This window comes from Kitasatospora sp. NPDC002543 (assembly GCF_053594915.1).
This window is the reverse complement of sequence record NZ_JBSFWR010000077.1, coordinates 1-42498: the sequence shown is the minus strand read 5'-3', so window position 1 is coordinate 42498 and position 42498 is coordinate 1. Positions and strand designations below refer to the sequence as shown.

The 42498-nt window shown below is 73.5% G+C and carries 40 protein-coding genes; 6 read left to right on the top strand and 34 right to left on the bottom strand.

All coding sequences use genetic code 11. The annotated features are described in order from the left end of the window. On the top strand, nt 1-1236 hold a 1236-nt coding region (locus tag ACWD4P_RS27400; protein WP_449781428.1), incomplete at its 5' end, for an SdrD B-like domain-containing protein. Nucleotides 1237-1348: 112 nt separating this feature from the next. Here the strand turns inward: ACWD4P_RS27400 and ACWD4P_RS27395 are convergent. The 5 genes from ACWD4P_RS27395 to ACWD4P_RS27375 all read right to left on the bottom strand — a co-directional run bounded on the left by ACWD4P_RS27395 (nt 1349) and on the right by ACWD4P_RS27375 (nt 5493). Further along, nucleotides 1349-1825: a hypothetical protein gene (locus ACWD4P_RS27395; RefSeq protein ID WP_359818737.1), complete on the bottom strand. Its 477-nt coding sequence runs from the start codon at nt 1823-1825 to the stop codon at nt 1349-1351. Between the two features lie 360 nt (nt 1826-2185). Further along, the gene (locus ACWD4P_RS27390) at nt 2186-2938 is read right to left on the bottom strand and encodes a choice-of-anchor P family protein (RefSeq protein ID WP_449781427.1); all 753 of its coding nucleotides are present in this window, start codon (nt 2936-2938) and stop codon (nt 2186-2188) included. Between the two features lie 200 nt (nt 2939-3138). Continuing rightward, complete coding sequence (locus ACWD4P_RS27385) at nt 3139-4506, bottom strand: glycosyltransferase family 2 protein (protein WP_449781426.1); 1368 nt, start codon at nt 4504-4506, stop codon at nt 3139-3141. Continuing rightward, complete coding sequence (locus ACWD4P_RS27380) at nt 4503-5120, bottom strand: archaeosortase/exosortase family protein (RefSeq protein ID WP_449781425.1); 618 nt, start codon at nt 5118-5120, stop codon at nt 4503-4505. The genes ACWD4P_RS27385 and ACWD4P_RS27380 overlap by 4 nt, the downstream gene beginning before the upstream one ends. Before the next feature lie 145 nt (nt 5121-5265). Continuing rightward, entirely contained in the window at nt 5266-5493 is a 228-nt protein-coding gene (locus ACWD4P_RS27375; RefSeq protein ID WP_359818653.1) for a hypothetical protein, read from the bottom strand. 363 nt (nt 5494-5856) lie between these two features. On the opposite strand from ACWD4P_RS27375, the gene wecB reads away from it, so the two are divergent. After that, nucleotides 5857-7005, top strand: a complete 1149-nt coding sequence (wecB, locus tag ACWD4P_RS27370; RefSeq protein ID WP_449781424.1) for a non-hydrolyzing UDP-N-acetylglucosamine 2-epimerase — start codon at nt 5857-5859, stop codon at nt 7003-7005. A gap of 266 nt (nt 7006-7271) precedes the next feature. On the opposite strand, the gene ACWD4P_RS27365 is transcribed toward wecB, so the two are convergent. Then, nucleotides 7272-7676: a cupin gene (locus ACWD4P_RS27365; protein ID WP_449781423.1), complete on the bottom strand. Its 405-nt coding sequence runs from the start codon at nt 7674-7676 to the stop codon at nt 7272-7274. Between the two features lie 150 nt (nt 7677-7826). On the opposite strand from ACWD4P_RS27365, the gene ACWD4P_RS27360 reads away from it, so the two are divergent. Further along, nucleotides 7827-8570 (top strand): TetR/AcrR family transcriptional regulator, encoded by a 744-nt coding sequence (locus ACWD4P_RS27360; protein WP_359818660.1) that lies wholly within the window; start codon nt 7827-7829, stop codon nt 8568-8570. Between the two features lie 50 nt (nt 8571-8620). On the opposite strand, the gene ACWD4P_RS27355 is transcribed toward ACWD4P_RS27360, so the two are convergent. The 20 genes from ACWD4P_RS27355 to ACWD4P_RS27260 all read right to left on the bottom strand — a co-directional run bounded on the left by ACWD4P_RS27355 (nt 8621) and on the right by ACWD4P_RS27260 (nt 33231). Beyond that, nucleotides 8621-9409, bottom strand: a complete 789-nt coding sequence (locus tag ACWD4P_RS27355; RefSeq protein WP_449781422.1) for an SDR family NAD(P)-dependent oxidoreductase — start codon at nt 9407-9409, stop codon at nt 8621-8623. 173 nt (nt 9410-9582) lie between these two features. Beyond that, on the bottom strand, nt 9583-10383 hold the full coding sequence (locus ACWD4P_RS27350) for a metal-dependent hydrolase (RefSeq protein WP_359818666.1): 801 nt from the start codon (nt 10381-10383) through the stop codon (nt 9583-9585). A gap of 135 nt (nt 10384-10518) precedes the next feature. Beyond that, the gene (locus tag ACWD4P_RS27345; protein WP_449781421.1) at nt 10519-11340 is read right to left on the bottom strand and encodes a lipase family protein; all 822 of its coding nucleotides are present in this window, start codon (nt 11338-11340) and stop codon (nt 10519-10521) included. A gap of 528 nt (nt 11341-11868) precedes the next feature. Beyond that, a complete protein-coding gene (gene cas2e / locus ACWD4P_RS27340) occupies nt 11869-12189 on the bottom strand; it encodes a type I-E CRISPR-associated endoribonuclease Cas2e (RefSeq protein ID WP_449781420.1) in 321 nt (106 codons plus the stop codon). 43 nt (nt 12190-12232) lie between these two features. Beyond that, nucleotides 12233-13156, bottom strand: coding sequence for a type I-E CRISPR-associated endonuclease Cas1e (cas1e, locus tag ACWD4P_RS27335; protein WP_449781432.1), 924 nt, complete (start codon nt 13154-13156; stop codon nt 12233-12235). A 59-nt stretch (nt 13157-13215) separates the two neighbouring features. Further along, the gene (cas6e, locus tag ACWD4P_RS27330; protein WP_449781419.1) at nt 13216-13872 is read right to left on the bottom strand and encodes a type I-E CRISPR-associated protein Cas6/Cse3/CasE; all 657 of its coding nucleotides are present in this window, start codon (nt 13870-13872) and stop codon (nt 13216-13218) included. Continuing rightward, nucleotides 13869-14696 (bottom strand): type I-E CRISPR-associated protein Cas5/CasD, encoded by an 828-nt coding sequence (gene cas5e, locus ACWD4P_RS27325; RefSeq protein WP_449781418.1) that lies wholly within the window; start codon nt 14694-14696, stop codon nt 13869-13871. The genes cas6e and cas5e overlap by 4 nt, the downstream gene beginning before the upstream one ends. Beyond that, nucleotides 14693-15865: a type I-E CRISPR-associated protein Cas7/Cse4/CasC gene (gene cas7e / locus ACWD4P_RS27320; RefSeq protein ID WP_449781417.1), complete on the bottom strand. Its 1173-nt coding sequence runs from the start codon at nt 15863-15865 to the stop codon at nt 14693-14695. Before cas7e ends, cas5e begins: the two co-directional genes overlap by 4 nt. 68 nt (nt 15866-15933) lie before the next feature. Beyond that, entirely contained in the window at nt 15934-16857 is a 924-nt protein-coding gene (gene casB / locus ACWD4P_RS27315; RefSeq protein ID WP_449781416.1) for a type I-E CRISPR-associated protein Cse2/CasB, read from the bottom strand. Then, nucleotides 16854-18482 (bottom strand): type I-E CRISPR-associated protein Cse1/CasA, encoded by a 1629-nt coding sequence (gene casA, locus ACWD4P_RS27310; RefSeq protein ID WP_449781415.1) that lies wholly within the window; start codon nt 18480-18482, stop codon nt 16854-16856. The genes casB and casA overlap by 4 nt, the downstream gene beginning before the upstream one ends. A 216-nt stretch (nt 18483-18698) precedes the next feature. Further along, on the bottom strand, nt 18699-21536 hold the full coding sequence (cas3, locus tag ACWD4P_RS27305; RefSeq protein ID WP_449781414.1) for a CRISPR-associated helicase Cas3': 2838 nt from the start codon (nt 21534-21536) through the stop codon (nt 18699-18701). A gap of 757 nt (nt 21537-22293) precedes the next feature. Then, nucleotides 22294-24528, bottom strand: a complete 2235-nt coding sequence (locus ACWD4P_RS27300; RefSeq protein WP_449781413.1) for an ATP-binding protein — start codon at nt 24526-24528, stop codon at nt 22294-22296. 326 nt (nt 24529-24854) lie between these two features. Continuing rightward, a complete protein-coding gene (locus ACWD4P_RS27295) occupies nt 24855-25508 on the bottom strand; it encodes a DUF6879 family protein (protein ID WP_449781412.1) in 654 nt (217 codons plus the stop codon). Further along, nucleotides 25501-25770: a hypothetical protein gene (locus tag ACWD4P_RS27290; protein ID WP_359818689.1), complete on the bottom strand. Its 270-nt coding sequence runs from the start codon at nt 25768-25770 to the stop codon at nt 25501-25503. Before ACWD4P_RS27290 ends, ACWD4P_RS27295 begins: the two co-directional genes overlap by 8 nt. A gap of 689 nt (nt 25771-26459) precedes the next feature. Then, nucleotides 26460-27116 (bottom strand): response regulator transcription factor, encoded by a 657-nt coding sequence (locus ACWD4P_RS27285; RefSeq protein WP_359818691.1) that lies wholly within the window; start codon nt 27114-27116, stop codon nt 26460-26462. Further along, entirely contained in the window at nt 27080-28510 is a 1431-nt protein-coding gene (locus ACWD4P_RS27280) for a sensor histidine kinase (protein ID WP_449781411.1), read from the bottom strand. Before ACWD4P_RS27280 ends, ACWD4P_RS27285 begins: the two co-directional genes overlap by 37 nt. Continuing rightward, nucleotides 28507-30465: a hypothetical protein gene (locus tag ACWD4P_RS27275; RefSeq protein ID WP_449781410.1), complete on the bottom strand. Its 1959-nt coding sequence runs from the start codon at nt 30463-30465 to the stop codon at nt 28507-28509. Before ACWD4P_RS27275 ends, ACWD4P_RS27280 begins: the two co-directional genes overlap by 4 nt. A gap of 5 nt (nt 30466-30470) precedes the next feature. Beyond that, entirely contained in the window at nt 30471-31190 is a 720-nt protein-coding gene (locus ACWD4P_RS27270; protein WP_449781431.1) for an ABC transporter ATP-binding protein, read from the bottom strand. A gap of 752 nt (nt 31191-31942) precedes the next feature. Further along, nucleotides 31943-32620: a hypothetical protein gene (locus ACWD4P_RS27265; protein ID WP_449781409.1), complete on the bottom strand. Its 678-nt coding sequence runs from the start codon at nt 32618-32620 to the stop codon at nt 31943-31945. 170 nt (nt 32621-32790) lie between these two features. After that, on the bottom strand, nt 32791-33231 hold the full coding sequence (locus ACWD4P_RS27260; protein WP_449781430.1) for an Lrp/AsnC family transcriptional regulator: 441 nt from the start codon (nt 33229-33231) through the stop codon (nt 32791-32793). Nucleotides 33232-33322: 91 nt separating this feature from the next. Here ACWD4P_RS27260 and ACWD4P_RS27255 point away from each other — a divergent pair, with 91 nt between their 5' ends. After that, on the top strand, nt 33323-34249 hold the full coding sequence (locus tag ACWD4P_RS27255; RefSeq protein WP_449781408.1) for an SMP-30/gluconolactonase/LRE family protein: 927 nt from the start codon (nt 33323-33325) through the stop codon (nt 34247-34249). A 114-nt stretch (nt 34250-34363) separates the two neighbouring features. Next, nucleotides 34364-35023, top strand: a complete 660-nt coding sequence (locus ACWD4P_RS27250) for a S1 RNA-binding domain-containing protein (protein ID WP_449781407.1) — start codon at nt 34364-34366, stop codon at nt 35021-35023. Here the strand turns inward: ACWD4P_RS27250 and ACWD4P_RS27245 are convergent. The 3 genes from ACWD4P_RS27245 to ACWD4P_RS27235 all read right to left on the bottom strand — a co-directional run bounded on the left by ACWD4P_RS27245 (nt 34943) and on the right by ACWD4P_RS27235 (nt 37334). After that, complete coding sequence (locus tag ACWD4P_RS27245) at nt 34943-35608, bottom strand: restriction endonuclease (protein ID WP_449781406.1); 666 nt, start codon at nt 35606-35608, stop codon at nt 34943-34945. The genes ACWD4P_RS27250 and ACWD4P_RS27245 overlap by 81 nt on opposite strands. A gap of 194 nt (nt 35609-35802) precedes the next feature. Then, nucleotides 35803-36252: an SRPBCC family protein gene (locus ACWD4P_RS27240; RefSeq protein WP_449781405.1), complete on the bottom strand. Its 450-nt coding sequence runs from the start codon at nt 36250-36252 to the stop codon at nt 35803-35805. Nucleotides 36253-36380: 128 nt separating this feature from the next. Next, nucleotides 36381-37334: a DUF5133 domain-containing protein gene (locus ACWD4P_RS27235; protein ID WP_449781404.1), complete on the bottom strand. Its 954-nt coding sequence runs from the start codon at nt 37332-37334 to the stop codon at nt 36381-36383. 355 nt (nt 37335-37689) lie between these two features. On the opposite strand from ACWD4P_RS27235, the gene ACWD4P_RS27230 reads away from it, so the two are divergent. Further along, the gene (locus ACWD4P_RS27230; protein ID WP_449781403.1) at nt 37690-38265 is read left to right on the top strand and encodes a hypothetical protein; all 576 of its coding nucleotides are present in this window, start codon (nt 37690-37692) and stop codon (nt 38263-38265) included. Between the two features lie 172 nt (nt 38266-38437). Here the strand turns inward: ACWD4P_RS27230 and ACWD4P_RS27225 are convergent, their stop codons facing one another. The 5 genes from ACWD4P_RS27225 to ACWD4P_RS27205 form a co-directional block, all read right to left on the bottom strand. Beyond that, nucleotides 38438-38800, bottom strand: a complete 363-nt coding sequence (locus tag ACWD4P_RS27225; protein WP_449781402.1) for a hypothetical protein — start codon at nt 38798-38800, stop codon at nt 38438-38440. A gap of 148 nt (nt 38801-38948) precedes the next feature. Further along, on the bottom strand, nt 38949-41267 hold the full coding sequence (locus ACWD4P_RS27220; protein WP_449781429.1) for a SpoIIE family protein phosphatase: 2319 nt from the start codon (nt 41265-41267) through the stop codon (nt 38949-38951). A gap of 3 nt (nt 41268-41270) precedes the next feature. Beyond that, nucleotides 41271-41393 carry a hypothetical protein gene (locus ACWD4P_RS27215; RefSeq protein ID WP_449781401.1) on the bottom strand — a complete coding sequence of 41 codons (123 nt, stop codon included), beginning with the start codon at nt 41391-41393 and terminating at the stop codon, nt 41271-41273. A 25-nt stretch (nt 41394-41418) separates the two neighbouring features. After that, complete coding sequence (locus ACWD4P_RS27210; protein ID WP_449781400.1) at nt 41419-41727, bottom strand: STAS domain-containing protein; 309 nt, start codon at nt 41725-41727, stop codon at nt 41419-41421. 202 nt (nt 41728-41929) lie between these two features. Continuing rightward, nucleotides 41930-42498: sigma-70 family RNA polymerase sigma factor (locus ACWD4P_RS27205; RefSeq protein WP_449781399.1), on the bottom strand; the 569-nt coding region annotated here is incomplete at its 5' end.

The following is a 42498-nucleotide window of genomic DNA, read 5'->3' as shown; positions in this document are numbered from 1 at the left end:
GGCACCGCCACCCCCGGCGGCCAGACGTCCTGGCGGATGACCGTCCGCAACGACTCGCCGGACCCGGTCACCGAGTTCATCGCCTACGACAAGCTGCCCACCCCGGGCGACAACTACGTCCTCACCCAGGACGCCACCCGCGGCAGCACCTGGACCCCCTCCCTCACCCAGGCGATCACCGCCAGCGACCCGACCGTGCTGATCGAGTACAGCACCGACCCCAACCCCTGCGTCGAGGCCGTGATCGTCGACCGCACCGGGTGCAACAGCGCCGCGCTCTGGAGCCCGACCTTCCCCGGCCCGGGCACGGCCACCTGGTTCCGCATCCACCGCCCCGGCGCCATGGCCCCCGGCGAGTCCTTCACCCTCACCTGGCCGATGACCGCCTCCTACGACGCCCCCGAGGGCGACTACGCCTGGAACAGCTTCGCCTACACCGCCACCGACAACGCCGGCCGCCAGCTACTGCCCGCCGAACCCGCCAAGGTCGGCGTCGCCGTCAAACGCGTCACGCCCTCCAACAACGCGCTGGGCGACTTCGTCTGGCACGACCGGGACGGCTCCGGCGTCCAGAAGCCCGGTGACGAGGGCATCGCCGGCGTCAAGGTCACGCTGCTGGACGGCAGCGGCCAGCCCGTCCGCGACAAGGACGGCAAGCCCGTCACCACCGTCACGGACGCCAACGGCAAGTACCTGTTCGACAACCTGCCCGACGGCACCTACCAGGTCCGGTTCGACCTGACCACGCTGCCCCCGGGCGCCAAGGTCACCACCCGGCACGCCGGCACCGACCCGACCAAGGACTCGGACGCCGATCCGACCACCGGCATCACCCAGAGCGTCACCCTCAGCGGCGGCCAGCGCTACCTCGACCTCGACATGGGCGTGGTCCTCCAGACCTCCTCCCCGTCGCCGTCGCCCTCGCCGTCCCCGTCGCCGACCTCCTCGCCGAGCCCGAGCCCGTCGCCGACCCCGTCCCCCTCCCCCACCTCCTCCCCGAGCCCGAGCTCCTCGCCGTCCCCGACGCCGAGCCACTCGCCGAGCCACTCCCCGAACCCGACGGCCACCGGGACCCCCACCCACCCCCACACCCCGCACCCGTCGGAGAGCGGCGAACTGCCGCACACCGGCGGCTCCTCCTCCGACCCCCTGATCGGAGCGCTCGGCGCCATCGCCCTCCTCGGCGGCGGCACCCTCTGCTTCGTCGCCTACCGCCGACCGGGCCGCCACAGCTGACGCCCGCTCGTACCCCGCACCACGCCGGTGGCGCCGCCCCTCGATCGGGGCGGCGCCACCGGCGCGTCCGGCGCCGGTCCGTTGGTCCGTGGTCCGACGGTCCGGCAGTCCGCTAGTCCAGCTGGGAGAGCGCGTCGGTGATCAGCTTGGTGGCGAAGTCCTGGCCCTTGCCGGAGATCCGGTTGATGTACTCCGCGAGCAGGACCGCGGTGGCCTCCAGGGGGTTCATCTCCTCCTTCGTCCACGGTCCGTACTGGGCGCGCCACAGGTTGGGGCTCAGGCCGGTGCCGGCCGCGGTGAGCAGCCCGGCCATGGTGGGGACGACCTCGGGGCTGAAGGTCCTCGGCATCATCCGCATGGTGGTCACCAGGCTCGGGATCGCGTGCTCGATCACGTCCTCCTCGTGCTGCTCGAAGGCCTTGCACAGCCAGTTCATGTACATGTAGACAAGCGTGCAGGCACCTTCCACCACCGCCTCGGCCTCCGCAGGGCCGAAGGACGCGGTGAGCTGGTCGACCATCCGCTGGTGCTCGGGATCCGTCCCGGCCCTGCCGTCGTAGACGGCCTTGAGCCGGGAGTCGATCACCATGAGCGCTGCGCTCACATCGCCGACGGGAGCGTGTCGGGGGTCGCAGGACGGCACAGGACTCCTCCTAGAGCGGCCACGGCCGGTACGGCCGGTCCGTTCGTAGGGTAGGCGTCCGACCGGGAGGGGACCGACGGGTCCGGCCGGAAGCGCCCCGCGGTGCCGGTGCGCGAAGGCCGCCCCGGGTGGGGCCGGGGCGGCGCGGGGGCGGTCAGTGGGGGCCTGCCGCCCGACCCGCGTCAACCGGAATCGGCTCTCCACACGTCAGGGTGAGCCGCTGGAAGCCGGGTTGACTGCTGGGGCCGGGGGGCGGCCGGCTCGCGCTCCGGGCCGGCCGCCCCCTCCTACCTCCTTCCCGCCCTGTCAGCCGGCCGAGGCCGCGGACCCGGCGTTGCGACGGCGGACGTAGACGGTGGCGAGGACACCGGCGAGCACCGCGCCGCCGCCCATCCCCGCCACGGACGGGTCGATCATCGGGACCGCGGCGGCGGGCTCGGCCCCACCGCACTCGGCGTGGCCGATGACCAGGTCGGCGCCGTTCAACGACGGCAGCAGGGTGATGTGGACGGCGTTGACGGTCAGCACGCCGTTGGCGCCGGTGGTCTGCTCGTTGAGGACGATCGAGCCGACCAGGGGGATGTCGACCTTGGTGTTGGCGGGGGCGTTGGCCTGGAGGTTGACCGGCAGGATGCCGACCGTGACCGACCCGCCCGCGATCAGACCGCTGCCGGTGGCCCCGGTGGGCGTGGCCTTGCAGGTCGAGTTGACGCCGGTCAGGGCGACCGAGGCGACGCCGAGGTCGAGCCCGAGCTTCTCGACCGTCGCGGAGGCCGACGCGGTGCCGTCGGCGGGGTTCCCCGCGGTGGTCGCGGTGAGCGTGGCGTCGGTGGCGACCGGCCCGATGTTCAGGCCGACCAGGGTCCGGGTGCCGCCGGACGGGTAGGCCGACTCGGGCGAGGGCGCGACGGCGACCATCCCGCCCAGTGCCTCCGTGGAGACGACGTAGGCGTCGGCCGTGGGGGCGGGCAGCGCGGCGTACGCCGGGGATGCCACGGCGAGGGCTCCGACGGCGAGCGCGGTGCCGGCGAGGAGACGGTTGCGGGTGCGAGTTCTCACGGGTGGGCCTTTCGGACGGGGCACGGCGGACGTGGGTGTCCGCGGTGCGGGGGCAGGAAGGGGGTGGTTCAGGGATGGTGGTGCCGAGGAAGTGGCGCCAAGGGGGACGGTGCGGGGGTGGTGCTGGTGGTGCGTCGACTCCGCGGGCCGGCCACGGCGTTCGGCCGCGGCCCCACCGGCCGGGGAGAAGTCTCGGCCGCTCAGGCGGTGGCGATCTCCTGGGCGGCGGGCGCCGGCGGCGGCTCGGCCGTACGGGCCGTCTTCTGCCAGGAGCCCTTGCGCCGCACGATCCGCCAGAAGGCACGGACCGCGACGAGGTAGGTGGTCGCGGCGTACACCGCGAGGGCGAGGCCGTGACCGAGCGCGGCCCGGCGGGTGATCCCCGGCTCGCTGCGGCGCCGGTACAGCGGACCCCAGAGCGCGAACTCGGCCACCCCGAGGACCAGGTAGAGCGCGATCAGCACGGCGCCGCCCTGGCCGAGGAAGGCGAGCACGAACTCCGGGTAGACGAGGATGTTGTAGCCGAAGGCGGCGATCGGCACGGTGTAGACCACCAGGCCGAGGACCTGGAGCCAGGGCTGGACCATGAAGTAGAGGACCTCCAGGAAACCCAGCGTGGTGAACTCCCGGGAGCACCAGACCCGGCGCAGATAGGGCGCGCACTGCATCGAGCCCTGTGCCCAGCGGACCCGCTGGGTGATCAACTGCCGCACGTTCCACAGGGCTTCCTGGTCCACCCAGGCCGTCGTGGTGTAGCCGTTGCGCCAGCCGGCCAGCATCATCCGCAGCCCGAGCTCGAAGTCCTCCAGCAGCGCCCGGCCCCAGGGCTCGCCGCCGCCCCCGTCGATCGAGCGCAGTGCGCTGAGCCGGTTGGCCTGGCCGTTGCCGCCCACGTTGACGGTGCCGGTGAGCCGGCGGGTGATCTGGATGGCGGAGATCGGCCCGCGGAACTCGATGTCCTGGAGCCGGGCCAGCAGCCGGGCGAACCGGTTGGCCAGCCGCCCCCGGTGGGGCAGCGGAACGGCCACGTCGCGGTTGGACATCCGGACCTCGACCTGGACGGCGCCGATGGCCGGATCACCGAAGAAGGAGGGCCCGGCGAAGGTGTCCAGCATCCCCGGCGAGGGCCGCCCGTCCGCGTCCAGGACGATCAGGACGACCCGGTCGGCGTCGGCGGACTCCGGCAGCCAGGCCTCCAGCGCCCGGTAGGCGTCGTTCAGCGCGTCGCCCTTGCCGGTGCGCGCCCGCGGAAGCCGTCGGCCGACCAGGTGAACGGGCCGCCCCTCGGCCGCCCTGGCCCGCACCACCTCGGCGGTCCGGTCCTCGGAGTGGTCGTCGACGACCCAGACCCGCGCCCGGGGGAAGTGCCGGGCGAGGTAGTCCAGGGTGGTGCCGATCACCGCCTCCTCGTCCCGGCAGGGTATGAGGAAGTGCCAGTCGAAGCCGCTCGGGTCGCCCGGGGCGTCCGGGCCGGCCCGCAGGAAGTTGCGCACGATCACCGTGACGTAGGCGAGGAAGCCGATCCCCAGCACGAAGGAGAGGGAGACGGACAGGTCGAGCAGGGTCACGGCGCATCGGCCTCCGCGTCGCGGGTGGACGTTCGGGTGATCAGGAAGAGGAAGAGCAGCAGCGCGAGCAGACCGGCGGCCATCATCAGCACCGAGCCGAACAGGACGTGCGTCCAGCCGAACCCCTCGTCCCCGTAGCGGTTCTGCATGGCGACGATCAGCGTCAGCCGGCCCAGGTTGGCGGCGAGGACCAGGGCGGCCGCCAGGACGAAGCCGAGCAGGACCCGGGCCGGCCCGCGACTGCCGAACAGCAACAGCACTCCGGCCAGCAGGGCCAGCGGGGCGATCAGCAGGGCACTGCTGCAACCGGTGGTCAGGGCGATCCCGCGTCCGAGGCCGCTCGCGTCGCCGGCGTACAGCACCGGCGCGTCGGGGGCCGCGAGCAGCAGGGTCCGCAGGCCGAGCGCGTGCGAGACGAACCACTGCGCGCCGGCCATCTCCTGGAACCGGTAGGCACGTTCACCCGCGATCAGGGCCCCGCCCAGGCCCAGCAGCAGCGGCCCGGCCACCCCGGCGAGCACCCGGCCGGACAGCGGGGCGCCTCCGGCCGGCGACAGCGGCGAGCGGGCCGGGCCCGGTGGCCGGGAGGGTTGCGGGTGGACGTCTGCGGTCACGAGGAAACCCCTTGGGATCGGCGCGAGTTGACGGCGGGCGGTGGGGCGGTGGCGGTTCGGTGGGGCGATGGGGCAGTGGCGGTTCGGTGGGGCGGTGGGGCGGTGGCGGTGCGGTGGGGCGATGGGGGGATGGGTGGTACCGGGGCTACCGACCGTCCGGCTCCCGGCCGCCGGTCCCACCGGTCCGGTCCGCGCGGTCGGTCCGCTCGCCCCGGTCGGCGGCCAGCCGGCTGCGCCGCAGCAGGGCGACTCCCACCAGCACCAGGGCGGTGCCCGCCGCGGCCGCGACGCCGAGGCCGGGCGAGCCGGTCGAGGCGAGCACGCCGCCGCCGGCCGCCGTCGGGGGGAGTCCGCCGCCTATGGGTCCGTACATGGTGGTTCCTCTCATGGGGACCGGGTTGTCCCGATCTTTGCGATCTGGAGCCGTATGTTGCTGGGCCGATCGGATGATCGGATAGGTGCGCCGCGCCCATTCGGGTGGAAATCACCCGTTTGCCGTAACCGACCGCGCGGGATCGCCGAGACGCCGAACGCGGACCTCCTCCGGCCAAGTCGGCGCGACTCGGGGCTTTTTGATGCACCGGCATACGAACCAACGCCGGACCGCTTGAGCCCGGCCCACCCCCTATCCGCCAAGTGGGTGACATTGCTCCCGCTTGTGGATATTTCTTGCGAATCCCCTCATATCGTCTGCTGTTACTCCCCCATCTCGCCCCTTCGCCCCCTTCGGAGCGCCATGTCCTCGACCGACATCGCCCTGGTCCTCGGGACCCGGCCGGAGATCGTCAAACTCGCCGGGGTGGCCCGCCTCCTCGGCCCGCGGGCCCGCATCGTCTGGAGCGGGCAGCACTGGGACCCGGCCCTCACCACCGCCTTCTTCGCCCAGTACGGCCTCCCCCGGCCGCACCACCTGCTCAACGGCGTCGGCGGCGAACCGCGCGGCCGCCAGATGGGCCGGATGGTCAGCGCGCTGAGCGACCACCTCGCCTCCCGCCCGCCGGCCGCCGTGGTCGTCCAGGGCGACACCAACACCGCCGCCGCCGGCGCCCTCGCGGCACACTGCGCGGGCATACCCGTCGTCCACGTCGAGGCCGGCCTGCGCTCCTTCGACCCCGACATGCCCGAGGAGGCCAACCGCCGCCTCATCGCCCCGCTCGCCGACCTGCACTGCGCCCCCACCGCGACCGCCGCGGCCCACCTGCTGCGCGAGGGGATCGACGCGGACCGGGTGATCATCACCGGCAACACCGTCGTCGAAGCGACCCTGGAGACCCTGCCCGCCGAGCCCGAGGCCCGCCGCATCGTGGCCGAACACGCCGTCATCCCCGGCGGCTACCTGCTCGCCACCATCCACCGCCCGGAGAACACCGACGACGCCGCGCGGCTCGCCCAGATCCTCGACCAGCTCGCCGCCCTCGACCTGCCGGTGCTGCTGCCGCTGCACCCCCGGACCAGGGCCGCCGTCGAGGCGTTCGGCCTGCGCCGCCCGAGCGCGCGACTGCGCCGGATCGAGCCGCTGGACCACGCCGGGTTCCTCGCCCTGGCCCGGCACTGCCGGCTGCTGGTCTCGGACTCCGGCGGGGTCCAGGAGGAGTGCACGGTGCTCAAACGCCCGCTCGTCGTGGTGCGCAACTCCACCGAGCGCCCCGAGGCCGTCCGGGCCGGCTTCGCCCGGCTCGCCCGCCCCGGCCACGAACTCGCCCGCGCGCTGCGGGAACTGCTCGCCGACGAGGCCGCCGCGGAACGGCTGGCGCGGCTCCCCTCGCCCTACGGCAGCGGACAGGCGAGCGCCGAGATCGTCGCCGCGCTCCGCGACCGCTACCTCTCCCCCGGCCCGGCCGTCGGGCAACCCGCGCTGCCGCTCGCCGAGTTGGGGCTGGTCTGACGGGGCTGCACGCCGCCCCGCCGAAGCTCCACGGACGCGTCGCACGCCTCGGCGCCTCGCACGGCTCGCACGGCGCGACGGCGCGACGGCGCGACGGCACGGCCGCTCGACGGTACGGCCGCTCGATCACCGCCCGGTGCCCGGCGACCCCGCCCCGCCCTCCCGGCCGCCCCAGCCCCGCCCTCCCGGCCGGGCCGGCGAATCCCCGTGAACGGCGCGGGCCCGCACCCCACGCCCGTCACCCTGCCGGAGCGCGCGTCCACCCGTCACCCGGCCTCCGCCCGCCGCTCCAGCCGGGTGCCCGACCGCAGCGTGATCGACATCAGGTCGCTGGGGGCGTCCAGCTCCAGTCGGTGCCAGCGGCCCCGGGGCACGATCGCGGCGGTGCCCGCCGTCAGCCGCACCACGGACTCGGCCGCGCCGGGCTCGACCGGGCGGAGGTGGAGCCGGACGCCACCGGCCAGGCAGCAGACCGCCTCCTCGGCCTCGGGGTGCATCTCCCAGTGGTCGGCGTGGACGTCGGCGTCGCTCTCCACGTGGAAGGTCGCGATCTGCCAGACCCCGGCGTCGCCACCGGCCATCCGGCGCCCGGTGGCCCGGACGTCGCCGCCGGGGTGGATCTGCAGGGCCGAGGCGAACAGGTCCAGGGCCGCGAGCGGAGTGGTCGTCATGAGCGGTTCCTTCCAGTGGGTTCTCGACGGGGTGAGCGGGGCCGGGGGCTGTGCGCCTCCGGCCGCCACTCGGGCCGGACTATTTTTGTACGCGTATAGAAACTAGCCCCGAGCGATCCCCGCTGTCGAGCCCCGAGCGATGATGGAGCCATGCAGCAGCCCCCCGCCCCGCAGCCCTCCGCACCGCGACCCGACGGACCGCAGCCACCGTCCGCACCGCAACCCGCCGGACCGCGCCGCGCCGCGCGCAAGGCCACCGGGCGGCCACCCCGCATCTCCCGGGAGGAGGTCGTGACCGCGGCCCGCCGGATCGTGGACGAGGAGGGCGTCGAGCGGCTGACCATGCGCCGGCTGGCCACCGAGGTCGGCAGCACGCCGATGGCCCTCTACCACCACGTCCGCGACAAGGAGGAACTGCTCGTCCTGCTGCTGGACGACTACGCCGCACGGACGCTGCGGCCGACCGCCCTGCCGGCCGAGCCGCGCGAACGCGTCGTCGCCGCGGCGGCCGCGATCCACGAGGCGCTCGCCGCCTGCCCCTGGATCGTCGAGGTGCTGACCGGGGACAGCCTGATGTCCGCCCACTCCCTGTGGTTCGTGGAGCAGATCGTCGACGGCCTGATCGCCGGCGGCCTCTCCCCGGAGCGGGCCGTCCAGGGCTACCGCGCCGTCTGGTACTACACGGCCGGCGAGATCATGGTCCGCGCGTCGGCGGCCCGCCGCCCGGCCCCCGACGACCGCCCGACCCACCGGCAACAGGTCTTCGCCGAACTCGACCCGGAACGGCTCCCCCGCCTGGCCCGGCTCGCGGACCGCTGGGCACCGCTCACCGCCCGGGACACCTACCGGGACGGCCTGGACGCCCTGGTGGACGGCCTGCTCGCGGCCCGCTGAGCGGAGCCCCGGCCGGGAGCCGCCGCCTCCCCGCCAGGAACCACTGCTTCCTACTTCCCCACCACGACCCGGCCGAGAAGGCCGCTGAGCACACGCGGCGCCAGCCGCCGGGCCGTCCACAACGCCCGGGTGCCGCGCCCGGGGAAGGCCCACGCCCGGCCGCGCGCCAGGGCCCGGTCCATCGAGTCCAGCACCTGCTCCGGGCTCAACCCCCGCCGCTTGCCGATCAGTTCGGGGCTGTCCCGCCGGATGCGCGCCAGCATCGGGGTCTCCACCGCGGGCGGACAGACGCACAGCACCCGGATGCCGTCACCGCGGTGCTCGGCCGCGACGATCTCGGCGAGGTAGTGGACGGCCGCCTTGGCCGCGCCGTAGGCGCCACCCAGCGGCACGGGCACCCAGCCGCCGATGGAACCCAGGAGCACCAGCTGGCCCCCGCCCCCGGCGGCCATCGCCGGCACCACGGCCCGGACCGTCCGGAGCGTGCCCCCGTACAGGACGTCCATCAGGCGCAGGGTGTCCGCCGGGTCCGCGTCGAGCAGCCGCCCCATGTCCGCGACGGCGGCGCAGTGCACCAGCCGGCGGGGCGGGCCCAGCTCGCGGCCGACCTCACGGACCAGGGCGCCGACCGCCTCCTGCTCCGTGACGTCGCAGACGAACGGGCGCACCCCGGGGGCCTGTTCCGCCAACGCGTCGAGACCGGCCGCGTCGACGTCGACCGCCGCGACCGCCCAGCCCGTCCGGGCCAGCCGCAGCGCCGCCGCCCGCCCGATCCCGCTGGCGGCCCCGGTGACGATCGCCACCCCTCCCCGCACGGACACTCCCGGCACGGACGCCATCTGCCACACTCCCGCGGCTGCGGGGGCCACCGGACTCCTGCTCCCGGCACCGGAGGCCGGGCCCGCCCCGCGCCGACCGGTTCCTACCCGGCCGGCGCCCGATCAACTCGCCTCCCCCGGAAGCAGATTGACCCCACCCGCCGCCCCGCCCCCCTCTTCGTCCACCCGCTGCCTCAGCCGTTGCCGAAGAAGCCGAGCGCCCCCGCCGCACAGACCCCGCCGGCCCCCATGAAGACCGGGGTCAGCACCTTGATCTCCACCCAGCTGCCGGCCCGGAACCGCATGCCCTTCGGCGGCCCGACCGGGTACCAGCGCCGGCGCCCGATCGGGATCGGCCACAGCACCGGACAGCCCGAGACGGTCAGCGCGTCGCCCAGACAGTGCACCAGCGCACCGAGCGCGATCGGCAGCCCGATCCAGAGGTACTGCTGCCCGGGCTCCTCGAACAGCCACTGCGAGCCGTTGCCGGGCTTGTCGAGCACCTCCGCGAGCATCCAGGCGCTGGTCGCCCCCAGCAGCCACACCAGGACGTCGCTGGAGACCCGCGCGTGCCGCCACAGCAGGCCCTCGATCGCCAGCACCATGTGCACGAACAGCACCACCAGCACGCCCCAGCGGCCGCCGAACACGGCCACCGCCGCGGCGCCCGCCCCGCACAGCACCGCCCACAGCCAGGTGTGGGTCAGCGTGCGGTGGCCGCCCGAGCGCCGAGGGTCACCCTTGCCCCGAGTGGCCTTGTACACCGCGTACGAGAGGTTGTCGATCACCTCGCAGGCCGCCCGGGACACCGGCCCGAACGCCCTGGATATCGTCGCCGCCTTGTGGTCCAGGTCCGGCGCGAGCGCCGCGCCCGCGCAGATCAGCGCCCCCGCGAGCAGGACCGGCCAGGGCATCGGTTCCCCCATGCCGGCCGCCACCGCGCCCACCCCCAGCCACGCGGCCGCACCCGACAGCGAATGCGCCGGTCCCATCATGTCCGTACACCACCGATCCTCATCAGCTCCGTCCTCACCGCGAGGACCTGACATCACGGCAGCCTATCCGTCCATGATCACCGACCGGGGCGGCCGGTCGGTCGCCCGTCGGTCGCCCGGCCGGCCGGGCGAGCGTCAGGCCAGCGCCTTCTCCAGCGCGGCGAGGTAGCTCCGCATCAAGTGGTCGCGGATCCCCTCGCCGTCCGGGGAGAAGGCCGCGGCGCCCAGCCCCTTGGCCCGGTCGCTCAGCCCTGCCACCAACCCGACCCGTTCCTTGACACGGCCCGCCGAGTCGATGTGGCGCAGCGCCTCGACATGGGTGAAGGCGGGCTCCGGGGGCAGCTCGGGGACGATGTCGTTGCCGTGGACGAAGCGGAAGGTACGCCCCTTCAGGCCCTTGTCGTACGCGGCGGCGAGGATCCGGTCACAGGTACGGGGCTGGCCGAAGGTGTACACGCCGTCGGCCGCCAGCCGCGGATCCTCCAGGTCGAGCCGGGCGGCGACCAGCATGGCGAGCGCACCGCCCAGGCTGTGGCCGGTGAACCAGACGGTCTGGTCGCCGGTCCGCAGATCGGAAATGGCCTTGGCGACATCGGGAAAGACGGAGTCCAAGGCCTCGGCGAAGCCGTAGTGGACGTAACCCGTCCGGGCGGGGCCCGGCCAGGGCGGCGTGGTGGCGTCGGTGAGCCAGTCCCGGAGCTGCGCGGGCTCGGTGCCGCGGAACGCCGTGACGATCATGTCGTCGCCGGCCATCGTGTACGCCTGGGTGTCCTGCAACGGGAACGGCGGAGTGAACGCCGTCCGGTGGTGACGCACGGTACCGAAACCCCAGGCGTGGGCCTGCTCCTCGATGGTGGCCTCGTCCTTGTAGGCGAGGTCGGCGGCCCTCGCCATCCAGTAGGCGTGCGGCAGGCTGTAGCCGCTGACGTGCTGCTCGAAGACGGTGGGTACGGCCATGACGGCGCTCCTGTCGGTCCGGCGGAGGGTGGGCCCCAGCACCCGCCCGGCGCCACCCCCACAGGGCGCCCACCGTGACGCCCTGGTGACCAGCAGTGACGCTACCCCGCCCCCCACCCCGCACGCCCCAGCCACACCGGACCCCGCGCTTGAGACCGCATGACACACAGCCGCACCCAGGCGGGACGCAGCAACCGGCAAGCCAACCGTGAAACGATGTGCCAACGCTCTTTGACACCTCAGCAGTTCACCCAGCAGTCCCCAGATCCCACCGCGACCAATGGTCAAGGACCCGCAAACCCTCCGCTGCACCGCAGGTCACGAAGCCTCCTCCCCGCACCCGCGGGGGTCAGCCTGGCCGTGTCTCCGGCCGGCGGCGCGACCGACCCTGCCCGCGGCTGGCCCCTTCGGGCAGCTTCGGACACGGCGGTGAGCCCCCGCTCGGTGCGGCCTCTCCTGCCGGGCGAGGTCGGCTGGGCTGCGCGCGTGGCCGGGGAAGCGCTCGCCGGGCTCCTGCGGGCTTCGTGGCTAAGGCCCTGCCGTCTCCCCGTCGTCGGCCGCCCGGGCGGCGGCCATCGCGACCAGTGTCAGCCCGTCGAAGTCGACGGGCCTTCGGCGTTGCTCGCCCGCGGTGCGCAGCTCGAAGCCCTGTTCGTTGGCCGCCGTGTGGACGAGGACGGCGACGCCGGTTCCGACGCAGCCGCTGACGGCCTGCCAGAGTTCCTCGCGGGCCTTGGCCGAGATGGTGCCGACGTACAGCTGGGGCGTGACTTCGATGAGCCAGCGGGTGAGGGCGCCCCGCACGTGGTCGGGTACGGCGGTGGCGGACAGGACGGTCATGGCTGCCATCGGTGCTCCCCGGCAGTCCTGGTGCGGGCAGGACGGCGAGTCCTCACAGCAGCTCCTCCCCCGCGTAGTTGACCCCGCCGGGGACGGGGCCGGAGACCGGGTCCCACAGGTCGACGAGCTGCTCCTTCGGGTCCGGCAGGGTGATGTCCCGGTCGGGGGCGAGCAGGCGCTGGATGTCGGTGACGATGCGCGGCAGGAGCCGGAACAGCCGCAGGCCGTCCCGGAATCCGCGCCGGGCGTCGGCTTCCGGCTGCGGGGAGGCGTGCAGGGAGAAGGCGAGCGGGATGGTGAGCTCGGCCTTGTACAGGTCGGCGACGTCGTAGACGAACGCCTGCTGGTTGCCGCTGTGGACGAAGCCGAGGGCCGGCGAGCAGCCGAGGGTGAGGACGGCCGCGTGGACGATGCCGTAGAGGCAGGTGTTGGCGGACGACAGCGCGAGGTTGACCGGGTCCTGCTGCTCCCAGGAGTCGGGGTCGTAGTTGCGGCGGAACCGGCCGATGCGGTGCTGCTGGGCGAGCAGGCGGTAGTGGGCCTTGACCCGTTGTCCTTCCAGGCCGCGCAGCGCCGCGAGGCCGCTGCCTGCCGGGGCTGTGCCGCGGCCGAAGCGCTGCTCGTACATCGCGGTGGCGACGGCCAGACGGCTGTTGTCGTCCGCCCACGCCCGGGCCTGGCGTTCGAGCCAGGTGGTGCTGAGGGATTCGGGGACGGTGGCGGCATAGCAGCGGACGCCGCCGGATCCGGCGATGACAACGGTGGTTCCGTGGCGGGCGAGGGTGGAGAGGGCCCTGGCGGTGATGGAGGTGCCGGGGCCGAGGAGGACGCAGCCGAGGGCGGCGGTGGGGAGGTAGACGGCCTCGGTTCCGCGGTGGGGGCTGGTGACCTCGGCGCAGACGCCGGTGTCGTCCTGGACGATGCGGACGATGTCGAGGTACAGGAAGGAGAGGGAGTCGGCGACCCTGGGCAGCATGGCGACCGTGGGGGAAGCCAGTTTGCGCCGGGCGGCGCCGGGGTCGGGGCGGCGGCCGGTCACTGCGGCCCCCGGTGCGGGGCGATGCTGAGGAGGCCGCAGCCGTAGGCCTTGCCCTTGCCGATGCCCTCCGTGAGGCGGGTGCGCAGGCGGTCGGCGTCGGTGATGACGGCGGTGCCTTCGAAGAGGACGCGGTCGTGTTTGACGGGCCGTTGGTCGCTGCGCCGGTTCCCCTTGGCGGCTTCGAGGGGGCTGGAGTGGAGGATGCCGATGTTCAGGCCCGAGGCTTCGGCCTGGCGGGCCCACCAGTCGTCGGCTGCTGCGCCGAGGAGCGGGACGACGGCCTTGAGCCCGTAGAGCTCCCGGGTGGCCCGGGTGGGCCTGCGGATGGGGTTGGCGGCGATGCGATAGCGGATGTGCAGGCCGGGCCGGAGGGCGTCGAGGAGCGGGGTGAGCGGCTTGGTCACGGCCTGTCCGTAGCCTGTGGGCAGGCGGTCGAGCTCGGGCCGCTGCCCGCTCTGCAGGAGGATCTGGTCACCACCGGCGGTGGATTCGGTGCGGAAGAGCACGCCGAGGCGGCGGCGTGGTTCCTCCTCGGCGACGTGGTCGGGGAAGAGCGACATCATGCGGTGGTGCAGGTCGACGGCGCCGGCGGTGTCGCGGCGGGCGTCGCGGCTGCGCGGGTCGGGAACGATACGGGTCAGCCACAGGGTCATGCGGGGATGCTTTCGGGGCGAGTGGTGTGCTGGTCGAGGTAGTCGCCGAGGGCGCTCAGGTAGCCGGTGCCGAGGCCTCGGCAGCGCTCGGCGGGCAGGGTGAGGGTGCGCTGGTAGCGGGGGCGGGCGCGGTAGGACCGTCGCCGGGGGTGGAAGTCGACCGGGTCGTCGGTGATCTCTCCGACGGGGGTGCTGCCGTCGTCGCTCCCGGGCCGGGGGTGGTCACCGAGGCGGTCGAGTGGCTGGTCACCGTGGAAGACGACGTGGACGTTCCGGTCGCCGGCGCGGGCGCGGCGGGCGATCGGCAGGTGGACGAGATGGTGCAGGGGGTCGTCGACCAGGCCGAGCAGCAGCGGGCCCTCGGGAGGGCACGAGCGGCGCCCGAGGTACGGGGGCCAGTGCGGGTTCCGCAGCGCTCGCGCCCACTCGTCGAGGTGTTCGGGGGCTGCCGTGACGACGGCGGTGAAGGCGGCGTCGGTGAGGTAGTAGCGGTGGGACAGCAGGGTGGCGGTGGTGCCCGAGCGCTTCTTCCCCTCGGCGGTGGTGACCGTACGGGCGGCGGGCAGGCCTCCGCCGACGGTGTGCAGGTCGCGCAGGACCACGCCCGGGCGGTCGGCGCGGACGGTCAACGAGAGGGTGGCGAGGTCGCCGATGCCCTCGTCCCGCTTCCGGCCCAGGGCGGCGGCGAGCAGGCCGATGACGCCGGAGCGGGTGGGGAATCGGGCGGTATCGCGCTCGTTGAACTTGCTGGTCTCGCCCCAGGACTGCAGCGGTGCGGCGAAGCGCAGCAGCAGTCCCCGGGTGTCCGTGGCGGCGGGGCTCATACGCGGGCCTCGGCGGGGACGGTGCCGAAGGCCGCGTCGACGGCGGCGTCGATGAGCTCGGGGAAGGAGTCGACGCGGGTGCCCAGGCCGTCGAGGTCCTTGTCCTCGAGGCCGGCCCAGGCGGCGGCGACCGTGCCGCGCCGGCCGAGGAGCTTGTTGGCGGCGGTGGCGTAGCGGGCGAGGGCCGCGCGGGAGGCGGGGCCGTAGCCGCCGTTCTCGTGGGAGGAGACGGGCTGTTCGAAGGCGGCGGCGTAGGAGAGCGGGCGGTCACCGCGGACGGCGATGTGGACCAGGTCCGGGATGGTGTGGGGGGCGGTGGCGGTCTTCTTCGCCCGGGGGAGGGAGAGGATGAAGGCCTCGGCGAATCCGGCGGCCAGTTCGCGGGCGGCTCCGCGGTCACCGCCGAGGTTGCCGTGGAGGTCGGCGAGGTCGACGGTGGCGTAGCGGTAGAAGACGCCGGCGCTGAACTCGGCGTGGCCCATGTGGGCGCTGCCGGTGGTGTCGCCCCAGGCGGAGGTGACGTCGTCGACGGCGGAGAAGTAGTCGAGTTCGACGTCGGTGCCGTGGGTGGTGAGGGCGTGGGCGACCTGGACCGCGCCGTCCACGCCGGCGTCGTCGACCTCGGCGAGCATGCGGCCGAAGAGGTTGATGACGCCGTTGCGGCTGCGGAGCACTGCGTCGACGGCCTCCTTGGGCAGGACGCTCTTGTCGCCGCTCTTCTTGATGTCCTTCGCGCCTTCGAGTTCGGCGCGATGCTCCACGGCGAGGGCCGCGAGTTCGGCGACGGCGGTCTCGGGCACGTACACCATGGCGTTGGTGGTGATGACGGGCGAGTCCATGGCCGTCTCGAACTTGATGCTGCTGCCGGCCGCGACGTGCTGGCCTGCCCGCTGGGCGAGTTCGGCGGGCCAGCCGTGCTTCTCCTGGAGGAGCCGGGTGACGCGGGCGCCGATCCGGCGGGTGCGCAGGGCCTGCTCGCCGAAGCTGTCCTGGAAGTACTCGCGGACGGCGCGCTTCCAGCACTGGCTGCTGACCCGGGTGCGCTCGGTGTCACCGTAGCGGACGGTCTTGACGGAGTTGTTGTCGTCCCGGTTGAGGTTGGCGAACGGGATGCTCTGGACGACGTGGATGTCGAGGAAGCGGGGGGTGGTGCGGTCGGGGCCGGGCATGCTCTGCTCCTTGGGGGTGGTGGGTTCGGCGGGGGTGGCGGGTTCGTCGGCGCGGGCGTCGACCGTGGTCAGGCCGTGGGATCGGCTCCCCCGGCGCCGTCGGTCTCGGCCGCGGTGTCGGTGACGGCCCGGTCGGTGACGGCCGGGTCGGTGACGGCCGGGTCGGTGACGGCCGGGTCGGTCGCGTTGTCGTCCAGCTCGCGGGCCCGGCGCTGGCCGTCCTTCTCCAGGGCCCGGTGGTAGTCCTGGAGCCAGATCCGCTTGATGGTGCCGGAGCGGCGCCGCCACCGGCAGAGGTCGACGAGGAGCTGGGCCCAGTCGATCTCCACGTCGCTGCCGCGCAGTTGGCGGACGGCCCCTGGCAGGTGTCGGTGCAGCCCGTCGAGGCTCTGGCGCGTCAGCAGGTTGAGGCGGGTCTCGGCCGAGGTCTCGCGCAGGCCGCCTCCCTTGGCTCCCTTGAGCACGCCGTCGGCGAAGGCATGGCCGAGGCTGCGCGGCTGGAGCCCCTTCGCGGCGGCGGGAGCCGTGCCGTCGGCGAGGCCGGTCGGGTCGCCGGGGACGTCCGGCACCGTCCCGGCGCCCGTCGAGGTGGCCGCCGTGGTCGTCCCGGTGCCCGTCGAGGTCTCGTCCATCTCCGACGTGGCCCCCTTCTTCGAGGCCTCGGCCTTCGCGGCGGCGTACTGGTCGCGGCGCTGCGCGGCGATCAGCGACGCGACGGTGTAGAACGCGCGCTGGACGTCGCGGCTGCGCGTCTGCTCGTCGGTGAGCCAGGAGGCCACGAAGCGGTGCATGAACGGCACGGCGTCCAGGTCCTTGCCCACACCACGGCGCAGCGCCGCGCGGACCCCGGGGTCGTCGTGGCTGCGCTGGTCGATCCTGGTGGTGAAGGCGCGGGCCCGTCCCAGCGAGGGGACCAGGGCGGCTTCCTTCGCCGGGCGTACCGTGTCGTCCGCGGGTTTGGCCGGGCCCGGGATGCTGGTGGTGTCGCTCACGTGTCCTCCGTGCTGGTGGTGCGGCTTGCGGCGGCGCTGCTGCTGCCGGCGGGGGCCTTCACCGGCCCGCCGTACAACTCGATGCGGGCCTTGGTGCAGGCCTTGGATCCGCGCATGGTCCCCAGGGCGCCGTAGGTGACGGCGTCGTAGGCGCGCTCGGCGAGCAGCCGGAAGGCCACGGCGGCGCCGTCGAAGTCGTGTTCGCCGAGGCGCTTCCAGAACTCGGCCTCGGCGGCGGGCCAGTAGCGGGCCGCCGCGTCGACGGCCCACGTGCAGTCGCGGATCTTGGGTGCTTCGGTGAAGGCGGCCCAGGCCTTCTTGACCGCCCGGTCGAGGCGGTCGCCGTACCGCTCCCCCAGCACGCGCAGGCGGCCGATCTCCACGGCGATCGTGGGTCCGTCCAGCTCCACGAGACCGAGTACGGGCGGTGTCAGGGCATCGACGAACTGGATGTCCTTGGCCTGCCCGTCCTGCTCGAATCCGAGCGCGTGCACCCGCAGTTCCTCCGAGACGTCCGAGGCGGTCCCGAACACCGTGGGGCGCCGGGGCTTCGCACTGCCGGCGGGGTTCTTGAGCAGCAGCGCGTCCAGGTCCCGCCACAGGGCGCGGTGCGAGTCGGCGGGCCGCGGGTAGGGGTTGCCCTGCTTGCTGGTCTGCCAGATCAGGAACGGGTCGCCCTCGCGGGAGATCTTGTCGCGGTAGGCCCAGGTGATGAACGCGTCCTTGACGAACGCGCCGGTGTCGTCCGGAACCAGCAGGAGTGCGTGCTGCGAACGGGCGGTGAGTTCGGAGCAGGGCCCCCTCAGCGGCGGCGGGGCGGCGAGCGGGTCCGGCAGCACCTCCCACTCCCACGGGCAGAGGTCGGTGTCGCGGCGGACGTCCGCGCCGGGTTCGGGCAGCGCGGCCAGTAGCGACTCGAAGAGGGTCTCCCCCTCCGGGTGGTACGAGAGGGTGCTGCGCAGCGGGCCGGCCTTGCTGCCGGCGTCCTTGACGTCGCCGACGGTGCGGCTGGAACAGCGCCCGGAGGGCCCGTAGTAGTGCCACACCAGCAGGTGCAGGACGGCCTGGGCCGGGGTGGGCAGGTCGGGGGCGGCACTGTTGACGTGTTGGAACCAGGAGTGGTTGTTGCCCGACGGGCGGGTGGTGATGAGCTTGTCGACGCCGGCGGTGTTCGCCGGGTCGCACTGCTCGGCCAGCCTCGGATCCTGGAGGAAGGGACGCGCGGAGTCGAACAGGTCGAAGCGGTCGCGGTGGTTCGCCACGAACTCCGCGACCCGTTCCGGGTCGAACCGGCCCTCGTCGACCAGCTCGCTGCGCCGTACCGACCAGTCAGCGGTCGCGGACCCGGACCGGGCGCCGGACTCGTCGGAACGGACCTGGTCGAGCCGAGCCATCCGGGCCGTCACCGCGTACAGGACGCGGTACAGCGCGGACAGCGCCGGCGGGATCTCGATCGTGATCTGTTCGATCTCGTGGGCGCGCAGGAGGAGTTCACGCAGACCCACCGCTGGTGGGTAGGACGCGCTCAGGTCCGTTTCGTCGTTGCTCCCTCCCGGATGCGGGCCCCATCGAACGGGGACCCAGGCTTCGTCGAAGAGGTTGTAGGCGGGCGGTGCGGAAGTCATGCGGCCTCCGGCGAGGCAGGTACGGATGATCACAGGATGGGTAGGCTCTGCCTGGTCCCCACGGACGAGTGGGGGTGAGCCGTACGGCGCTTAGGAAGCGGCCGTGTCGGTTGGTCAACTCCCCGCACAGGCGGGGGTCTCACGGCCTCCGGGCGGGCTTTCCCCTCGCCCGGCGGCCGTGCGGTCAATCTATCGCCAAGTACGGCGCTTATTAGGTCAGTTCTCCGAAATTCCCACCTTCGAGTACTCGATCCGCCGCTCCCCCAGCCGGCCCGTCCAGCGTTCGCCGTCCCAGCGGAAGCGCAGCAGTGCGAGGTCCGCCAGCAGGGGCCGGTCTCGCCAGGCCGACGGAACGGCCTCGTCCTCGGCGCGCCCGCGGAGCCAGCGCCCGGGCAGCGGCACGGTGTGCCGCATGATCAACGCGATGTCGTCCCGCTTCGGCGCGGCCCTGGACGGCGGCAGCGGCACCTGACGGTCGGGCGCGAAGCTCAGCCGCCCGTCCTCCCGTTCGAAGACGCACACCGCCCGCCCGCTGTCGGCGCCCAGCCGGGTGGTCAGCAGGTCCTCGGTGATGCCCAGCCCGCGATCGCTGAGCGGGGAGAGGTCGCCACGCACGTCGTACGGCGCCTTGATGCCGGTCAGGTCGGCGAGCTGCGCCTCGGCCACCGCCGAAGCGATGCGCTCGGCGTCCATTCGCTGGAGCTCCTGCGCGGCGGCCTTGTCCAAGTCCACGCCGAACTCCTCGGCGTACACCTCGTCCACGAGCCGCTGAACATCCCCGGGCACCTCGATGGCGCCCCCGGCCTGCGCCCGCAGCAACAGGCTGGTGCGGCGGAGCAGGGAGGCGTCGTACACGGTGCCCCAGGAACGGGGCACCGCCACATCGCACTTGTCGTCGAGCGGCTCCAGTACGACCATGCGCGGCTCGGTGGACCTGCCCGTCCACGCCGGACGGTGGGAACGCTCGTGGCGCTTGCCACGACCGGCCCGCTGCAACAGCTGCGCCAGCGGGGCGAGATCGGAGACGATCAGGTCGAAGTCCAGGTCGAGGGACTGCTCGACGATCTGGGTGGCCACCAGGATCGAGCCCGCGCGCGGTTCGGCCGCTGCCGCCTCGTCCGCCGGCTTCCCGTAGGCGGACTCGCAGTCGGCGGTGATGCGCTGCCGCTCGTGCGCGGGGAACCGGGAGTGCAGCAGCCGCAACCCTCCCTCCCGCGAGGCGAGTTCGGGCAGCACGGACTCCAGGTATCGGTACGTCCGCTGAGCCTCGTCCACCGTCGTGCAGCAGACGAGCACGCAGCCACCCTCGCGCTCGACCGGGGCGAGGAGCTCGCGCAGCGCCTCGCGACGGCCCTGCCGTCCGGACTTCGCCGCGGCTCTCGCGTCATCCCGGACGTCCCAGTGCACCTCGCGCATCTCCACCCGCAGCGTGCGGGCCCGGCTGCTGCCGACCGCGCGGGGCTCGGACACCACGCCGTCCTCCGCACTCACGAAGAGCCACCCGGGGTAGCGGGGCTCGACGGCGCTGGGCTCACAGAAGCCGGCGCCGCGCCGGTACGCGTCGACGAGCGACGAAGCCGCCCGGCCGGTCAGCGTCGCCGACAGCAGCACCACCGGGGCACCGAACGCACCGAGCCACTCCAACAGCCGCACCAGCAGACTGTGCATCCACGGGCCGTAGGCGTGCGCCTCGTCCACGACCAGCACCTTGTTCGACAGGCCGAACAACCGCAGGAATCCGTAGCGGATCGGCAGCACCCCCGTGAGCACCTGGTCGATGGTGCCGTTGGCCAGCGGCGCGAACAGGCCCCGCCGCCCGGTGCGCAGCCACTGGCCGGCCTCGGTGTCCGCGAGCACGGCCGCCCCGTCCGTCACCCCCTGCCCGGGAGCGTAGTCCGGGCTCAACCAGGCCATGCTGTGCAACAGGGTGAGCGCGCGGTCGCCCTCGACATTGGCCTCCGCGAACCTGCGGACCCGGGTGAACATCGCGTCCGCCGTGGCCATCGTCGGCAGCGCGAAGTAGACCCCGGCCGCCCCGGAAGCCCGCGCCATCACCGACGCCGCGTGCAGCGCGGCCTCGGTCTTGCCGTCCCCCGTCGGCGCCGTGACCAACAACAGCCCCGGGCCCTTCACCTCCACGGGCAGGCGCTCGGCGACGTCGGCCTGAAGCTTGTTCGGGGAGAACGGGAACTGTTCGTCGAACGGCCTGTCCGGAAAGACCGCCCGCCCCAGCCCTGCCTCCCGCACCCACCCCGGCGCGGCGGCGGCAGCCACCCTGAAGTGCTCGGCGAGATCCGCGTCCCCACCCCTCCAGCCCTCCCCCGGCATGCGCGGCTCGATGACATCGACCTGGCTGGCCAGCCAGTCGGCCACCACCACCAGCCCCGCGACCACCACCGCCAGCTCCCCTGGCAGCACGGACTCCAGAGCCGTCTCACCCCCGACCGCCCGACGGACCGCATGCGCATGCGCGAGCCGCTGCTCCCGCCACCCCTCGGCGCTCCCGAGACCGGGCTGGTAGCCGGACGGATTGACGACCTCCTTGACCAGCAGCGGCTCCGCGAAGCAGCCGTGGTGCCCGCCGAGGAGCTGGGCGATCTGGTGAGCCGGAGACTGCCTGACGGGCTTGCGGAGCGGATAGCCGCACTGCTTGAAGAACTCGACCAGACCCCAGTGCGTCGCCGTCTCGTGCCGCAGGAAGCCGCTGCGCCTCGCGGCCGGATTGTCCTCCACGTACCTCTGATCCTCCCGCAGCTTCGCGAACTCCTCGGCGACCAGCTGCTGGAAGTGGAGCGAGACCTTCCCTACGTCGTGCAGCCCCGCCCACAACATCACCACCGCCCGGGCCTCACCCTCCGAGGCCCCCACAGCCCCGGCGATCCGGACACGCATGCGCTCGCCCAGGACGGCGTCCCACAGGGCACCCGCGACCGCTGCCGTGTCCAAAAGGTGGCAGATCACGGGGTACGGACCGGGGAGGCCTTCACGCTTGCCCCACAGGCGGGTGTCCGGCTCGGAGGGGGTGAACCCACCAATGGGATTGCTGTCAGTCATGACTGAATGGCTATCAGCTACCACTGACACACCATCAAGGCAGCTGAACAGCCGGCAGCAGCGCGTGGAGGCGGAACCGAAGGCTTCCCCAACGCATCACCCCAGGTCACAGGCGCCGGAGGGCACCCACGGGTGGCTCACGTAACGATTCCGGCACCCGACATCGGCGCCAACTTGGGCGTAAGTTAGCCCGTTTGGGCTAAAGCCCTCCCGACACCCGGACTGCGCCCAACCCCCACGCCGAGCCCACAGAGCCCGCAGAGCCGCACGCGAACGACGGCGGAGCCAAGCGGCCAACGCGGCACACGTGACATCATGCGGAGGATCCTTGACACCTCAACCACCCAACGGTGCACGGACCGGGGAGCTTCGCCACCACCTAAACAGTCAAGAATCGGCAAAGCCCCTACTCCACCGCAGGTCAGGAAGCCTCCTCCCCGCACCCGCGGGGGTCAGCCGACGTCCGAAACCGTTACACGAGATTGTGGGCTCTCCTCCCCGCACCCGCGGGGGTCAGCCGGAGGGCGGCGAGGCGCTCCAGCGCGGTGGCGCCTTCTCCCCGCACCTGCGGGGGTCAGCCGTCGACGGCGGCGTGCATCACTGTCGTCCCTGTCTTCTCCCCGCACCTGCGGAGGTCCGTCGTCGCGCCGACGGCTGCCCCCGGCGTACACCACAGATCGCGGCTGGGCCCGGAGGGCCCACAGATCGCGGCGCCGCCGGGGCGGTCACGCGCCTTGGCGCGCGCCGGAGGAAGCCGTCAGCCCTCCGCCAGCCGTCGTGCGATCCGTTCCCGTGCGCCGAGCGCCCGTGGGTTGTCGTGTCCGGCCAGCAGGGTGTGGGCCTCCGTCCAGTGGTGCCGGGCTGCCTGGGGGTCGTCGGTGGACAGTGCTGCCGCCAGGGCGTCGAGGGCGAGGGCCTCGTGCCAGGGGTCGCCGAGGGCGTGCTGGGTGGCGGCGGCGCGGCGGAGGAAGGCGGCGGCTTCCGGGGCGCGGTCGAGGGCGCGGTAGGTCTCGCCCGTGCCGTGCCAGGCGAGGGCTTCGCGGCTGCGGTCGCCGAGGCGGCGGTGGAGGACGGCAGCCCGCTGGTAGGAGTCGAGGGCTTCGGCGAGTTGCCCGTCCGACCGTTGGGCGTCGCCGAGGGTGATGAGCCAGAAGCCTTCCAGGCGGTGGTCGCGCAGGTTCAGGGCGATGTCGAGTGCGGCGTGTGCCGGGGCGAGCGCGCCGGCCGGGTCGCCGTTCTCGCGTCGGATGTCGCTCAGCAGGCGCAGGGCGTTCCCCTCGCCCCGCTGGTTCTTCAGTGCGCGGTGGGCCGTCAGCGCCTGGCCGACGGCGGCTTCGGCCTGCGGCAGGCGTCCGGCGCGGTAGTGGGTGCTGGCGAGGTTGGCGAGTGTGGTCGCCTCCCAGTGGGCCTCGCCCAGCTGCTGGAAGGCGGCGAGTGCCTGCTCGAAGTGCCTTGCGGCGTCGTCCAGTTGCCGTCGGTGCAGGTGGACGAGTCCGAGCAGGTTCAGCGAGTGCGCCTCGTTGGGCCGGTCGCCGAGTTCGCGCCACAGCGCCAGTGCGTTCCGGTGGCACTCCAGGCTCTCGTCGAGGGAGTTGACCCGGGTGTGCGCCATGCCGAGGTCCGTGAGGAGCAGGGCGCGGGCGGTGTCGTCGGCGAGGCGTTCGGCGGCCGCCAGCCCGAGCCGCCCTGCCGCCGGCCAGTCCGTGCCCGGGGCGGAGGGGGCCTGGGCGTTCCAGAGGACGGCGGCCAGTTGCCAGGTCCGCCGGTCCTCGCCCGCAACGGAGGCGGCGTGTACGGCCTGGAGGAGGTTGGCACGTTCGCGTTCGGACCAGTCCACGGCGGAGTTGTAGTCGGCGAAGGCCGCCGGCCGGACTCCGTCGGACGCGGGGTCCAGCGGCAGCCGGTCCTCGGCGGGCCGCAGCCACTGCTGGGCGGCGTCGGCGGTGTGCAGGTACCAGTCGAGGACGCGGCGCAGCGCGGCCTGGCGCTGCGCGGGCGATTCCTGCTGCTGGGCCTGGTCGGTGGCATAGGCGCGCAACAGGTCGTGGAACTGGTAGCGGTCGGGCGCGCTCTGTTCCACGAGGTGCGCGCCGACCAGGGAGTCGAGGAGCTGCCGGGTGCGGTTGGGGGTGAGGTCGGCGAGGGCGGCCGCGGCGTGGAGCCCGAAGTCGGGCCCGGGATGGAGGCCGAGGAGCCGGAACAGGCGGGCGACCTGCTCGGGCAGGGCGCGGTAGGACCAGGCGAAGACGGTGCGGACCGCGTCGGCGTCCTCGTCGTCCCCCACGCTGAGGGCGTCCCAGAGCGCGGATTCGTCGCGCAGTTCGTCGATCAGGTCGTCCAGACCCATGTGGGGCAGGCTGGCGGCGCGTTCGGCCGCGATGCGCAGGGCCAGCGGCAACCGGGCGCAGAGGCGGGCCAGTTCGGCGAGCTTGGCCGGGTCGTCCTGGGGCCGGTACCCGGCCGTGACGGCGCGCAGCAGGGCGACGGCCTCGGCCTCGGGCAGGGTCCGCAGGGTGAGCCGGTGGGCGCCGTCGCGCACGGCCAGGCCGGACAGTCGGCTGCGGCTGGTGACCAGGACGAGGCATCCCGCGCTGCCGGGCAGCAGCGGCCGGACCTGGTGCGCGCTGGCGGCGTTGTCGAGGACGACCAGGACACGGCGTTCGGCGAGCAGGGAGCGGTAGAGGGCGGCGGCCGCGTCGGGGTCATGCGGGACGGACTGGGCGCCGACCCCGAGGGAGGTCAGGAAGTGGTGCAGCGCCTCCTGGGCGGTGACCGGCCGGCCCGGGTCGTAGCCGCGGAGGTTGACGTACAACTGGCCGTCGGGGAACCGGTGGCGGGCCTGGTGGGCCCAGTGCAGGGCGAGCGAGGTCTTCCCGGCGCCGGCGGTCCCGGCGATCACGACGACGGCGGCGGAGGTGGCCGGGGCGACGGTACCGGGGGTGCCGCTGGTGCCGGACGGGGCTCGCTCCTCGCCGGCCAGGGCGGCGTCCAACTGGTGGAGTTCGCTCGTGCGGTTGACGAATCCTCGGACGTCGGCGGGGAGTTGGCGTGGGGTCGGGGTGGTGATCGACCGGTCGGGCCCGCCTGGTCCGGCTGACCCTTCTGGCCCTTCTGGCCCGTCCGGCCCACCGGGTCCGCGGTGGAAGTGGATGCCTCCGCTGACGTCCCTGGCCTGGACCACGTCCTGGGCGGAGGACCCGGACACGCTGGAGCGCGTGCCTCCGGGACCGTCGGCGCTCCCGCCGCGCTCGTCTGCCACAGCGCTCCGTTCCTGTCCGGGTTCCGGCACGGGTCCCGTGCGGCTTCCTTCCACGATTCCTACTCGACGTCCCGCTGCGATTTCCACGTGGGTGGGAGGAGGTGCGCCACCTCGCGGTCGAAGTACGCCAGGACGTCTTCGCCCGCCCGGTGGAGGTCCGCGAGGTAGCCCTCCCAACGGCGGACGAGATCGGGGTCGGTGAATCTGATCGCCCCGGTGGGAATTCCCTTTTCCGAATACCGGACCTGATAGAGCGTACGGCCACCGAGAACGACAATCTCCGGCAACTGATCGAATTTCTCGGAATCAGCCAGGACCGCGGCGCCGACGATACGGATCCGCTCGCCGCATTCGGCCCGGATCCGCAGCGAATGCAGCTCCCACTGGAGATATGTCGTCAGCGGCTGCTCGACCACCCGAATGCGGTGGAAGAAGGACTGCCGCTCCACGTCCTCCCGGCCGATCTCGCGCAACGCCTCGCGCCGGCCCTCCAGGAGGCGCAGCGCCTCATCCCAGTCGCCGCGCCGGGCCGCCTCCCAACTCGGGCTGCCCTGCTCCTCGAAGTGCTGACGCCGCTCCAGCTTCCAGGAGTCCTGGCCACGTACCAGCGCGTCCCGCTCGCGGAAGTCGCGCCGATAGTCGTCCCGAGTGAGGATCTCACCCCACTCGGGACGCAGCTCGGGAGCGTGCTGAGCCGGCAGCCGATCAGGCATCCGCGATGTCCGCTTTCGCCGTGCTGAGCATGATGCCGGGGATGACGACGAGCCGCTCACCCGGGCCCAGGGCGACGTCCCCGGGGAGGTGGTTGCGGTAGTTGTCGGTGAGGTCCCGGCCGATCACGGCGATATCGCCGTTCGAGAGTTGCCAGATGTCCGGGCATTCATCCCGGTTCTCGGACGTCCCGAGCTCCTTCGCCGACTTCCCCAGACGCTTCTCCAGAAAAGCGGAGGGATCGGCTTCCCATCCACGAGCCATGCCCGCCCCCGATCAGTAATACGTTCGGCGCAGATCACTGTTTTTACCATCCTACACCTGACGGAACGCCAGGGGAATGTGGAGTACGGTCGCAATTTACTCCCAGATGATCACCATCGCAGCACATTGGCATCATTTGCGACAGTATTCATCGGCTACGGGGCGGGAAAAGGGGCGCGCACGGCATATGCCAGCGATACGGCGGCGCACGGCGCACGAACGGTGGCACCTCGGATGACAAACGGCTCCGACAAAGCCCCGGCACGCAACGCCCGCCCCGCCACACCGATCGCCGACGACCACTCACCCTCCGGCCGGCCCATGCGCTGGCGGCTGCCCGCGGCCGCCGGGGCGTGGGATGATGCGACGGCCCCTTGACACCTCAACAACTCACCCGACGTCAGGCCGCCGCGCCAGTAGGCCGGGGCGGGCAAAGAAACAGCAAAGCCACCGCATCGCCCCAGGTCGCGAAGGTCCTCCCCGCACCCGCGGGGGTCAGCCGGTCGTCACACTCCCGATCGAGTGATCCAGGTTGTCCTCCCCGCACCCGCGGGGGTCAGCCGTGAGCGTCGGACCACCCACCGAGATCACCAAAGTCCTCCCCGCACCCGCGGGGGTCAGCCGGCGTAACAGCCGAGGATGAATGCCCACTTGGCGCCCTCCCCGCCGCCCACCCACCGGACCCACCGTCAAGGTGTGCGGGTGCCGTCGAGGTAGGCGAGGACGGCGAGGACGCGGCGGTTGTCGTCGTCGGAGGCGCCGAGGTCGAGCTTCGCGAAGATATTGGAGGTGTGCTTGCTGACCGCGCCCTCGCTGAAGTGCAGCCGTTGGGCGATGGCGGCGTTGGAGCGGCCTTCGGCCATCATGGCGAGGACGTCGCGTTCGCGCGGGGTGAGGAGGGCGAGGGGCTGGTCGTAGGCGTTGCGGGCGAGGAGGCGGGAGATGACCTGGGGGTCCATGACGGTGCCGCCGGCGGCGACGGTGTGGACGGCGTCGACGAACTGGTCGGCTTTGGAGACCCGGTCCTTGAGGAGGTAGCCGACGCCGCCGGTGCCGTCGGCGATCAGTTCCCGGGCGTAGAGCTGTTCGACGTGCTGGGAGAGGACGAGGACTGGCAGGCCGGGCCGTTCGCGGCGGGCGGCGAGCGCTACCTGGAGGCCCTCGTCGGTGTACGTCGGGGGCAGGCGGACGTCGACGACCGCGATGTCGGGGCGGTGTTCGGCGATGGCGGCGGCCAGTTCGGGCCCGCTCTCCACCGCGGCGACGATCTCGTGCCCGTGGGCGCTGAGCAGCAGGGAGAGGCCGTCCCTCAGCAGGACGAGGTCCTCGGCGAGGACAACACGCACGGTAGCTCCATGATCAGCCGGGTCGGACCCCCTGGGGGGCTGGTCAGCGTGAGCGTACCGTCGAACGCGGCGAGTCTGCGCCGGATGCCCCGCAGGCCGCTGCCCCGGTCGGGGTCGGCGCCGCCGCGGCCGTCGTCGGTGACTTCGGCGCGGAGCAGTCCGGCGGCGTGGTCGAGGTGGACGGCGGCGTGCCGGGCGCCGCCGTGTTTGACGGCGTTGGTGAGCGCCTCGCTGACGGCGAAGTAGACCGCCGACTCCACCGGCGCCTCGGCCCGTCCGGGCAGTTCGGCCCGGACCTCGACCTTCAGCGGGACGTCCAGGGCCAGTGCCCGTACGCCTTCGGCGAGGCCGCGTTCGGCGAGCACCGGCGGGTGGATGCCGCGGACGAGGTCGCGCAGTTCCTGGAGGGCCTGGGTGACGTTCTCCTGGGCGTCCGTCACGACCCGCTTCGCCTGCTCCGGGTCGCGGTCGATCAGCGCCGCGACCACGCCCAGCCGCAGGCTCACCGCGACCAGCCGGGCCTGGGCTCCGTCGTGCAAGTCCCTTTCGATCCGCCGCAGTTCGGCGGCCTGGGCCTCGGTGGCGTCCAGCCGGATCTCGGTGAGCTGCTCGACCCGCCGGGCGAGCCGGGAGCGCTCGGTGGGGCCGAGCAGGCTTCGGGTCCACCGGCCGTGCAGGCGCAGCGCGGGCCGGGCGAGGGCGAGCCCGGCGGCGATCAGGACAGGACCGAGGAGGACGGGGCCGAGGAGGCCGGGGAGCAGCGCGGCCGGGCCGCCGGAGGACGGGCCGAACGGCAGGTCGTACGGCAGACCGTACGGCAGCAGTGCCTGGACGATCCCGTACAGGCCGGCGCCGACGAGCAGGACGGGCGCCGCCGCGATTGCGCCGCCGACCAGCGGATCGGCGATCAGCCAGAGGGCGTCGCGCCAGGTCGCCGGGTCGTTCCAGAGCCAGCGGATGTTGAGGGCCATGCCCGCGAACCAGCGGTTCTTGTGGTAGTCGTGGCCGGTCCAGAACCAGCCGTGGAGAGTGCGTTCCAGGGCAGGGCGCGGCTGGTACGGCGGCGGCACCGGGACGTCCGACCAGTGGCCGGCGACCCACCGGCCCGCGCCGGCGGCGGAGCGCACCATCCGGGTGACGGCCGGGAAGAGCGGGAACATGCCGAGGCAGCCCCAGAGCAGGAAGGACAGCAGGAAGACCGTCATCAGCACCACGCCGACCGGTATCAGCAGGGTCAGGACGGCGAGCCGCCCGAGGGCCCGGGCGGCGGCGCGCAGGTCGCGGACCGTACCGATGGGCCCGCCCGCCGTACCGCTCCGTTCGTCGACCGCACCGCCCGCTTCGTCGACCGTACCGCCCGGTTCGCGGGCTGCTGGGGTCTGCGGGCTGCTCACGGGGCCTCCGGTCGGGTGCGGTGGTGCGGGCCGTTCATGATCGCAGCCGACTGCTCCGGCCCCTGGCCCAGCACCCGTCGCTGATCGCGGGTCAGCCGGTAGGTCCCCAGGAGGCAGCCCGCGCCCAGCAGCACGAACCCGACCGCCACCGGCACCCGCCACACCGACGGCAGGTGGAGGGCCAGGAACCAGCTCCGGTTGGCCGGCGCGAAAAGCGCCATCCCCAGCGCCACCGCCCCCTGCGGGGCCACCGCCAGCACTCCGGCCGTGGTCAGCAGCCCGGCCGCCACGGCCCGACCGGGCGGCAGCCGGTCCGAGCCGCCGTCCCGGCCGCCGGGCCCGGCCGGCTCCGCCGTCCGACGGACGCCCTTGCGCAGCGCGTCCAGCAGCTCCGGCCCGCGGGTCTCCAGCCGGTGCCGGGCTCCCGCCCCGAGCAGTACGGCGTGCAGAAGCCCCATGCCCAGGCCGACCGCCACCCCGGTCCAGCGCAGCGGCTCGCTGTGCAGCAGCGTGCCGGTCAGGACGACGCCGGCGGCGGGCAGCGCGCCCAGGGCCTGGAGCAGCAGGACGACCATGCTCTGCAGCCGGGCCTGGTCGGCGTTCTCGTCGCTGAAGCCGTCCAGCGGGTTGCCGCCGGGCCGGTCCGGGAACGACGCGGGGCCGAGGACGGACACCAGCGGCACCAGGCCCGCCCCCGCGCCGAGCACGGCGGGCAGGACGGCGAGCACCCACGGCCAGGTCCCGCCGGCGCGGGCGGCGGCGCCCGCGGCCAGGGTGAGCAGCAGGGAGCCCGGGGCGACGACCAGCAGCCAGGCGAGCTGCCGCGACCGGACGTCGACCCGCTCGGCGCCGGGCACGACCAGGGTGAGCCAGAGCGCCCCGGCGTCCAGGCCGTACAGGTTGGAGCCCAGCGCGCCGGCGAACAGGGCGGCGACCACCCCGGCCCACGGCACCAGGGCCGGGAAGCCGCCGAGCAGCGGCAGCAGGCCGGTGAACACGCCGGTCCACAGCGCCATCCGCAGCATCCTGGCCCGGCGCGGGTCGCGGGCCCACAGGCGCAGCTCCTTGCCGAGGACGGCGCCGCCGGGGGTGTCCGGTACGACGGGCAGCCGGATGGCCCTCCGGGAGGCCCGGCTGCCCACAGCGCCCCCACGGGCCGCACCGTTCGCGGTACTGCGGGCCGTACCGCGGGCCGTACCGCGGGCCAACTGCCGGGCGAGCAGGGCGATCCAGGCCTCGAACAGCAGCGCCGAGAGCGCGAGCAGCCCGCCCAGGCAGGCCGCCACCAGGAGCCAGTCCCCGCGCCGGGCGGCGTCGACCGCCACCACCGACCAGCCCGAAGGCAGCACCCGTACGGCGGTGCCGACGGCGTCGGCCCACTCTCCGGTGAGCAACCGGACGAAGAAGCCGATCGCGAACCAGCCGGTGTTCAGCAAGCCGGTGACCAGACCGACCAGCAACGCCGACAGCTCCCACCCCAGCCGCGAGCGGGCCGCACCACCGAGGCTCTGCAGGGTCAGCTTCGACAGCACCAGTACGAACAGCAGGTGCAGCAGCAACGCGGGGACGGCGACCAGCGCGGGCAACAGCCCGCCGTAGCCCGCCCCGAGGACGATCAGCACGGAGAGTGCGATGAGGGTGACCAGCGGCGTCACCCCGACGAACGCCGCACCGAGCAACCCGACTGCCAGGGAGCGGGGTTGCCGGGGCAACAGCGTGAAGTAGTCGAGCCGCAGGGTCGGATCGCCACCCGTGACGGTCGGACCGAGCGCCCAACCGGCCGTCCAGACCGCCAGCACGGCGGCGACCACGGTCACCCCAGCCTCGGGGGTCGGGAAGTCCGCCAGCCCCAACAGGACGGTACCGACGGCCGCGAGACCACCGGTGAACGCCCCGAGCAGCAGACTCGCGGCCCGCGGGCCGGACATCGAACGCCGCAGCACAGCCAGCTTCATCCCGATCAGGAGGCCAACCACGACAAGCCCCCCACTCCCCCGGCCCGGGCCCCGACCAGCTCCACGAAGACCTCCTCCAGGCCCCGCCCGCCCCGCACCTCCGCCACCGTGCCCGCCGCCAGCACCCGGCCCCCGGCCATCACGCCCACGTGGTCACAGAGTTGCTCGACCAGCGCCATCACGTGACTCGACAGGACCACCGAGCCGCCGGACTCGACGAAGCGCCGCAGAATGACCCGGATCGTCGCGGCCGACACCGGGTCGACCGCCTCGAAAGGCTCGTCCAACACCAGCAACCGAGGCGCGTGCAGCAGAGCGGTGGCCAGACCGATCTTCTTGCGCATCCCCGTGGAGTAGTCGATGACGGGAGTGCGCTCGGCGCCGTCGAGCTCCAGAACAGCCAGCAGCTCACCGGCCCGGGCATCCACGGTGGCAGCCGGAAGACCGCGCAACCTGCCTAGGTAGTACAGCAGTTCGCGCCCCGTCAGCCGCTCCGGCAGCATCATCCCGTCAGGCAACACCCCGACCAGCGCCTTCGCCCGCACCGGATCGCTCCACACGTCCACGCCAAGGATCGCCGAACCCCCGGCATCCGGACGCAACAACCCGACGGCCATCGACAGCGCTGTGGTCTTGCCGGCCCCGTTCGGCCCGACCAGCCCGTAGAACGACCCGCGCGGGACGACCAGGTCCACGCAGCACCTCGACCTCCTGGTGGTGATCATGTGCCGATCGGGGCCGATCGGCACATGATCACGCTAGGGACGGCGAGGCGGCGGCAGAATCCACCTGCGCCTCCACCGAGGGTGGGGCTGGACCCACCCCCGGGGCCGCTCGGGCCGCAAACCCGCCGCGAGTTGCGTTGCGCTGGCGCGTGGGATGATAAACACGCTCTTTGACACCTCAACACCTCGGCATCGCAGCCGGGTCAGTACGACAGCACGCCAAGGCAAAGAAAGAGCAAAGCCGCCAAATCACCCCAGGTCGCAAAGGGTCCTCCCCGCACCCGCGGGGGTCAGCCGGCCACCGAAGAGGGCAAGGACAAGCCGCTCAAGTCCTCCCCGCACCCGCGGGGGTCAGCCGCTGATCAACGGCAAGTCCGTCTTCGGGGTGGCGTCCTCCCCGCACCCGCGAGGGTCAGCCGTCCAACTACCTCGTAGCAGTCGAACTGATCTGGCCCTCCCCGCACCTGCGGGGCTGGCCGCTCGGCGCCCAGCGCGCCGCCGGGGCGATGCGGTTCAATACGGGTCCCCGACACCACGAGGAGAAGTACGTGAGCGACAGGATCCCGCGCGACCGGCAGGGCCGGTGGCGCAGTGCGCGGGGCTTCGGGTCCCGTGGACCCACCAGGCTGCCGGCGCACCCTCGGATGTCGGTGCCGGACGACATCGTGGCAGTTGAGGATCCCACGGAGCACCTGGCACTCCGGCGGGATCCGTCCGCCGACCCGGCTCCGCCGACGTAGGCCCCGACAGGGTCAGCTGTCCAGTACCGTCCAGCCCAGCGCCCGTGCCTGCGTCGCGATGGCGTCGAAGTTCGCGGTGGCGGACAGTGCGGCAACCATGCGGCGGTCGAGTGGGGCGCCCTTCAGGACGGCACTCACGACCTCCCTGTCGAATGTCCGCTCGTAGTAGTCCTCCGCGTACTCGAGGAATGCCTGGGTCGAGTCGGCACCAGTGAGGACGTCGAACATCCAGTCGGCGCCGTCCGTGTCCCCGTCGGTGAACTCGACCGGGCCGCATTGCCAGCCACCACCACCGGCACCGGCACCGGTCTCGTACCAGGCGCACACGGTCGCGTCGAAGAACCCGTCGAACTGGAACTCGGGCGCCTGGGCGTAGTGGGCGAGCGGGGTCGGCAGCCCGTCGAGCAGGCCGGGCCAGTGTGCGCGGTCGTTCTCGCGCCACGGGGTGGCGTCGCTTTCGTGGTCGAAGCCGTAGAGGAACACGCCGGCCGGGTCGAAGACGATGTGGTATTGGTCCCCGGAGCCGTTGTCCATGCCCGCGAGATCCACGCCCGGACGCCAGTCGGCGACGAACGCGAGGCTGGGGTCGTAGGGCACGGAGGCGATGGTGTCGAGCAGCGCCACCGCACGGCAGCGCGCCCGTAGCTCGCGGGGTTCGGGCAGGACGGCTATGAGGTCGTGAACGGACATGGCGCACAGTCAACAGCACACCTCTGACATTCCGCCTGGTCAGCCGCCTCCCCCAGTCCGCCGCCCGGACCAGCCCGGACCAGTCCGAGCCAGGCCCGGCCGCCTCGTCGCCCGCAGGCCCGTGGGCGACGACGTCGTCCGCCCCGTTCCGCTGTCCGGCTCGCCGCCGGTCAGCCCGTGGCTGAGGGCGGGCGTTCGAAGAAGGTCTCCAGGGCGACCGTCGCCTGGGTGCCGCTCACCCCGTCGATCGCGTAGAGCCGCTGCAGGACGTCCTGCAGTTGCTCGGTGGTCGCCGTGCGCACCTTCACCAGGACGGAGGCGCTGCCCGCGATGACGTGGGCCTCCTCGATCTCGGGGATCGCGGCGAAGGCCTCGGCCGACTCGCCCATCCACGCCGACGAGTCGACCATCACGAAGGACAGCACCTGGAGCCCGAGCGCCTTGGGGTCGACCTCGACGGTCGTGCGGCGCACCACCCCGCGTTCCCGCAGTTTGCGGACCCGTTCGTGGGTCGCGCCCGCCGAGAGTCCGACCGTCCTGCCGAGTGCGGCGTAGGCCTGTCCCGCGTCCTGCTGGAGCAGGGCCACCAGCTGACGGTCTATGTCGTCCAGGTTCTCCGATGCCATGGCGCCACCATATTCGGTTCTGCCATACTCGAACAGCTCCGAATATGGTTCGGCATATGGCGATCGGGAGTTGACGGTGTCCGGTGAAGTCAGGCATGGGCTGTACGAGATTCTGGATGAGCGCTTCCGTACCGGAAAGTGCGCCGGCGGCGACTACCGGCTGGAGCGGCTGTACGGGGACTGCCGCTGGGCCGAGGGGCCGGTCTACCTGCCCGCCTGGCGCCAGTTGATCTGGAGCGACATCCCCAACGACCGGATGCTGCGCTGGGACGAAGTCACCGGCACCGTCGGTGTCTTCCGCTCTCCCGCCGGCCACAGCAACGGCAACACGCTGGACGGTTCGGGCCGTCTGGTCAGCTGCGAGCAGGGCAACCGCCGGGTCACCCGTACCGAGCACGACGGGTCGCTCACCGTCCTCGCCGACCGGTACCGGGGCAAGCGACTGAACTCCCCCAACGACGCGGTGGTGCACTCCGACGGGTCGATCTGGTTCTCCGACCCGGACTTCGGCATCACCAGCGACTACGAGGGCCACCGGGCCGAGCCCGAGATCGGCTCCTGCGACGTCTACCGGATCGACCCGGTCGACGGCGGCGTGCGCGTTGTGGCGGACGGCTTCGCCGGCCCCAACGGGCTGGTCTTCTCCTCGGACGAACGGCGGTTGTACGTCTCGGACAGCCGCGCCCGGCACATCCGGGTCTTCGACGTCCGGGACGACGGCACCCTCGACGAGGGCAAGGTCTTCGCGCAGGCGCCGGACAGCGGCTTCGACAACATCCGCTTCGACGACGGCGGGCGCCTGTGGGCGGCGGCCTTCGGCGACGGCGTCCACTGCTACGACCCGGACGGCACCCTCATCGGCCGCCTCCTCGTGCCCGAGGACGTCTCCAACCTCACTTTCGGCGGGGCGAAGAACAACCGGCTCTTCATCACCGCGACGACCTCCGTGTACTCCCTGGTGATGGCCGTGACCGGAACCCCTCGGGTACGTAACCACCGCTAGCCGCAGAGCCGTTGCCCGCGCCGGCCCACCGACGCGCGCGTCCCGGGCCGTCCCGGGCCGTCCCGGGCCGGGCTCCACGCCGCAGGCACGGCCCGCTGTGGGAAGCTGGGCGGCATGGACGGACTGCCCGGGAGCCCTGAACTGCGCGCGTTCCTGGCCGCGCTGCGCCGGGGCGAGATCCTGTCCGGCACGGTCGCCGCGATCGAACGGTTCGGGGTGTTCGTGGCGCTGGACGACGGGCCCGGCCATCCCGTCTTCCCCGGGGTGGGGTTCATCACGATCCCCGAACTGTCCTGGCGGCGCTTCGAGTCCGCCACCGACGTCGTGCGCGTGGGTCAGCGCGTCTCGTGCGAGTTCCTCCAGTTCGACAGCTGGAACATGGAGGCCAGGCTCTCCTTGCGGGCCCTGCAGCCGGACCCGTTCCGGGAGTTCGCCGACCGCACCCCGGTGGGCCGTCGACTGCGGGGACGGGTCCGCAAGCCGGTGCCCTTCGGCGTGTTCGTCGAGGTCGCCGACGGCATCGAGGGACTGGTGCCCGTCCGGGACCTCGCGTCGTCGCGCGGCGGCGACGACGGTCCGCCGGGGGCGGCGTTCCGGGTCGGCGAGGAACTCGCCGTCCTCGTCGCGGACATCGACCGGGAGCGGCGCCGGCTCCTGCTCTCCCTAACGGAGTTGGAGATCGGGAGCCGTGGTTCAGGCCCAGGGCGGTCGGCCTCGCCCGTCCGCCCACAGGGCGAGGGCCCGCTGGTCGACGGCGCGGATGCCGACCTGTGAACAGAACGCGGCGGCGGGCTTGGTGAAGGAACTGGTCGTCACCACGGCGGCCAGGTCGCAGCGGTGTACGTCGCGGTAGGTGCCGTTGACCTTCTGGACGTCGTCGGAGCCGACGAAGGTCCGCGGCCCGTACCGCTTGGCCTGGATGAGGATGCGCTGCCCGGTTGGGGTGACGGCGAGGACGTCCGCCGCGAGGTCGCCGGCCCCGCCGACCACCTTCACCTTCGTACAGCCGTCCCGGCGGCACAGGTCCGCCAGCGCGTGCTCGAAGGCCTTCGGGGTCATCGCCAGGAACGGCCCGATGTGCCGCAGTTGGGCGGTCCGCGCGTACAGCTCCCGCCGGTCGGCCCGCCTTCGCGACCGTAGCACGGCGGCCCCCACGGCCGCGCCCACGACGGCGGCAACGACCAGCAGCGCGGCGACCAGGAGGAGGTGCCGGGCCATCCACTGCACCACCAGCAGGGCCACGACGAGCACGACAAGCGCTGCCGCGCCCGCCAGCGGCGCGTTCCGCCGTGCCCGCCGGATCAGCCTGACCAGGCGGACGGCGGTCGACCTGCGCCGCCGGACAGACCTGCGAGCCACGGCACTCCCCCTCACGCCGATGTGTGCGCACGAGCGTAGGAGTGCGCGGTCACGAGGCGCGGGCGATCCCGGCGAACTCCACCGGCCGGGAAGCCCAGTTGACCGGATCCCGGCGACCGGCGGCCGAACCCCGGCGTGTGCGGGGAGGAGCCGCGGCTCGGGGGGCGTCGAGGGGTACGCCCGTCGTACGGGCCTCAGACCGGATCGATCCGGCCCCGGGCGCGGTCCTCGGCGTACTCCTTGAATCGCCGCAGGTCCCCCTTCACCCGGTGGTCGAGCGCGCGCCGGGCTTCCGCCGTCGGCTTCGCCGCGCCTCCGCCGCCGCCGGGGCGGAGGTCGACGGCCAGGGAGACCCGGGTGTGGCCCGCGTCGAGCCGGCGGAAGGTCACGGTGCTCTTCCGGTAGATCCCGCCGTCCGCCGTCTGCCAGGCGATCAGTTCTTCCGGTTCCTGGTCGACGACCTCGGCGTCGAACTCGCGGGTGACCCCGTCGATGGTGGTGCGCCAGTGGGTGTGGCGCGCGTCCAGCCGGGTCACCGAGTCGACGCCCTCCATGAAACGGGGGAACTCCTCGAAGAGCGTCCATTCGTGGTAGGCGGCGTGCAGGGGCACGGCCACGTCCACGGACTCCTTCACGATGCTCATCAGGTCCTCCTCGTTCGGTGTGATCGGAGCCGCTCGGCGGCGGGGCCACGGACCGGGTGCGAAACCGGCTGCGCAGTCGGCCAAGCAACCGGCCGCGCAACCGGCCGCGCAACCGGCCGCGAAGCCGGTCACGGCCCCGGCTGCGGCCCCGGCCGCGTACCGGTCCGCCCCGACGGCGGCCGGTCGCCGTCCGCCAGGTGCCGGGCCACGGTGTCGAGGTCCGTGCCCAGTCGTTGGGCGGCTCCGACCAGCAGGCTCAGTGCGGTGTGCGGGGTCACGTCGAACCGCTCGGCGGTGATGCCGATGGCCAGGCCGGTGGCGTGCCGGCGGTCCAGCAGGTCGGCGACCGCCCTGGACAGGGCGAAACGGTCGAGGGCGGCCGAGGCTTGGAGGGCGAGCACCTCGATCAGCCCGAGGGCGGGTGTGCCGGGTTCGACCGGTGTGCGCAGGTAGGCGCTGAACACGGTGCAGCCGTGCGGGTGGGTGCGCAGGTGGGCGCCGGCGACGGCGCGTACGCCGCAGCGCCGGGCGCGGTCGCCGAACCGGTCCGGGCGGCCCGGGTCGAGCCGGACGACGACCTGCCCCTCGCCCTGGCGGCGGAGCCGGGGAAGCGGTCCCGCCTCCCCGGCTCCGCCCTGCGCGCGTTCGAGGGCCAGCAGGTACGACGGGGTCGCCGCGAAGGTCTCGACCGAGCCGTCGTCGTGCCAGGTGCTGACGGCGGCACCGACGCAGTGCGGGACGGTGACGCGGGTCTGTTGCACCACCTCGTGCAGGCCCGGGAAGGGGGTGGACCGCGTCCGCTCACGGGCCGCGAGGTCGCCGAGTTCGGCCAGCAGTGCCGCGCGGGCCCGGTCGCTCGCCGGGGTTCCGGGAGCCGCCGCGCCGCCTTCGGCAGGGCTTTGCCGGTCCAGCAGCAGGCGGGCCCGGGCGACGGCGCGGGCCGCGTCGGCCTCGCCGGTGTAGATGCCGATCGTGTAGCAGACGTCGCGCAGCCGCCGCCCGGCTTCCGGCGAGCTGGACGGGGACAGGGCCTCGTACTCGGCGACCAGTCGGCCGAGAGCAGCGACATCCACCATGGGCATGAGCACCTCCGTGTGTTTACGGAAAGTATGCGCCGATCACGCAGCGAAACCACGCCACCGGTCCGCCCACCGGTCCGCCCACCGGTCCGCCCACCGGTCCGCCCAACGACCCGACCCGGCCTGCCCCGACCCGACCCGTTGGGAATCCCGACAGCACTGTGCTGCTGCCGGCCCCCTGGCCCGGACTCAGGTGTCCGCTCTCTGCCACTGCTCACCACGGGCCCACGAGGACCGCCTGCGCCGGACGGTGAACGCGGCCTGCTCGGGGAGGTCGGGAGTCGCCTCGCGCGTCGCCGGGTCGTCCTCGCGCCGGGTCGGGTGCCGTGCCTGGCCGCGTGCCGCGTACGGTCAGCACATGCGCGAACGGCGAGAGCAGGTACGGGGTCAGGGCGATGACAGCCCGGAGCGCGGGCAGGCCGCCCTGCCTGGCGATGTCGCCGACACGGGCGCCGGAGGTGAAGCGGTGGTGTTCGTCTGCGTCACGTGTGGCGTCCCGCTGACAGGGCCGCTCACGTGGTTGCCTGCGGTTCCCGAGGCGCCGTCCTACGCATGGTGGGAAGCTGACGAACCCGGTCCGTCGCCGGCGACCGTGCCCTCAGGCCGCTGTGCGATCGAGACGGAGCCGTACGGCGCACCCCTGGTCGTCACCGAGGTGCCGGGGCCGGTGATGCCACGCCATGGGCTCCGCTACGACGCGGATGGCAAGCCGGTGGTGTCGCAGGGGCCGAGGGGAAACATCGTCATCAACCCGGATGACGCTCGCGGTCTGGAACTGCAGCACGCGTCCGCTGCCTGCTGCGGAGCGACCCCGGACGGCGGCATGAACCAGCTGTGCGCTTGCGGAACCCTCGTCGCGACCCTCTGCTCCGACTGCTGTCTGCCGTACGAACTCCACCTTTCACCCGATCACGTCCGCGCCGTTCGCCCGTGACCATGCCTGCGCCGGTCTCGAGTGGCCGACGCGAAACACGTGGACCACCTGGCGCGAAGACATGGTCCGCTTCGCACATGAGCATGTCGGTCGATGTGTTCATCGCAGACGAGAGCGGGGAGTCCCGCTTCCTCGACGTCCCCGAAGGGGCGTCGGATCCTCACCGCTCTCCTCACCGCTCCTCCCCGCGCCGCCCGTCGGCGCAGGCGCGGAGCACCGCGAGGGCAGCGGCCAGCGCCAGGGCCCAGCCTCCCGCGAGGACCCACCGGGACGGGGCCGCCGACGCCCCCAGACCGGCGGCCAGCAGGGCCAGCGACAGCAGCACCAGCGACAGCAGGGCGAGCCCGAGGACGGTCCGCGGCCGCACACCGCGCACCATGTCCCAGGCCCGGCCGCGCAGGCCGAGCAGGACCCTGTGCAGCCGCGGCTCCGGGGCGGGAAGCCGGACGCCGTCGCGGTCGCTGTCGCGGTCGCGGCGCGTCCGCCGACCGGTTCCGCCTGGCTCCGTCCGCTCGCGCCCGTCCGTGCCGGTCATGCCGTCCGCCTCCTCGCAGTGTCGTCCCCCGTGGTCCGCCCGCTGCGAGTACCCCGAATCCGCGATCGCTAACGCCCAGCCCCAGCCCCAACCCCCGACCCAACCCCAGCACCAGTCCCCGACCCAACCCCCGGCCCCGCCCCCGCGCTCACTCCCGCCCGGCCCCCGCCCCCAGCCGCACGGCCAGCAGACAGCTGTCGTCGTCCGGGTTCGGTCCGCCGAGCCGGGCGGCGATGTGGTCGAGGCAGTCCGCGAGCCCGCCCGCGCCGCACTCCTCGGCCGCCCGCAGCAGCCGGTCCGGGCGGACGGTGCCGTCGTCCCGGCGGTTCAGCAGGCCGTCGGTCCAGAACAGCACGGTGTCCTCGACCGGCCGCAGCGGCAGTACGGCCTCGCGGCAGCGGGTCTCCGGCAGCGCCCCGAGGACGGTCCCGGTGGGGCCTTGGGCGAGGACGGCGGTGGCGCCCCGCAGCACGGCGGGAGGCGAGTGCCCGGCCGCGCTCCAGGTGAGCGTCCGCGCCCGCGGGTCGAGCAGTCCGCACAGCACGCTGGCGATCCGGCTGCCGCCCTGGTGGCAGAGCATCGTGTTGAGCCGTCCGAGCATCTCCCCCGGCCCCTGGCCGGTGTAGCAGAGGCCGTGCAGCGCGTGCCGGAGCTCCGCCATGCCGACGGCGGCGGTGAGGCCGTGGCCGCTGACGTCGCCGACGGCGAGCAGGATCCGGCCGTCGGCGAGGGAGGCCAGGTCGTACCAGTCCCCGCCGACCCTGGGGCGGTCTCCGGCGGGCAGGTAGCGGGCGGCGTGGTCGAGGACGGCGGGGTCGGGCTCGGGCTCGGTGGGCCCGGACATCAGCGCGTTCTGCAGGGCCCGTACGGTGCGGTGCTCGGCTCCGGCCCGACGGCGTTGCTCGGCGAGCCGGGCCCGGGCGCCGACGAGGGCCTGTTCGGTGCGGTGCCACCGGCTGACGTCCTGCAGGACCCCCCGGATGACCGGTGGGCGGCCGGTCTCCCGGTCTCCGGAGGCCTCCGCCGTGACCCGCACGGTGCGAGGAGCCTCGCCGGGTCGCCCGACGTCGAACTCCAGGGCCGCCGTCCGGCGCCCGGCCAGCAGGCGGCGCAGGAACAGCCGGGCCGCCGGGCGGTCGGCGGGGTGCACCCGGGCCACCAGTTCGGTGGGCGTGACCGGTCGGGTGCGGTCGGGGTCGAGGCCGAGCAGCCGCAGTGCCTCCCCGGACAGCTCGGGCGGCGATCCGGGGGCCCAGGCGAAGCTGCCCAGTCCGGCCAGCCGCTGCGCCCGGTGGAGCCGGGCCGCGCGCTCGGCTCCGTCGCCGGGGCGCCAGGTGAGCAGCATGCCGTCCAGGAACGGCTCCGCCCGCAGGACGAGCGTGCGGTCCGGCCCGGCGCCGGTGAAGTCCTCCGTGCGCCCCTCGTACCGGGTGCCGCTCGTGGCGGCCGCCAGGATCCGGCCGAAGTCGCCGCTCGCCACCAGTCCGGGGTGGAGTTCGCTCAGGCGCCGGCCGGCCGCCGCGCCGAGGCCGGCCGCGGTGTTGGCGTACCGGACCCGCAGGTCGCTGATCGCAGCGCCGGGGGCGGTCCCGCGCATGGCCGAGAGCACCAGGACGGGGTCGAACACGGTGTCCAGCACGACACGGAACCAGTGCTCGCCGCCGGGCACCGCCGTCACCGGCCCGCCCTCGCCCGGGGCGTCGAACCGCAGCAGGTGCCCGGAGACGAGCCCGGACAGCGCGTCGACGTACCGGGTCGCCGCACGGGCCCGGACGGCGGGTACGTCCCAGCCGAGGCTCATCGCCCCGACGATCCGCTCGCCGCTGCGGAGCGGTACGGCGCACGCGCTGCGGCCGGGGACGATCCGTCCGTTGCCCGGCGAGCGCCCGCCGCGCCGACCGCGTCCGGACTCCCAGACCAGGCCGCCGCCGTGGGCGGCGGCCGCCAGGGGCACCCCGGTCTCCGGCGGGATGCGCTGCCACTGGCTGACCCGGCGGGGCTCCACACCGTGGCTGGCGACGAGGATCAGCGCGCCGTCCGGCTCCAGCCGGCCCAGCACCACGGCGACGACACCGAGCGGGGCGAGGGCCGCCTCGTGCAGCAGCCGGGCCAGTTCGTCGGGCGCCTCCGCGCCGGCCAGGGCCGAGGCGGCCAGGTGGTAGCGCGCGGCCAGGCCGGGCACCGCGGCGGCCGGGGCCGCGGTGCCCGGCGGAGGCGTGGGGAACGGCGGAGGCACGGTGCCCGGCGGAGGCACGGGGAACGGGGGCGGGGGCTCGAAGAGCGGCGGGGGCGGCGGCGCGGAGACCTGCAACGCGGCGGCCGGCGGCGCGGGGCCGGTCCGCTCCTCCGGGTCCGTCAGCGGGGCGGCGATCCCGACCAGGCCCGCGGCGAGGTCCACGAGCCGGCGGTTGGTGTCCTGCGAGAGCCGGACGAGGTGCTCGAAGGCCTCCTCCGGCGTGCAGTCCAGCCGCTAGGCGAGCATGCCCTTGGCCTGCTCGATGACGCCCCTGGTGCGCATCGCCCGCCGCAGGCCCTCGGCCTCGGCCCGCAGCCGGTCGACGGCTTCGCGCAGCACCGCCGTGTCGTCGCGCACGGCGGGCTCCCCGGGGGCCCGGTCGTCAGACACAGGCCGCCGCCACGTCCGGGTAGAGCGGCAGCACCGTGGCGACGCCGCTCAGCTCCACCAGGTCCCGCACCCTGGGGACGGCCCCGGCCAGCCGCAGCGCGCCCCGTTCGAGGCGTGCCCGCCGGGCGGCGCCGAGCAGCACGTTGAGGCCGGTGGAGTCCAGGAAGCCCACCGCCGTGAGGTCCACGACCACCCGGGTGGTGCCCTCGTCCGTGAGCGCGTCGAACAGGCGTCGTACGTCGCGGGACGAGAAGTCGTCGAGGTCCCCGTGGAGCGGGACGACCGTCCACCCGTTGGTCACCAGAAAGTCCTTCATCCGGACCGCCCTCGATGCCTGGGCCCGGTCACCGCCCCCGCCCGGGCTCCCTTCCAGGCTAGAGCCGTCCCGCTCCTGCGGCTTCCGCCCCCGTCTGCCCGCCCGCCTGCCCGCCTGCCCGCCTGCCTGCCTGCCCGGCCGCCCGCCCGGCCGCCTGCCCGCCTGCCTGCCCGGCCGCCCGGCCGTCTCAGCCGCGGGCTTCCGGCCCGTCGCCGGCCCAGCCGGGGGCGTCGCGGTCCTCCAGTTCCTCCCGCAGCCAGGCCAGGGTGGCGCCGAGCAGCCGGGAGACGTGCATCTGGGAGACGCCGATCCGCTCAGCGATCCGGGACTGGGTGCACCCGTCCCAGAACCGCATCTTGAGGACGGTCTGTTCGCGTTCGGGCAGCCGGGCCAGCAGCGGGCGCACGGCGATCCGGAAGTCGGCGAGTTCGATGCCGGGGTCGCAGCCGCCGAGCCGGTCGAACAGGGCGCTGCCGCTCTCGTCGGTGTCCTGGTCGCGCAGGGCGTCCAGGGAGTTGGGGCGGTAGACCCGGCCCGCCATCAGGCCCTTGGTGGCCTGTTCGACGGTGAGGTGGAGGTCCTCGGCGATCTCCTCGGGTTGCGGGAGGCGGCCGAGTTCCTGTTCCAGGCGGTCGGAGCCGCGGGCGACGCAGAGGTAGAGCTCCTGCATGCTGCGCGGGACCCGCACCGGCCAGGAGGTGTCGCGGAAGAACCGTTTGATCTCGCCGGTGATGGTGGGGATGGCGTAGGTGACGA

Bases quoted from the DNA above. Each gene is read 5' to 3' on its own strand.
- ACWD4P_RS27225 (WP_449781402.1), bottom strand. From the start codon at position 38,800: ATGACCGGCACGGACGGGCGCGAGCGGACGGAGCCAGGCGGAACCGGT.
- ACWD4P_RS27270 (WP_449781431.1), bottom strand. From the start codon at position 31,190: ATGATCACCACCAGGAGGTCGAGGTGCTGCGTGGACCTGGTCGTCCCG.
- ACWD4P_RS27375 (WP_359818653.1), bottom strand. From the start codon at position 5,493: ATGTACGGACCCATAGGCGGCGGACTCCCCCCGACGGCGGCCGGCGGC.
- ACWD4P_RS27290 (WP_359818689.1), bottom strand. From the start codon at position 25,770: ATGGCTCGTGGATGGGAAGCCGATCCCTCCGCTTTTCTGGAGAAGCGT.
- cas1e (WP_449781432.1), bottom strand. From the start codon at position 13,156: ATGCTGCCCAGGGTCGCCGACTCCCTCTCCTTCCTGTACCTCGACATC.
- ACWD4P_RS27230 (WP_449781403.1), top strand. From the start codon at position 37,690: ATGCGCGAACGGCGAGAGCAGGTACGGGGTCAGGGCGATGACAGCCCG.
- ACWD4P_RS27235 (WP_449781404.1), bottom strand. From the start codon at position 37,334: ATGCCCATGGTGGATGTCGCTGCTCTCGGCCGACTGGTCGCCGAGTAC.
- ACWD4P_RS27265 (WP_449781409.1), bottom strand. From the start codon at position 32,620: ATGTCCGTTCACGACCTCATAGCCGTCCTGCCCGAACCCCGCGAGCTA.
- casA (WP_449781415.1), bottom strand. From the start codon at position 18,482: ATGACTTCCGCACCGCCCGCCTACAACCTCTTCGACGAAGCCTGGGTC.
- ACWD4P_RS27295 (WP_449781412.1), bottom strand. From the start codon at position 25,508: ATGCCTGATCGGCTGCCGGCTCAGCACGCTCCCGAGCTGCGTCCCGAG.
- ACWD4P_RS27360 (WP_359818660.1), top strand. From the start codon at position 7,827: ATGCAGCAGCCCCCCGCCCCGCAGCCCTCCGCACCGCGACCCGACGGA.
- ACWD4P_RS27240 (WP_449781405.1), bottom strand. From the start codon at position 36,252: ATGAGCATCGTGAAGGAGTCCGTGGACGTGGCCGTGCCCCTGCACGCC.
- cas6e (WP_449781419.1), bottom strand. From the start codon at position 13,872: ATGACCCTGTGGCTGACCCGTATCGTTCCCGACCCGCGCAGCCGCGAC.
- cas5e (WP_449781418.1), bottom strand. From the start codon at position 14,696: ATGAGCCCCGCCGCCACGGACACCCGGGGACTGCTGCTGCGCTTCGCC.
- ACWD4P_RS27355 (WP_449781422.1), bottom strand. From the start codon at position 9,409: ATGGCGTCCGTGCCGGGAGTGTCCGTGCGGGGAGGGGTGGCGATCGTC.
- ACWD4P_RS27365 (WP_449781423.1), bottom strand. From the start codon at position 7,676: ATGACGACCACTCCGCTCGCGGCCCTGGACCTGTTCGCCTCGGCCCTG.
- cas7e (WP_449781417.1), bottom strand. From the start codon at position 15,865: ATGCCCGGCCCCGACCGCACCACCCCCCGCTTCCTCGACATCCACGTC.
- ACWD4P_RS27275 (WP_449781410.1), bottom strand. From the start codon at position 30,465: ATGAAGCTGGCTGTGCTGCGGCGTTCGATGTCCGGCCCGCGGGCCGCG.
- ACWD4P_RS27250 (WP_449781407.1), top strand. From the start codon at position 34,364: ATGGACGGACTGCCCGGGAGCCCTGAACTGCGCGCGTTCCTGGCCGCG.
- cas3 (WP_449781414.1), bottom strand. From the start codon at position 21,536: ATGACTGACAGCAATCCCATTGGTGGGTTCACCCCCTCCGAGCCGGAC.
- wecB (WP_449781424.1), top strand. From the start codon at position 5,857: ATGTCCTCGACCGACATCGCCCTGGTCCTCGGGACCCGGCCGGAGATC.
- cas2e (WP_449781420.1), bottom strand. From the start codon at position 12,189: ATGGCAGCCATGACCGTCCTGTCCGCCACCGCCGTACCCGACCACGTG.
- ACWD4P_RS27395 (WP_359818737.1), bottom strand. From the start codon at position 1,825: ATGGTGATCGACTCCCGGCTCAAGGCCGTCTACGACGGCAGGGCCGGG.
- ACWD4P_RS27350 (WP_359818666.1), bottom strand. From the start codon at position 10,383: ATGATGGGACCGGCGCATTCGCTGTCGGGTGCGGCCGCGTGGCTGGGG.
- ACWD4P_RS27345 (WP_449781421.1), bottom strand. From the start codon at position 11,340: ATGGCCGTACCCACCGTCTTCGAGCAGCACGTCAGCGGCTACAGCCTG.